Annotated in this window: 55 protein-coding genes and 1 pseudogene (1 of these 56 cut by a window edge); 39 read left to right on the top strand and 17 right to left on the bottom strand. The window is 55.5% G+C overall.

What is annotated here, in order from left to right; translation table 11 throughout:
• From RT018_RS00625 to RT018_RS00635, 3 genes and pseudogenes are all read left to right on the top strand, one after another.
• Nucleotides 1-310, top strand: a pseudogene (locus RT018_RS00625) (PF20097 family protein); the annotation flags it as partial.
• Between the two features lie 16 nt (nt 311-326).
• Entirely contained in the window at nt 327-914 is a 588-nt protein-coding gene (locus RT018_RS00630; RefSeq protein WP_312938587.1) for a thymidine kinase, read from the top strand.
• On the top strand, nt 911-1,780 hold the full coding sequence (locus RT018_RS00635) for a 4Fe-4S cluster-binding domain-containing protein (protein WP_312938588.1): 870 nt from the start codon (nt 911-913) through the stop codon (nt 1,778-1,780). The genes RT018_RS00630 and RT018_RS00635 overlap by 4 nt, the downstream gene beginning before the upstream one ends.
• Before the next feature lie 345 nt (nt 1,781-2,125).
• On the opposite strand, the gene RT018_RS00640 is transcribed toward RT018_RS00635, so the two are convergent.
• Nucleotides 2,126-3,484, bottom strand: a complete 1,359-nt coding sequence (locus RT018_RS00640) for a solute carrier family 23 protein (protein WP_312938589.1) — start codon at nt 3,482-3,484, stop codon at nt 2,126-2,128.
• 279 nt (nt 3,485-3,763) lie between these two features.
• Complete coding sequence (locus RT018_RS00645) at nt 3,764-4,231, bottom strand: ATPase P (RefSeq protein ID WP_312938590.1); 468 nt, start codon at nt 4,229-4,231, stop codon at nt 3,764-3,766.
• 548 nt (nt 4,232-4,779) lie between these two features.
• On the opposite strand from RT018_RS00645, the gene RT018_RS00650 reads away from it, so the two are divergent.
• Nucleotides 4,780-5,178 carry a bacteriohemerythrin gene (locus RT018_RS00650; RefSeq protein ID WP_312938591.1) on the top strand — a complete coding sequence of 133 codons (399 nt, stop codon included), beginning with the start codon at nt 4,780-4,782 and terminating at the stop codon, nt 5,176-5,178.
• 91 nt (nt 5,179-5,269) lie between these two features.
• On the opposite strand, the gene RT018_RS00655 is transcribed toward RT018_RS00650, so the two are convergent.
• Nucleotides 5,270-5,617 (bottom strand): hypothetical protein, encoded by a 348-nt coding sequence (locus RT018_RS00655; protein WP_312938593.1) that lies wholly within the window; start codon nt 5,615-5,617, stop codon nt 5,270-5,272.
• A gap of 272 nt (nt 5,618-5,889) precedes the next feature.
• Between RT018_RS00655 and RT018_RS00660 the strand changes: the two genes are divergently transcribed.
• Both RT018_RS00660 and RT018_RS00665 read left to right on the top strand, forming a co-directional pair.
• Nucleotides 5,890-6,753: a nitroreductase family protein gene (locus RT018_RS00660; RefSeq protein WP_312938594.1), complete on the top strand. Its 864-nt coding sequence runs from the start codon at nt 5,890-5,892 to the stop codon at nt 6,751-6,753.
• A 216-nt stretch (nt 6,754-6,969) separates the two neighbouring features.
• Complete coding sequence (locus RT018_RS00665; RefSeq protein WP_312938595.1) at nt 6,970-7,737, top strand: glucose 1-dehydrogenase; 768 nt, start codon at nt 6,970-6,972, stop codon at nt 7,735-7,737.
• A 203-nt stretch (nt 7,738-7,940) separates the two neighbouring features.
• Here RT018_RS00665 and RT018_RS00670 read toward each other — a convergent pair whose 3' ends face one another.
• The gene (locus RT018_RS00670; protein ID WP_312938596.1) at nt 7,941-8,642 is read right to left on the bottom strand and encodes a heparan-alpha-glucosaminide N-acetyltransferase; all 702 of its coding nucleotides are present in this window, start codon (nt 8,640-8,642) and stop codon (nt 7,941-7,943) included.
• Between the two features lie 336 nt (nt 8,643-8,978).
• Here RT018_RS00670 and RT018_RS00675 point away from each other — a divergent pair, with 336 nt between their 5' ends.
• The 4 genes from RT018_RS00675 to RT018_RS00690 all read left to right on the top strand — a co-directional run bounded on the left by RT018_RS00675 (nt 8,979) and on the right by RT018_RS00690 (nt 12,377).
• On the top strand, nt 8,979-10,250 hold the full coding sequence (locus RT018_RS00675; protein WP_312938597.1) for a double-cubane-cluster-containing anaerobic reductase: 1,272 nt from the start codon (nt 8,979-8,981) through the stop codon (nt 10,248-10,250).
• Nucleotides 10,250-10,522, top strand: coding sequence for a DUF3343 domain-containing protein (locus RT018_RS00680; protein ID WP_312938598.1), 273 nt, complete (start codon nt 10,250-10,252; stop codon nt 10,520-10,522). Before RT018_RS00675 ends, RT018_RS00680 begins: the two co-directional genes overlap by 1 nt.
• 16 nt (nt 10,523-10,538) lie before the next feature.
• A complete protein-coding gene (locus tag RT018_RS00685) occupies nt 10,539-11,303 on the top strand; it encodes an acyl-CoA dehydratase activase (RefSeq protein ID WP_312938599.1) in 765 nt (254 codons plus the stop codon).
• Nucleotides 11,304-11,633: 330 nt separating this feature from the next.
• The gene (locus RT018_RS00690) at nt 11,634-12,377 is read left to right on the top strand and encodes a sulfite exporter TauE/SafE family protein (RefSeq protein ID WP_312938600.1); all 744 of its coding nucleotides are present in this window, start codon (nt 11,634-11,636) and stop codon (nt 12,375-12,377) included.
• 380 nt (nt 12,378-12,757) lie between these two features.
• Here RT018_RS00690 and RT018_RS00695 read toward each other — a convergent pair whose 3' ends face one another.
• Nucleotides 12,758-13,126 (bottom strand): pyridoxamine 5'-phosphate oxidase family protein, encoded by a 369-nt coding sequence (locus RT018_RS00695; RefSeq protein ID WP_312938601.1) that lies wholly within the window; start codon nt 13,124-13,126, stop codon nt 12,758-12,760.
• A gap of 208 nt (nt 13,127-13,334) precedes the next feature.
• Between RT018_RS00695 and RT018_RS00700 the strand changes: the two genes are divergently transcribed.
• From RT018_RS00700 to RT018_RS00710, 3 genes are all read left to right on the top strand, one after another.
• Nucleotides 13,335-14,744 carry a PLP-dependent aminotransferase family protein gene (locus RT018_RS00700; RefSeq protein WP_312938602.1) on the top strand — a complete coding sequence of 470 codons (1,410 nt, stop codon included), beginning with the start codon at nt 13,335-13,337 and terminating at the stop codon, nt 14,742-14,744.
• A gap of 292 nt (nt 14,745-15,036) precedes the next feature.
• Nucleotides 15,037-15,414 carry a hypothetical protein gene (locus RT018_RS00705; protein ID WP_312938603.1) on the top strand — a complete coding sequence of 126 codons (378 nt, stop codon included), beginning with the start codon at nt 15,037-15,039 and terminating at the stop codon, nt 15,412-15,414.
• Complete coding sequence (locus RT018_RS00710; RefSeq protein WP_312938604.1) at nt 15,396-15,941, top strand: hypothetical protein; 546 nt, start codon at nt 15,396-15,398, stop codon at nt 15,939-15,941. The genes RT018_RS00705 and RT018_RS00710 overlap by 19 nt, the downstream gene beginning before the upstream one ends.
• Before the next feature lie 96 nt (nt 15,942-16,037).
• On the opposite strand, the gene RT018_RS00715 is transcribed toward RT018_RS00710, so the two are convergent.
• Nucleotides 16,038-16,199, bottom strand: a complete 162-nt coding sequence (locus RT018_RS00715) for a hypothetical protein (RefSeq protein WP_312938605.1) — start codon at nt 16,197-16,199, stop codon at nt 16,038-16,040.
• A 304-nt stretch (nt 16,200-16,503) separates the two neighbouring features.
• On the opposite strand from RT018_RS00715, the gene pta reads away from it, so the two are divergent.
• Nucleotides 16,504-17,481 (top strand): phosphate acetyltransferase, encoded by a 978-nt coding sequence (gene pta, locus RT018_RS00720; RefSeq protein ID WP_312938606.1) that lies wholly within the window; start codon nt 16,504-16,506, stop codon nt 17,479-17,481.
• 116 nt (nt 17,482-17,597) lie between these two features.
• On the opposite strand, the gene RT018_RS00725 is transcribed toward pta, so the two are convergent.
• Nucleotides 17,598-18,671 carry an aminopeptidase P family protein gene (locus RT018_RS00725; protein ID WP_312938607.1) on the bottom strand — a complete coding sequence of 358 codons (1,074 nt, stop codon included), beginning with the start codon at nt 18,669-18,671 and terminating at the stop codon, nt 17,598-17,600.
• A gap of 56 nt (nt 18,672-18,727) precedes the next feature.
• Nucleotides 18,728-20,329: a CTP synthase gene (locus RT018_RS00730; protein WP_312938608.1), complete on the bottom strand. Its 1,602-nt coding sequence runs from the start codon at nt 20,327-20,329 to the stop codon at nt 18,728-18,730.
• Between the two features lie 662 nt (nt 20,330-20,991).
• On the opposite strand from RT018_RS00730, the gene RT018_RS00735 reads away from it, so the two are divergent.
• The 7 genes from RT018_RS00735 to RT018_RS00765 all read left to right on the top strand — a co-directional run bounded on the left by RT018_RS00735 (nt 20,992) and on the right by RT018_RS00765 (nt 27,489).
• Nucleotides 20,992-21,996, top strand: a complete 1,005-nt coding sequence (locus RT018_RS00735) for an ABC transporter substrate-binding protein (RefSeq protein ID WP_312938609.1) — start codon at nt 20,992-20,994, stop codon at nt 21,994-21,996.
• 138 nt (nt 21,997-22,134) lie between these two features.
• Entirely contained in the window at nt 22,135-23,109 is a 975-nt protein-coding gene (locus RT018_RS00740; RefSeq protein ID WP_312938611.1) for an ABC transporter permease subunit, read from the top strand.
• Complete coding sequence (locus RT018_RS00745; RefSeq protein WP_312938612.1) at nt 23,102-23,896, top strand: ABC transporter ATP-binding protein; 795 nt, start codon at nt 23,102-23,104, stop codon at nt 23,894-23,896. Before RT018_RS00740 ends, RT018_RS00745 begins: the two co-directional genes overlap by 8 nt.
• A gap of 545 nt (nt 23,897-24,441) precedes the next feature.
• Nucleotides 24,442-25,431: an ABC transporter substrate-binding protein gene (locus RT018_RS00750; RefSeq protein ID WP_312938613.1), complete on the top strand. Its 990-nt coding sequence runs from the start codon at nt 24,442-24,444 to the stop codon at nt 25,429-25,431.
• Between the two features lie 107 nt (nt 25,432-25,538).
• Entirely contained in the window at nt 25,539-26,423 is an 885-nt protein-coding gene (locus RT018_RS00755; protein ID WP_312938615.1) for an ABC transporter permease subunit, read from the top strand.
• On the top strand, nt 26,416-27,189 hold the full coding sequence (locus tag RT018_RS00760) for an ATP-binding cassette domain-containing protein (RefSeq protein WP_312938616.1): 774 nt from the start codon (nt 26,416-26,418) through the stop codon (nt 27,187-27,189). The genes RT018_RS00755 and RT018_RS00760 overlap by 8 nt, the downstream gene beginning before the upstream one ends.
• Nucleotides 27,190-27,201: 12 nt before the next feature.
• Nucleotides 27,202-27,489, top strand: a complete 288-nt coding sequence (locus RT018_RS00765) for a TipAS antibiotic-recognition domain-containing protein (protein ID WP_312938617.1) — start codon at nt 27,202-27,204, stop codon at nt 27,487-27,489.
• Between the two features lie 156 nt (nt 27,490-27,645).
• Here RT018_RS00765 and RT018_RS00770 read toward each other — a convergent pair whose 3' ends face one another.
• On the bottom strand, nt 27,646-28,302 hold the full coding sequence (locus RT018_RS00770; protein WP_312938618.1) for a Crp/Fnr family transcriptional regulator: 657 nt from the start codon (nt 28,300-28,302) through the stop codon (nt 27,646-27,648).
• A 334-nt stretch (nt 28,303-28,636) separates the two neighbouring features.
• Here RT018_RS00770 and RT018_RS00775 point away from each other — a divergent pair, with 334 nt between their 5' ends.
• The 5 genes from RT018_RS00775 to RT018_RS00795 all read left to right on the top strand — a co-directional run bounded on the left by RT018_RS00775 (nt 28,637) and on the right by RT018_RS00795 (nt 35,528).
• Nucleotides 28,637-31,144, top strand: coding sequence for an FAD-dependent oxidoreductase (locus RT018_RS00775; protein WP_312938619.1), 2,508 nt, complete (start codon nt 28,637-28,639; stop codon nt 31,142-31,144).
• Nucleotides 31,145-32,003: 859 nt separating this feature from the next.
• Entirely contained in the window at nt 32,004-32,897 is an 894-nt protein-coding gene (locus RT018_RS00780; RefSeq protein WP_312938620.1) for a YafY family protein, read from the top strand.
• A 66-nt stretch (nt 32,898-32,963) separates the two neighbouring features.
• Nucleotides 32,964-33,404 carry a GyrI-like domain-containing protein gene (locus tag RT018_RS00785; RefSeq protein ID WP_312938622.1) on the top strand — a complete coding sequence of 147 codons (441 nt, stop codon included), beginning with the start codon at nt 32,964-32,966 and terminating at the stop codon, nt 33,402-33,404.
• Between the two features lie 69 nt (nt 33,405-33,473).
• Nucleotides 33,474-33,893: a pyridoxamine 5'-phosphate oxidase family protein gene (locus tag RT018_RS00790; protein ID WP_312938623.1), complete on the top strand. Its 420-nt coding sequence runs from the start codon at nt 33,474-33,476 to the stop codon at nt 33,891-33,893.
• Nucleotides 33,894-34,364: 471 nt separating this feature from the next.
• Complete coding sequence (locus RT018_RS00795; RefSeq protein WP_312938624.1) at nt 34,365-35,528, top strand: DEAD/DEAH box helicase; 1,164 nt, start codon at nt 34,365-34,367, stop codon at nt 35,526-35,528.
• Between the two features lie 109 nt (nt 35,529-35,637).
• Here the strand turns inward: RT018_RS00795 and RT018_RS00800 are convergent, their stop codons facing one another.
• Nucleotides 35,638-36,918 (bottom strand): S1C family serine protease, encoded by a 1,281-nt coding sequence (locus RT018_RS00800; protein WP_312938625.1) that lies wholly within the window; start codon nt 36,916-36,918, stop codon nt 35,638-35,640.
• Nucleotides 36,919-37,180: 262 nt separating this feature from the next.
• On the opposite strand from RT018_RS00800, the gene RT018_RS00805 reads away from it, so the two are divergent.
• The 7 genes from RT018_RS00805 to RT018_RS00835 all read left to right on the top strand — a co-directional run bounded on the left by RT018_RS00805 (nt 37,181) and on the right by RT018_RS00835 (nt 44,817).
• Nucleotides 37,181-38,164, top strand: a complete 984-nt coding sequence (locus RT018_RS00805) for an MBL fold metallo-hydrolase (protein WP_312938626.1) — start codon at nt 37,181-37,183, stop codon at nt 38,162-38,164.
• A gap of 26 nt (nt 38,165-38,190) precedes the next feature.
• On the top strand, nt 38,191-38,847 hold the full coding sequence (gene deoC, locus RT018_RS00810) for a deoxyribose-phosphate aldolase (protein WP_312938627.1): 657 nt from the start codon (nt 38,191-38,193) through the stop codon (nt 38,845-38,847).
• 73 nt (nt 38,848-38,920) lie between these two features.
• Nucleotides 38,921-39,637 (top strand): purine-nucleoside phosphorylase, encoded by a 717-nt coding sequence (gene deoD / locus RT018_RS00815; RefSeq protein ID WP_312938628.1) that lies wholly within the window; start codon nt 38,921-38,923, stop codon nt 39,635-39,637.
• A gap of 147 nt (nt 39,638-39,784) precedes the next feature.
• Nucleotides 39,785-40,990: a BMP family ABC transporter substrate-binding protein gene (locus RT018_RS00820; RefSeq protein ID WP_312938629.1), complete on the top strand. Its 1,206-nt coding sequence runs from the start codon at nt 39,785-39,787 to the stop codon at nt 40,988-40,990.
• 224 nt (nt 40,991-41,214) lie between these two features.
• A complete protein-coding gene (locus RT018_RS00825; RefSeq protein ID WP_312938667.1) occupies nt 41,215-42,723 on the top strand; it encodes an ABC transporter ATP-binding protein in 1,509 nt (502 codons plus the stop codon).
• A 1-nt stretch (nt 42,724) separates the two neighbouring features.
• Nucleotides 42,725-43,876, top strand: coding sequence for an ABC transporter permease (locus RT018_RS00830; protein ID WP_312938630.1), 1,152 nt, complete (start codon nt 42,725-42,727; stop codon nt 43,874-43,876).
• On the top strand, nt 43,876-44,817 hold the full coding sequence (locus tag RT018_RS00835) for an ABC transporter permease (protein WP_312938631.1): 942 nt from the start codon (nt 43,876-43,878) through the stop codon (nt 44,815-44,817). Before RT018_RS00830 ends, RT018_RS00835 begins: the two co-directional genes overlap by 1 nt.
• A 188-nt stretch (nt 44,818-45,005) precedes the next feature.
• Here the strand turns inward: RT018_RS00835 and RT018_RS00840 are convergent, their stop codons facing one another.
• The 7 genes from RT018_RS00840 to RT018_RS00870 all read right to left on the bottom strand — a co-directional run bounded on the left by RT018_RS00840 (nt 45,006) and on the right by RT018_RS00870 (nt 51,106).
• Nucleotides 45,006-47,216, bottom strand: coding sequence for an ATP-dependent RecD-like DNA helicase (locus tag RT018_RS00840; protein ID WP_312938632.1), 2,211 nt, complete (start codon nt 47,214-47,216; stop codon nt 45,006-45,008).
• Between the two features lie 40 nt (nt 47,217-47,256).
• Nucleotides 47,257-47,577 carry a hypothetical protein gene (locus RT018_RS00845; RefSeq protein ID WP_312938633.1) on the bottom strand — a complete coding sequence of 107 codons (321 nt, stop codon included), beginning with the start codon at nt 47,575-47,577 and terminating at the stop codon, nt 47,257-47,259.
• Nucleotides 47,578-47,619: 42 nt separating this feature from the next.
• The gene (locus RT018_RS00850; RefSeq protein WP_312938634.1) at nt 47,620-47,817 is read right to left on the bottom strand and encodes a hypothetical protein; all 198 of its coding nucleotides are present in this window, start codon (nt 47,815-47,817) and stop codon (nt 47,620-47,622) included.
• 90 nt (nt 47,818-47,907) lie between these two features.
• Nucleotides 47,908-48,411: an rRNA maturation RNase YbeY gene (ybeY, locus tag RT018_RS00855; RefSeq protein ID WP_312938635.1), complete on the bottom strand. Its 504-nt coding sequence runs from the start codon at nt 48,409-48,411 to the stop codon at nt 47,908-47,910.
• Entirely contained in the window at nt 48,408-49,394 is a 987-nt protein-coding gene (locus tag RT018_RS00860) for a PhoH family protein (RefSeq protein ID WP_312938636.1), read from the bottom strand. Before RT018_RS00860 ends, ybeY begins: the two co-directional genes overlap by 4 nt.
• Before the next feature lie 235 nt (nt 49,395-49,629).
• Nucleotides 49,630-50,820, bottom strand: coding sequence for a sporulation protein YqfD (yqfD, locus tag RT018_RS00865; RefSeq protein WP_312938638.1), 1,191 nt, complete (start codon nt 50,818-50,820; stop codon nt 49,630-49,632).
• Entirely contained in the window at nt 50,813-51,106 is a 294-nt protein-coding gene (locus RT018_RS00870) for a YabP/YqfC family sporulation protein (protein WP_312938639.1), read from the bottom strand. The genes yqfD and RT018_RS00870 overlap by 8 nt, the downstream gene beginning before the upstream one ends.
• Nucleotides 51,107-51,231: 125 nt before the next feature.
• Here RT018_RS00870 and RT018_RS00875 point away from each other — a divergent pair, with 125 nt between their 5' ends.
• From RT018_RS00875 to RT018_RS00900, 6 genes are all read left to right on the top strand, one after another.
• On the top strand, nt 51,232-52,140 hold the full coding sequence (locus tag RT018_RS00875; RefSeq protein ID WP_312938640.1) for a nucleoside recognition domain-containing protein: 909 nt from the start codon (nt 51,232-51,234) through the stop codon (nt 52,138-52,140).
• Between the two features lie 159 nt (nt 52,141-52,299).
• A complete protein-coding gene (locus RT018_RS00880; RefSeq protein WP_312938641.1) occupies nt 52,300-52,548 on the top strand; it encodes a helix-turn-helix transcriptional regulator in 249 nt (82 codons plus the stop codon).
• Entirely contained in the window at nt 52,545-53,231 is a 687-nt protein-coding gene (locus RT018_RS00885; protein WP_312938642.1) for a double zinc ribbon domain-containing protein, read from the top strand. Before RT018_RS00880 ends, RT018_RS00885 begins: the two co-directional genes overlap by 4 nt.
• Before the next feature lie 146 nt (nt 53,232-53,377).
• Nucleotides 53,378-54,403, top strand: coding sequence for a rod shape-determining protein MreB (locus RT018_RS00890; RefSeq protein WP_312938643.1), 1,026 nt, complete (start codon nt 53,378-53,380; stop codon nt 54,401-54,403).
• A 287-nt stretch (nt 54,404-54,690) separates the two neighbouring features.
• Nucleotides 54,691-56,040 (top strand): APC family permease, encoded by a 1,350-nt coding sequence (locus RT018_RS00895; protein WP_312938644.1) that lies wholly within the window; start codon nt 54,691-54,693, stop codon nt 56,038-56,040.
• A gap of 140 nt (nt 56,041-56,180) precedes the next feature.
• Nucleotides 56,181-56,190: the 5' end (the start) of an 8-oxo-dGTP diphosphatase gene (locus RT018_RS00900; protein ID WP_312938645.1), read on the top strand. 488 nt of this gene lie beyond the right edge of the window; 10 of the gene's 498 nt are visible here — the first part of the coding sequence; its start codon is at nt 56,181-56,183; its stop codon lies beyond the right edge, outside the window.

The raw sequence follows: 56,190 nt of genomic DNA on the forward strand, positions 1-56,190 counted from the left end.
GGGCTATCTACGGGGTGGACGGGACGGTACACGCTGGTATCGGAAAAAGCCTAAATTTTTTAGCATTCCCAGTGCGCTCACCGCTCCCAGTGCGTCTGTGGATATGCTGAATGAGGGAGATCTTTGTTCGTATAAAACTACATGGCATTGCGAAAAATGCCACAAAATGGTGTTGGACACACTCCTGCTGGAGCGGCCGCTGGGCATCGGGGCTTATGCTGCGTCCGCCCTCTCCTGGGACGAGCAGGTGAGTGCGGACGCGGCGGAGCGTGAAGAAGGTCACCCGGAGAACAACAACGAAGAGACATAAGGGAGAAGACAACTGCATGGCACAGCTTTATTTTAAATACGGGGCCATGGGCTCCAGCAAAACGGCAAACGCACTGATGACCCGCTTCAACTATGAGGAGCGGGGCCAGCAGGTGCTTCTGGTGAAGCCTCGGCTGGATTTGCGGGACGGGGACCATATGGTGTCCTCCCGTATCGGATTGAAATATCCCTGCATCTACTTTGATGAGATGCAGCAAATTAACCCCATGGAATTGCAGCAAAACGCCTGTATCATTGTGGATGAGGCCCAGTTTCTCACGAAAGAGGAGGTGGATTATCTCGTCTCTCTGGTGGATGACGCGGGGATCCCCGTTATCTGCTATGGACTGCGGGCGGATTTTAAAGGAGACCTTTTTCCCGGCAGCGAGGAGCTGCTGGTGATGGCGGATAAAATCGAAGAGGTGAAAACCATCTGCTGGTGCGGCAAAAAAGCCTCGTTTAACGCCCGATTTGACAAGCAGGGCCGGGTGTTGAAAGAGGGGGCACAGGTGGTGCTGGGGGCCAACGACCAGTACATCGGCCTGTGCCGCCGCCACTGGCGGGAGGGGGACCTTGGCCCCGATTTCAAGGCGGAGCAACCGTGATTTGCAGCATTTGCCCCCGGAGCTGCCGGGCCGAGCGGACGGAGACCGTTTCCGGAGGCGTGTGCGCCATGCCGCTGACGCCCGTGGCGGCGAAAGCGATGCTCCACCTGTGGGAGGAGCCATGTCTTGTGGGGGCGCGGGGCGCGGGCTGCATCTTTTTCTCTGGCTGCAATCTGCGGTGCAGTTTCTGCCAGAACGGAAGTATTTCGCAATGCGACTGGGGGAAGCCTGTGAGTGTTTCCCGCCTGCGGGAGATCTATGAAGAGCTGATTGCACAGGGCGCAGCGTGCATCGACCTTGTAACCCCCACCCACTTTACGCCTGCCGTGGCCGAGTCGCTGGAAAGGCCTTTGCCGGTCCCCGTGGTGTGGAACTCCGGCGGCTATGAAAAGCCCGAGACGCTGGGACTGCTGGAGGGAAAGGTGCAGATTTACCTGCCGGATTTAAAATATGCACTGTCCGGCCCCGCCAAGGAATACTCTGGCGCGGAAGACTATTTCCACTGGGCCAAGGCCGCGATTCTAGAGATGTTCCGCCAGACGGGGCCATATCAAATGGAGAATGGGCGGCTGAAATCCGGAGTTCTGATCCGCCATCTGGTGCTTCCGGGGGAACTGGAAAACACCCGCCGGGTGCTGGACTGGGTGTCGTCCGCCTTTCAGCCGGGGGATGTTCTGTTCTCCCTGATGGCCCAGTACACGCCCCAGCCGGGCGCGAAGGGGACTCTTGCTCGCCGGGTGACAAGGGCGGAATATACCGCTGCCGCGCAGTATATGGAAAACTGCGGAATTGCCGATGGCTATGTGCAGGAGCGCACCTCGGCCAAAGAGGAATACACGCCGGACTTCGACTGTTCCGGAATCTGAGGCGGAATCGTGTTTGATGGCCTGTTGAACGGTCACACAAAGAGAGGGGTTACCGGAAAGCAAAACGGTTGAAGAATGTTTGCGCGCTGTATCCGCTGTTTTACTTTGCGCAGCATTGTAAAGCCCAGCAAAAGCCGATTTGTGTGGTCGGCTTTTGCTGGGCTTCTTTTTATTGGCTTTCGGTGTGTCTTTCGCTTCCTACGCACCTCTGCGATTGATTGAAAGGAACGCTGTGTGGACGAATGCTGCGTTGGATGCCATGCGCCCAGATCCTGATACGCCCAGATCCCGCTGTTCCGTCATGCCCTTCAGGGGCGGAGAATCTTTTATGAACGGACCGGTGGCTTAACTCTCGTAGCGCTTAGGATCCTTGGGCAGGAAGATTTCCAGAATCAGCCCCACAACAAACACGCCAGCCACCATGTTGTCCGCGAAAATCTCGCCGATTATGCTTGGCATGTAAGCAAAAAATCCGTCCACCTGCGTCACGCCCACGCCAAGGCAAAGGGAGGTTGCGGTGATCAGGGTGTTGCGGTTGCTCATGCCTGCCTCATGCATCATCTTAATGCCGGACATCATGATGGAACCGAACATGATAACAGTGCAGCCGCCCAGCACGCAGTCTGGAAGCGTGGTGAAAAACGCGCCGATGGGCGGGAATAAGCCGCCAAGAATCATCGCCAGCGCACCGAACATGATGCAGAAGCGATTCACCACATGGGTCATGGAGATCAGTCCCACATTCTGACTGAACGAGGTGATGGGCGAACAGCCGAACACGCCGCCGGAAATCGCGGAAATAAAGCCGTCCACACACAAAGAGCCGGAGACCTCCTTGGCGGTGATGTCTCGGCCAAGACCGCCGGTGCAGGTTGCGGTGGTGTCGCCGATGGTTTCCACCGCGGAGACGATGAAGACAAGGCAAAAGGAGATAATGGAGCCGATTTCAAACTGCGGCTTGAACGCCCCCAGCTGCGGAACGGCAACCACACCGAGAGACTGCACGGTGGAGGACATTGTGTCAAAATCCACCATGCCGAAGAAAATAGAAACGATGTAGCCCACCATCATCCCAAAAAGGACATAAAGCTGCTTGGCAATTCCCTTGAGCGTGGTGTGGAAAATGAACGCGGAGGCAAGGGTAATGACGGCCACAAGCAGATTCTGCCAAGAGCCCAGCGGGTATGCGGAGGAGGAGGCAAAGGAGGAAACGCCCACGCTCAGAATGCTCAGGCCGATGGAAACCACCACGCAGGCGGAGAGAATCGGCGTAATAATTCTGCGCCAGTATTTCGCCGTCAGGCCAAGGACACCCTCAAAGACGCCGCCCACGATTATGGAGCCGACCATGATGCCATAGTCCTTGGACGCCGCCGACAGACAGGCGGCAAGGAAGGTAAAGCTAAGGCCCATGACAATCGGCAGACCTGAGCCGAGAAATCCGATGGGGTAAAGCTGTATCAAGGTTCCGATTCCGGCGATAATCATGCAGTTCTGAATCAGACGCGCCGTTTCTACGGCGGTAAAGGGCTGTCCATTGTATACGGCAACGGATGCAATAATGATGAGCGGTGTCACATTTGCCACGAACATGGCAAGTACATGCTGCAGGCCGAAGGGAATTGCTTTGCCGATGGGGACCCGGCCGTCCAGGCGGTAGACATTCTCTACACTGACGTCCTCCGAACGGGAAACTTTCATCATGTTACTAGCTCCTTTTAATTATTTGCCAAACCGAAAAATCGGCGGAATGTCCCAAATACGAAAAGGGAAACAAAAGTTATTTGTAACATTCCAATAAATCAACCTTTGATCAGTATAGAAGGTTGACCTTTAAAAAGCAATACTTTTTTTAGATATAAAAAATATTTTTTATATATTGACTCCACGTTCTACCATATAAAACCAGCAAAAAAAGAAAACAGTATGAACAAACCATTGGCACGCCTTCACGTCAAGCGTCGGCGTGCCGGTATTTGGCGATTAGGTGCGCAGCGTGGCACGCAGACGGTTGGGCTTTAGAAGCAGGTCCAGCGCGTCCAGCGGGGAAGATACCAATACGTCAGCGTGCGACAGCAGGGCGGGGCACAGACCCTCCTGCTCCAAAACGGCGACGCGTAGTGTAGCCGCGTCAAACATCTGGATATCATTAAAGCCGTTGCCGATACACAAGATTTCCCCGTCCATTCCCCGGACAATGGTTTCCTTACACAAGGCGGCCCCCGCCTGAGAGAAGGTCTGCACTTTAATGCCCAGTGGCTCGCACTGAGCCCGGACGGTTCCGTAAGTGTCTGCCGTGAGCACGGTGACGGAGACAGACTCACGCAGCTTTGCGATGCGCTCAGTAATGCCGGGCAAAAGCGCCCCGTCCACGGCGATGGTACCGTTGTAATCCAAAACCACATGATCGATTTCAACCGGCGCGCGGCCGGGAATTTCAATGTTCAGCATAATGCTCCTTTCAATTCAGTCGTAGACGCTGTTTAAAAAGACTCTAGTCTCCTCCTGCCGGGGCTGGAGGAACGGCGCGTCCATTTCTCCAGATTCCAACAACCGTCGGTTGTTGAAACAGGCTGTGAAGTCGGCAATCCGGCAGGTCTGGGTGATGTTACCTTAAAAATTGTATAGAAGGATAATCTCTACAGTATTCATATTTATAGATGAAGTCAAGATGTATAGCGCAATTTGCGGTAATATGTGGCTATGGCCAACTAATTTTGAACATGTTTGAGCAAAGAGCACGAATGTACCAAAGAGGCTAATCCAAAGGGCGGTTTGAGAGGAAAGAATACAAGATCAATAAACGTTTTTTGTGAGAAAGATGCACAAACAGAGAAAAAACTGAGAATTTGCGCTGCGCCTGAGGGAATGGGGGCTTAAGGCCGTTCTTGTCAGCGGGCGCGAAACGTGTTGCTTTCTGTAATATATGGTAAAAAAACTTGATAAAACGTTGCTTGTTGATTATAATGAACGTATCTAAATAAAAGGAGACGATGGGTATGCCATGGACGCCAAATTTGTCTGTCGGTGTAGGTCAGATTGACGACCAGCACAAGCTCTGGTTTGAAAAAGCGGAAATGCTGTTTCAGGCTGGACGGGAGCACCGCACAAAGGAATATATCGGCGAGCTTCTGGAATTTCTGGATGCGTACACAAAGCAGCATTTTCGGGACGAGGAAACCTATATGCTCAGTATTCACTACCCGGAATATGACGCGCAGAAGCAAGCGCACCAGCTATTTATCAGTGAGCTGGCCAAGTTGCGCAGCGACTATGCCGCCTCTGGCGGAAATTTGTCGGTCATTCTGGGGGCCAATCAAATGGTGCTGGACTGGCTGACTAAGCACATCTCCACCATGGATAAGAAGATCGGCGTATTTGCCCAAACCCTGAAGTGAACTACAAAAGAGCCATGTAGACGAGTCTGCATGGCTCTTTTGCCATATTGTTCCCCGACTGACTTTGTAAAACCGGCGGCACGGACCTGTACTACAGCCTTTCCGGCATGGACATCGAGGGCGCATGGAAGATATACATGGACGATGTTGAGTAGCCCGCCCAGAACCTGCTGACCGAGGCCAGGTATCTCAACGGCTCCCCTGCCGCTATCACGTGGGCCAGATAGTCCTGGGTCAGGCTTACGGCAAATTCTTTGCAAACTGCTTTTTCTATACCGACGCAGTTAACAACATCCTTGCGTATAGTAGTTCCTAGATGGACGCCGCCAAGGAGATTGCCCCCGCCAAGCGCAGCAAACTGAACGCCGCCATTTAGAAAAAGACGCTGGACGAGTGCATTATTGCTCCCATCTATCAGCAGGAGGATATCTATTGCCATTTCACGGCTTGGTATTCCGTCCTTCGCCGTTTTGCGGCTGTGGGCAACTTTTTGAGTGGCCCCGCTTCATCGCGCTCCTGACGGTGGCGGGATAACGCCAAGCGACCGGAGGAACCCGCTTTTTTAAACTGCGGAGATTGGGAGATGCATTTTTCCGATTGATTGAATTTGACGGTTGACTTTTTTCCAAAATCAGTGAATACTGGAAGAGTAAAATATGCCTAAAATTCTCCGGAAAGACAGGCTGAAAAATTGACAGGAGGAATCAAACTATGGATTACAGCGCAATGATTCAAAACCGCAAATCTGTGCGGGAATTTCAGGATACAAAGGTACCCGATACCACTCTGAAGGAGATAAACGAGTATTACGAAAGCAAGTGCGGCAGGCTTGTCCCCTCCATTGGCACGGAACTTCGCCTGTTCGGGTCCGACTCCCGGGAAAAGCTGAAGGGTGCGGCCGGATACAACGATTTTATGATCGGAAACGCCGATTATTTTGCAATTTTGTCCGATGAGGCGGAGTATATGGCCGAAAACGCGGGCTTTCTTGCGGAGGACCTCATTCTGCACATGACGGAGCTGAATTTGGGCACCTGCTGGCTTACCTTTAAGGATGGAGAGGCCGTTAAGAAAGCGCTGGGAATCGAATCCGAGCGGCGCGTGGTGGCTTTGGCTGCCTTCGGCATTGAAAAAAAGGCTGCCAAACGGGTCTTCCTCAACATTCAGAACATCTCCAAGGTGGATGCTGTGAAGCGGGAGTTTTATGCACCTCGTCTGGGAATTGAAAGTCTGGTGTTTTCCGGCAAGTGGGGCAACAAGGCCGGAGTGGACGAGGAAATCGGCGATATGGACCATCCTCTGTGGCAGGCGCTTTACGCCGCCAGCCTTGCCCCCAGCTATCTCAACCGCCAGCCCTACGGGTTTGTGCTGGATGGGGGAGCGGTGGTCCTGATTGCCAAAGACGACGCCTATACGGATGAAAATGAGCAAAAACTCAACCTTGGAATCGTGATGCTGCACTTTGCCGCCGTTGCGGGGCAGACATTGGGAAAGCGCGCCTGGACTATGGGCGCATATGAAAAGGATCTGGGCCTACCCTCCGGATACAGAGTTGTGGCCTCCTGCAAGCTGTAAACAAATGTCCCCGTCCGGGCTCTGCATGCGCTGATGCTTGCAGGGCCCGGCCTTTTTATGGGGGAGGACGGTACCGTTTTCTCCCCAGCGGTGCATATGAAAAAAGTTTTGTTTGATAAATTGATAAAGTTTACAAATAGTTTCTTTTAAAAACCGAGAAATGTCTTATAATAGCTCCAACCTACAAATGAAAAAATGAAGAAAGGGGTTTTGTTTATGACAAACTATTTCGATCTGAAAGGCCGCGTGGCCTTGGTTACCGGCGCTTCCTCAGGCCTTGGCGTTCAATTTGCAAAGGCATTGGCCAATCAGGGAGCGGACATTGCCATTACCGCCCGCCGGACGGACCGGCTGGAGCAGGTAAAACAGGAAATCGAAGCCATGGGCGTGCGCTGTTTTGCGGTTACCTGTGATGTGACGGATTCTAAACAGATTACCGCCATGGTTGATACGGTGAAAAAAGAATTTGGCAGAATTGATATTCTGGTAAACAACGCAGGCGTGGGCAAGGGAATTCCCGCCGCCACGCAGACCGACGAGGAGTGGCTTTCCACCACGCGGATCAATTTGGATGCAGTATACTACATGGCCCGTGAGGTGGGCAAGGTGATGATCGAGCAGAATTACGGCAAGATAATCAATCTTGGCTCCATCCACTCTGTGGTGGCCATGGCAGGCTCGCCCATCTCGGCCTATTGTGCGTCCAAGGGTGGAGTCCTGATGCTGACAAAGGCCCTTGCCAATGAATGGGCGCAGCATAACATCACCGTCAATGCCATCGGCCCCGCCTATTTCCCCAGCGAAATGACGCAGGAGGTCATCATGACCGATGCGTTCAAGCTGGCCGTTCAGGCTTATTGTCCTATGGGAAGGCCCGGCAAGCCCGGCGAGCTGGACGGAGCGGTGATCTACTTCGCGTCGGACGCATCCAGCTATACCACCGGCCAGTATCTGGCCATTGATGGCGGCTGGACCACCATCTGAGTCCTTCCACAGGGGCTGAGCCAACGTGGCATGGGCGGCAGAAATGCGTTAAGACCGAGCCAGCGTTGGATTACCGGTGTCAGCGGAAAAGCGTAAAAAAGCGGCTGAATCAAAGGATTCAGCCGCTTTGTCGTATTTACAAAGGTCAAATCGCTTGTGTGGGGATTCGCCGGGCGGCTTTTATGCTGGGCGGGTTCGGGACTTTACCCCGTCAAGCGCGAAAGTAGAAAGAGCACCAGCATAATGATGGGCTGATGCATTAGATAGATTGGGAGCGTGTGTCTTCCCAGCCTGTGCAGCAGCATATCCGGCGGAGGTGCTTTCAGCAGGCTGCGCTTTTCCGCGTACAACAGTTTTCCCAGAGCGGCACCGCACAAAAACACGCCAAACCACGGGAGCAGGGGGTAATAGTCAGAGGAGATAAACCCTTCGCTCCGCAGCCCCAGAGGAAACAGAAAGCCCACCGACACTGGGGCCTGCGCTGTCAGGCGGCCCAGAAAGAAAATTGCGGTTCCAAGCAGTGCCAGAAAAATCGGCCCCAATCGGGATACCAGAGGGTAGAGAAGCATACTGGTCCCCAAGAAGTGCAAAATGCCAAAAGTGACGGCGTGGCTGGGGTCGTAAAGCGCGGTGGCTGCGGTGATGACCAGCCCCAGTCCCAGCACCTTTAGCCCGCGCTTTGCGTTTTTTGTGGCCAGAGTGCAGCTAAGTCCCGCCAGCAGCATGAACAGCAGGGCAGACCCTCTCCCCACGTAAAAGTTCACACCGTCGGAATAGTTGACGCGAACGCCGAAAAATTCCCGCAGGTCATAGACGATGTGGTAGTATACCATGGCAAGCAAAGCCACACCCCGTAAAAAATCCACTTCCCAGATTCGCTTGGGTTGTTGTTGTCTTCTGTCCATGTTCTCCTTTGTGGGGAAGGGACCGCCGCCGAGGGGTTGACGCCCTCGGTTCCGGGCCGCTGTCCCAGTCGCCGCGCGGCTGCCCGCGCGTTTCCCGTGCCGGTATTTTTATTTTAGGCCATCTCAGGCTAAATCGTCAACACCATTTATCAACAGAAGGCGCAATTTAGGAAAAGATAGTTGCGCTATTATTGATTATTTCGATAGTAAAGGATCTGTATTGCGAAACAAAATGATGCTTCTAAAATTTTGATGATATAATGGCTCCATGGCGCCCGACCCTATGGGCAAGCTGCACATAGGGTCGGGTAATTTAAGGAAAAAGAGGGGATTGTCATGGCAGATTATCGTGAGATGTGGAAGAGCTTGGGAATGGATTTGGAGACGCACGACCAACTGTGCGAGGTGCTTCCCGCCGCATTTGGCGACACCTATCTCTCTCAGGAGAACCGCCCAGAGGGCATGGCGTTTTACGACTTTGTGGTGTCTGAGATACACGGCGTTCGACCTGCTGAACTGATTGATCACCAAAAAAAGGGCGGCAAGGTGCTGGGTACATTCTGCATCTTCGTGCCCGACGAGGTGGTGTTCGCCGCCGATGCCATCGCCACCGGCCTGTGCGGTGGATCCCAGTTTTGGGTTGGCGCGGGTGAGAAGGTTCTGCCTAAAAACATGTGTCCCCTGATTAAGGCCTCTGTGGGCGCACGGATCGGCAAGACCTGCCCCTACTTCCGCATTGCGGATATGTACGTAGGGGAGACGACCTGCGACGGAAAGAAGAAGGCGTGGGAGATCTTGAAGGAAGAGGTTCCCATTCACGTGATGGACATGCCCCAAATGAAACGGGAGCAGGACTATCGGAAGTGGGAGGATGAAATCCGCGCCTTTTTACAAACCGTGGAAGAATTCACCGGCAACGCGATTACTCCCGAAAAGCTGGCGGCTTCCATTAAAATGCTGAATAATAAGCGCAAGGCGCTTGCCCGGGTGTTTGAGTGCCGCAAGGCCGACCCCACCCCCATCAGCGGCAAGGATGCGTTGCTGATGATGCAGATTGCGTTTTACGACGACCCTGTCCGCTGCGCCGAGATGGCCAACAAGCTGGCCGACGAGCTGGAGCAGCGCATCAAAGACGGTATGGGCGTATTCCCCAAGGGAACCAAGCGGATTCTCGTCACCGGCACGCCCATGGCGATTCCCAACTGGAAGCTGCATCACATCATTGAAACCTCCGGCGCGGCGGTGGTGTGCGAGGAAAACTGCACGGGCACACGGTATTTTGAGAATCTCGTGGACGAGAGCGGCACTACGCTGGATGAGCAGATTCACAATCTGGCGGACCGGTACATGAAGAACAACTGCGCCTGCTTTACCCCCAACACGGGCCGCATCGACGATATTCTGCGCCTTGCCGAGGCCTATCATGTGGACGGCGTGATTGACGCGAACCTGAAGTTCTGCACACTATACGACTCCGAGGGCCGGGACGTGGAGCGGGCCATGAAGGAGCGTGGCATCCCCGTGCTGGGCCTTGAGACGGATTATACCGACACGGACGCCGAGCAGCTTCGCACCCGCATCGGCGCATTTGTGGAGATGCTGAAATAATGGACGGGCATGGGGAGGAGCAGGATTACTATGTGCTCTTTCCGAATCACACCGAGGGGCTGAAACTCTACCAGTACGCTCGGGGGCGGGGGATTCCGGTTCGGATTTCCCCCACCCCCCGGCTGGCCAGCGCCTGCTGCGGGATATCCCTGCTGGTGCGGGCAGAGGACATTGCCGAGCTGGAGCGCTGCATTCCGGAGTCGGAGGCGGAGATTGACCGGATTGTCGCTCTGCCCCGGCAGATCAACCCCCACCGTGACCGCTACTGCTGAATTGGGAGAAGCAAGAATGAATGAGAGAACCTGCGTCGGAATTGACATCGGCTCCACCGCCGCCAAGGTGGCGGTTTTGGGTCCGGGGGAGACACGGTTTGTACTCCCCACGGGCTGGAGCAGCCCGGAAACGGCAAAGGAGATTGCCCGCCGCCTGCTGGAACGGGGCGTGCGGGTAGAGGAAGCCGCGGTCGTCTCTACCGGCTACGGCCGCCGGGCGGTGAACTACGCGGCAAAGCAGATTACGGAAATCACCTGTTTTGCGGCCGGCTGCGCCGCCCAGTTTCCCACCTGTACGGTGATCGACGTGGGCGGGCAGGACACCAAGGCCATCCATATCCGCGACGGCGCGGCCGACGATTTTCTGATGAACGACAAATGCTCCGCCGGGACGGGGAAATTTGTGGAGGTCATGGCAAACCGGCTGGAGTGCGAAATTGATGCGCTGTTTACTCTGGCGGAGCGGGGGAAGGTGCTGCCCATCAGCTCTTTGTGCACGGTGTTTGCAGAGTCGGAGATTATCGGCTATATCGGCGCTGGCCATCCCCGGGAGGACATCGCCGCCGGAATTGTGGACAGCGTGGCGGAAAAGGTGGCCCAGCTTGCCGAACGGCTGCCGCTGGAAGAAACGGTTTTGCTCACCGGCGGATTGAGTCATTTGACCTTTTTTGCCCAGGCACTGGGAAAAAAACTGCGCCACACCGTCCGCTGCTTGCCGGAGGGCCGGTATGCCGGGGCCTACGGTGCGGCACTGCTGGCGCAAAGAGAAATCCTTTCCTAGCTGGCGATTCCGCAATAAGCTATGCCCCTTTTTACAGAGGGCATGGCTTTTTCGGCGTTTCCTGGCAGGACGGGACGAAGACATATACTACTGGGAAAGAGGTTCCTGGTTTCCACGCAGTGTAAAGGGAAAAGACCTGTTCCGTGGAGCTGCGCGTAAAAATTCTAGGGCCCCATTACAAGAAAAGCAGGGGCGAGAGAACCGTTGCTTTTTGCCTGAATATCAGCTACAATAACCCCATTCACGCGTGGAATTTATAATGGCACACAGATCGTCATGATTACCGGCATATTCTACCGGCAAACCCGCCGGTCGAGGAGGGCTTTCCATATGGAGCTCATGTTTCTCTGGCTGGTGTTGGCTTCCTTTGCTGGCGGATTCTTGCAGGCAGCTATCGGGTTTGGCTATGCGGCGGTGGTGATGGCGTTTTTTCCGCTGTTTTTGCCCAACATCCCTGTGGCCTCCACGGTTTGTGCAGTTCTGTCACTGGTGGCGTCGTCCACCATGTTTCTCCAATACCGGAAAGATGCGCGGCCAAAGCATGTAGTGTGGCTGATTGTGACATATTTTGTGGTGATGCCCTTCGCCGCTGTGTGGTCGGCGGGAGCGCCCAAACTGGTGTTAAGCGTCATTTTCGGCCTGTTTCTGGTGCTGGTGGGGCTTTACTATCTGCTGACCGCCGACAAAGCCCGCATCTCCGCCACGCCAAAATCCGGAATCGTCACCGGAGCGCTGGCGGGTCTGTTCGGCGGGCTGTTCTCTGTCAGCGCGCCCCCGGCCGCGCTTTACTGCCTGAGCACGCTGGAGAGCAAGGAAGCGTATGTAGGAACCCTTCAGTTTTTCTTCCTGACCACCAACCTGTACTCCGTGGGCGTGCGCGCCGTCAACGGGCAGGTAACTGGACAGGTACTCATCTGGTCGCTGATGGCAGCGGCGGGATTACTGCTGGGACTGTGGCTGGGGCGCGTTGGCCTCTATAAGCGGGCCGATTTGGCAAGGGTTAAATCCTGGGTCTTTATTTTTATCATGTGCATGGGGATATGGACCATTGTCTCCAATTTCATAAAGGCCTGATCGAGGCGAAAAGGCCGCCCCGGAAAAGTGCCTTTTGTGGAAGACGTGCTTTCGCGGCGGGGAAAAGCCGGACGGACATTGGTTAAAGATCAAATTGCCCCACCTTTTGGCGGGCGTTCATAAAGGTACTTTGTGAATCGCCTAAAAATGCGGATTAAAAGGCGGACAGCTTCGGCTGTCCGCCTTTTACTATGTCTTAAATTACAGTAAGCTCTAAATCCCTTTTCCGCATACCTTCCAACTCTTTTTGCAGCGCAGAGACTTCGTTCCTCGTATCAGCTGCGTTCCTTCTCTTATAGCAAAGACGGCATGCCCGATTGTTCATCGGATTTTTAGCTTGCTTGTTTGTCTATGTTTCCCACGTGATACTATTTGACAGATTATAGTGTTTGCTTAATTGATTGGGGAGTAACTTCAAGAACTCTGTTGAGGAATGGGAACTTCTCTTTCATCAGATCATATTCCTCGCCGCTTTCAAGGAATTTGGCTGTTCCTTCAACAAGAAAACCAGATCCCATGCTTTTGTATCCCATGACGTCTCTGCTGCCCAACGTAAGTTTAATGTTATTGTTTTGCGCAATGTTCTTTTGTGTTTCACGCATACCTGCAGCCGGGATAAGGAGCTTATTATCTCTAATAACCAAGAAGGAATTCCATGTGTTCGACACATGAGCGCCGTCGCTCCCACACGTTACAAGGGCAACAACACCCTCGTGAGAAATAACATCAAGAAATTTTTCAGTGATCATATTTATTCTCCTTTAATCTAAAATTTTCTAATTCTATTATAAGCTCAAACTGTCTTTATTAAAATATCCAATTTCAAAAATTATATAGGATGCACTTTGACTTGCTAAATTCTTTGACATATTAATTTAGCAGGTGTACTATGAAATTGAATTTATATATTTATCCATATAAAAAAGTACAAAATGATACTGTTTGGAGGGCGATTCCATGATTAATCTTGATAATAATGCGGATTCACCGCTCTATATGCAAATTTACGAACAGATTAAGCAGGAAATTATTAATGGCGTTCTGCCTGAAGGCTCCAGACTTCCATCTACACGTCATCTTTCTCAAACATTGGCGGTTGGAAGAAATACTGTTGAAAATGCTTATTTGCAGCTTTCTTCGGAAGGTTATGTAACCAGCAGAGTTGGAAGCGGGTTTATTGTTCAAAACCTGAATGGCTTAACCTACCTAACAAATGAAGATAAATGTAATAAACCAATAAAAAGCTCGAGACCGGAAAGCAAGCCGTCTATTGTATACCCGCATAATTTTCAGTTCGGACTTCTAAGCGCCCAAAACTTTCCGCTAAATATTTGGAGAAAAATTTCAAGTAGGGCTTTATCATCCTTAACCGCTGAAGACCTGACTACATATTGTGATAAAAAAGGAGAATTAGAATTAAGGTATAATTTATCCGAGTATTTGCTGAAATCCAGAGGCGTTTCCTGTAGTGCAAATCAAATCATTTTATGCGCTGGCCTTGAGTATGCATTGTCCTTGCTGTGTCAGCTATTGCGTAATAAAACAACTCAAATCGCATTAGAGGAACCTGGTTACATCGGTGCAAGAAATATATTTACGAATAACGGATTTCAGCTTCTGCCTGTCCATATTGAAAATGACGGACTTAAGATTAGCGAGCTGGAAAACGCATCTGCTAAAGTTGTCTACGTCACACCTTCCCATCAATTTCCAAACGGCATTGTAACATCAATACAAAAAAGATTGCTCCTGCTGGACTGGGCGAAACGAAACGATGGCCTTATTATTGAAGACGATTACGATAGTGAACTTCGCTACAACTCCAGACCGATTCCGTCCATCATCAGCATAGCCGGCAATGAAAATGTAGTTTATATAGGCACCTTTTCAAAAGCACTATCCCCCAGCTTGCGCGTAAGTTATATGGTATTGCCACAAAAGCTGTTAGACCTGTATCATAAAGAATTTGGTATGTACCAAACCCCGGTTTCTTTACTAGAGCAAAGAGTCATTCAGGAACTAATAAGCTCCGGATATTGGGAAAACCATTTGAGGAAAACATGTGTGGCCTATAAGAAAAAGCACGATTTACTGATTCATTTAATTTCGGAAACAATGGGTAGGATTGTAAAAATTCACGGTAAGAATGCCGGCCTGCACATTTTATTGGAATCATCACAGGGATTAACAGAACGAGAAATGATTGAAAGAGCAAAAGAACATGGTGTTTTGGTCCATCCAGTATCGACATTTTGGTTAAACCCCGAGAACTACTCCAATAATATGGTGTTATTAGGCTTCGGGAACTTATCCGAAACGGACATTGTTGAAGGAATAAAGAAATTGGCGCAAGCGTGGAAGGCATGAAAAAACCTTGCATCTTTTCTATTTTTAGCGCTAGTTTTTAAGTTTGCTGATATCCTGTATAACATGACCCATTATTTACCCCTCTTGGCACACCCTGGAGCCAATTATCATGCTGTCTGTGGCATATTTCAATAATTCAAGGATAATTGTGCCTTCATCCCATTCTATGAGAATCGCTGTAAACAGGACAACCTTGCCGGGATATATGCCGCCTTTTCGACGGCTCACAACCATGGTAAATTCGCATATGCTGATATTGGGTAACGCAGACCAGTAAGCGCGAGGTGTGTTTATGAGTGATAAACGAGGGTATATTACAGTGAGGTGTCTCTCTCCGCGCAGGATGGGCAATTTTGAGATTGCTGTGCTTGATGCGGATGATCAAATGGTTTACCAAGGAAAAACCGCTTGGGATGGGACAGCGGCATTTCATGTGTGCTCTCCCGGAGAACACCGGATACGCGTGCGCGCGAAGGACTGGCTGAGTCCCATGGCCGCCACAAAATGGCTGTTTTTTTACCCCGACAGGTCTTATACTGTATATTTCCTGTTTAACTTTTTCCTTTTGAAGCCTGGTTTCACAATGGCCTCTTTTCGTCTGACTGACCAAAACTACGGCGGCCTACCAATTCAAAAAGGAGATATTCAATTATGGCGAGTCCCTATGTAGTCAATATTATCGACGGCGAAGGCTCCAGCAGAATCCTAAATGGGTCTTACGCCGTTACCGCCGATGTGGGCGGGTATAACAACGTTTCGATTGACCCGAATACCCAAGTCATTTCAGCCGGTACCGACACCTATGGTTTTGAGGTCGCAGCCACCGGCACCCTGACGCTCCATGTCACAGAGGAAGGCACATCCGGCGGGACCGCCGTGGTGGGTGCAACCTTTGTCCGGTGTGATTCCGCCGGCACGGCTTATGGGGATCCGGTTGTTTCCGTCGCAGGCGGAAACGCCGAATTTCCTTTTGTTCCCTTCGCGGACACAGGGGCGCCGACGATCTACTATCGCCAGACCCTCTCTGCGGATGACCATGAATTTGACGCTACCCTTAAAAACCTGACCATGACCACCTCCACGGAAACCGTGGAAGTTGCCAACCCGCTGGCGGCCTTGAGAACCATTAACCTGACAGACGCCAACTATGCAGGCTTGCCTATTGAAACCGGCGACCTTACCTTCACAGCGAGCTAATTTAATTTAAACCGCAGACCGGGACTTTAAAATATTTTTGTGCCGCCCCGCCGTTTGGCGGGGCGGTTTGTAGATTCAATCGAAATCGGTCTTGCCTCACAGGTCGTCCGCGTCCTGTACCGGCAGATCGAGGGGGTCCACCGGACGGCCGGTGTAACTCCCCTGCGGGTCGGCCTGCTGCGAGGAGAACTCTGTCATGGTCTGGGCCTGCTCCATGGGCTTTTGACTGGTATTTGCGCGACTTTGCCGCTTTTTCATAAAAACTCCTCCCTTTTCGTTCAGGTGAGACCTGCGCAGAATTAGTCTGCCCGAAAGCCGTCTTTCCCATGCGAAGGGCTGCGGAAAGCGTTTTCTTGTAGGACGCAGTGCGTCTGCGAAGGCTTGCGGCGGGGTATCATTCAGAGTTCACGAAAAAATACGCAAGCAGAGGGAATTTTTCGTCGGCTTTTTTCTGAATTTTTAAAATTTTTGGTTGACCGGCTTTTTGAGTTGTGTATAATGAGAAGTAATGTAAAAGTACCATGAAAATCGCTGTTTTGGTAATTTATTGGAGGAAAAATGCATGTTTGAATTTCTAATCAAAAAGCTGAAAGCAAATCCCCGCAAAATTGTCTTCACTGAGGGAACGGATCCCCGCGTGCTGGAGGCTTCCGCCCGTCTGCTGTCCGGAACGTTCCTTACCCCCGTGCTGGTGGGCGTCCCGGAGGAGATTACCGCCGTGGCCGAGGACATCGGCTTCAATATCCGGGGCGCTGAGATTATCAATCCGGCGGACTTTGCCGACATGGAGAAGATGGTGGCGCTGCTGATGGAGCTGCGCAAAGGCAAAATGGACGAAGAGCAGTGCCGCAAGCTGCTTAAGCAGCCCAACTACTTCGGCACCATGCTGGTGAAGATGGGCTATGCGGATGCGTTGCTTGGCGGCGCAACCTATTCCACCGCAGACACGGTTCGCCCCGCGCTGCAGATCATCAAGACCAAACCGGGCAGCAAGATTGTCTCCTCCTGCTTCATTCTGGTCCGGCCTTCCGCCACCGGCGACCGCGAGGTTCTGGCCATGGGCGACTGCGCCATCAACATCAAGCCCACCGAGGACGAGTTGGTGGAAATTGCGTTGGAAACTGCCGCCACTGCCCAACAGTTTGGCATTGATCCCAAGATTGCATTTTTAAGCTACTCCACGCTGGGTTCCGGCAAGGGCGAAGATGTGGACCGGATGCGGGGTGCCTATCTCAAGGCCCATGCCGCCGCACCGGAGCTTTCCATGGATGGCGAGATGCAGTTTGACGCGGCTGTTTCTCCCCACGTGGCCCACACCAAGTGCCCCGATTCCACGGTGGCCGGCCATGCCAACACCTTCATTTTCCCGGACATCAACGCCGGCAACATCGGCTATAAGATTGCGCAGCGTTTGGGCTCCTTTGAGGCATACGGCCCCATTCTTCAGGGTCTGAACGCCCCCATCAACGACCTTTCCCGCGGCTGCAATGCACAGGAGGTCTATTCCATGGCCATCATCACCGCCGGCCTTGTGGAGTGAAAATAAGCCTTAAGCGGCTTTAATCAATAAAAAACACGGACGCCATCGGCGTCCGTGTTTTTTACGTCAATATCCTAAAAGAGCTTGCGACACAGTACTTGACAGGGAGAGGAGCGTTACAGGACAAGCAGCTCCTTGGGTGCGAGGGTAATGTCGGTGCAGCCCCCGTCCTTCAGAATAATCACGTCCTCGATGCGCACACCCAGCTGTCCCGGCAGGTAAATCCCCGGCTCCGCCGAGATGACCGCTCCGGCGGGCAAAGGCTCCTCATTCCGGGCAGAGGCGTTGGGAGACTCGTGAATTTCCACCCCCACACCGTGACCGAAGCTGTGGCTGAAATAGTTGCCATAGCCCGCGTCCTCAATAACCTGCCGCGCCGCCCCGTCCACGGCCTGGCCCGTCACGCCCGCCGCAGCGGCGGCGATTCCTGCCTTCTGGGCCGCCAGTACGGTTTCGTACACCCGGCGCATCTCCTCCGATGCGCTTCCCACCGCCACGGTGCGGGTCATGTCTGAGCAGTAGCCATGGAAGATACAGCCAAAGTCCATGGTGACAAATTCACCGTTTTGGATTTCCCGAAGACTGGGGACCCCGTGGGGGAGGCTCCCGTTGGGGCCGGACACCACGATGGGGTCAAAAGACATGTCCTCCGCGCCGTAGTGCAGCATGAGGTATTGCAGTCGTGCGGCAATTTCCTTCTCTGTTTTGCCGGGGCGGATTTCCTTTAGAATATCCTCCAGCGCCTGCTCGGCAATGCGCTGGGCGGATATTAACGCCGACTGCTCCTCTTCGTCCTTCACGCGGCGCAGAGCGAAAAGCAAGTCCGTTGCAGGAGTCAGCTCGCAGTGAAGCGCTTTGCGGTATCCCTCATAGTCCGCAACGGTCATATACGCGTCTTCAAAGCCGACGATGTTCGCGCCCTGCTCTGCAAGGGCTTCGTTAATCAGGACCGTATAGCTCCGCCCGGGCCGGACCTCTCGAATTTCAGCGTGTTCCACAACCCGTGCCGCTGCTTCGGTATAGCGCGCGTCGGTGAAATAGTAAGTTTTGCCGTTGGTTATGAGTGCGGCCCCGTCCGTTCCGGAGGAGCGGAAGCCTGAGGCGTAAAACCGGTTGGCCTCTCCGGTGAGCAGCATGGCGTCCAGACCTCGGGCTTCCAGTGCCTGTGCAATCCGGCTGAAATGATTCATAAAACCCTTCCTTTCATGCCTGCGGGCAGTGTGCTTGCTCCGCCTATGGGCGGGCGTTAACCCTGTTGTTCCACGGCGGCCTGTACAAAGCCGTAAAACAGGGGATGGGGCCGGTCGGGCCGGCTTTTAAACTCCGGATGGAACTGCGCGCCCACAAACCAAGGGTGTTCGGGAAGCTCCACAATTTCCACCAGTCTGCCATCCGGGGACAGGCCCGCCAGGGTCATGCCCCGGGCCTCCAGCTCCGCACGGCAGGCGTTGTTAAACTCGTACCGATGCCGGTGGCGCTCTGAAATCTCCTCCGCGCCGTAAAGCTTGTGGCTTCGGGTGCCGTTCGTCAGCATACAGGGGTATTTTCCAAGGCGCATGGTGCCGCCCTTTTCGGTTACATTCACCTGATCGGGCATCAGGGCGATGACAGGATAAGATGTGGTTTCCGAAAACTCGGATGAGTTTGCGTCGAGTTTCCCCACAATGTGGCGGGCAAATTCGATGACCGCCATCTGCATTCCAAGGCAGATGCCAAAGAATGGCACGCCGTTTTCCCGGGCGTACTGCACGGCGGCGATCATTCCTTCAATGCCCCGGTCTCCAAAGCCGCCGGGGACCAGAATGCCTGCGCAGCCCGCCAGAATTTCTGGTGCGGTTTCCTTCGTCACCGTCTCGGAATCAATCCAGCGGATATCCACCACCGCGCTGTTTGCAATGCCCGCGTGGTTCAAAGACTCCACAACGGAAAGATATGCGTCGTGAAGTTGGGTATATTTCCCAACCAGCGCGATTTCCACCCGCTGTTTGGCGGCCTTCTCCTGGCGGACCATGGCGGCCCATTCCCGCAGGTCGGGCTGTGGCGTAATCAATCCCAGACGGCGGCAAACCGCCTCGTCCAGCCCTTCCTTCTGAAGCAGAAGAGGAACCTCGTAAAGCGTCTGAGCCGTGGCGTTTTGTATCACGCAGTCGGGACTTACGTTGCAAAATAGGGCAATTTTCCGGCGTATGTCGTCGCTGATGGGCGTGTCGCATCGGCATACTAAAATATCCGGCTGAATGCCCAAGGACAAAAGCTCCTTGACAGAGTGCTGAGTGGGCTTGCTTTTCAGCTCGCTGCTGCCAGGAATCTGAACGATGAGAGGCACATGGATGAACACCACGCTGCCCTGGGGCTGTTCTGCAGCCACCTGACGGATGGCTTCAAGAAAGGGCTGGGATTCAATGTCGCCCACGGTGCCGCCGATTTCGCAGATGACCACGTCCACCCCCTCGTCGGCCATGGCGTAGATGCGGGCCTTAATCTCATCGGTGATGTGGGGGATGATTTGCACCGTGGCACCCAGATAGTCTCCCCGGCGCTCGCGGTTTAAAACGGACCAGTAGATTTTGCCGGAGGAGACGGAGGCGTTTCCCGTCAGCGTCTCGTCCACAAACCGCTCGTAGTGGCCCAGGTCCAGATCCGTCTCCGCCCCGTCGTCGGTGACGAAAACCTCGCCATGTTGATAGGGGCTCATGGTGCCGGGGTCCACATTGAAATAAGGGTCAAATTTCTGGTTTCGCACCCGTACGCCCCGCTGTTTCAAAAGCCGCCCCAGAGACGCGGCGCAGATGCCTTTCCCAAGGCCCGACACCACACCGCCGGTCACAAATACAAATTTTGTCGCCATAGCCGTTCACCTGTTCCTTTCCGATTGTTCCGTTTTGCTGTCTTTCCGCCAAAAAAATAAAAACACCGTGGATAGTTTGCGGTGAAGGGGCCCCGATTTACAAGGGCTTCAGCGCAATCCACGGTCTGCGGTCTTTGATTTTCAGGACGGGTCCACGCGCGTCTTCCCGCCGCGGATTGCTGCTCCAAACCGACGAAGCGCTGCGCTCCATCCGCCGGGGCACGCTGTAAAAAATACGTTATACTTATATCGCATTCTGACCCACTTGTCAACGAGGAGCGGGAATTTCCCGTTGTTTTTATGGATTTGTAAAATTCAGAAAAAAATATGGCACCTATTTTAGATGAAATGACAATTGAATTTAGCCATTTAAAGCTATATACTGTAAAAGAAATTCGGAGTGTAAGACCGGTAAACGGCAGAAAGGAGCGCTTTTCCATGAGCCAAACAATGATTGCCTCCTTTTCCTATCGTTACTTTACCAAGGTCCGCTTTGCGGGCCGTTATTGCACTGCTTTAAAGTGGGAAACCGACTGAAAGACCGAGTTTTGCTTTTTGTATGGAAGGCGGCTCCGTCCTTTGGACGGGGCCGTTTTTTATAGCTTTGGGGTTTGATTTGGACTTCAAATCGATTTGTTTTGAGATGAAAGGAAGTATTTCGTATGAAAAAAAAGCTGCTCGCTCTCGCTCTGGCATGCGCCATGGCACTGGGTCTGGCCGCCTGCGGACAGACCGCGCCCGCCGCTTCGGGCTCCGCATCCGGCTCGGCTGCCGCTTCCAGTGGCGAAAAGGTCTATCAGGTGGGCGTCATCCAGTTGGTGCAACACCCGGCGCTGGATGCTGCCACGCAGGGCTTTCAAGACGTTTTGGAGGAGAAGCTGGGCGATCGTGTAACAATTAATGTACAGAACGCAGCCAACGACTCTGCCACCTGCTCCACTATGGCCACCCAGATGGTTTCCTCCAATGTGGATCTGATTATGGCAAACGCAACCGCCGCGCTTCAGGCGGCGGCATCTGCCACCAGCGAAATTCCCATTCTGGGGACTTCAGTTACCGAATACGGCGTGGCCTTGAGCATTGACGATTTTAACGGCACTGTGGGCGGCAACATCTCCGGCACTTCCGACCTGCCTCCGCTGGATCAGCAGGCCGCCATGGTCACCGAGCTGGTGCCCGACGCTAAGACCGTTGGCATTCTCTACTGCTCCGGCGAGCCCAACTCCGTCTATCAGGCCGAGGTGGTAAAAGCGGAGCTTGAGAAGGCAGGCCTCACCGTGAACACTTATACCTTTGCGGACTCCAACGACGTGGCCGCTGTTACCACCAACGCCTGCAACGAAAGCGACGTGCTTTACATCCCCACCGACAACACCGCCGCAAGCTGCACCGAGGCCATCAACAACGTGGCCCAGCCTGCGGGCGTGCCCATCATCGCCGGCGAGGAAGGCATCTGCAAGGGTTGCGGCATTGCCACGCTCTCCATCGACTACTATGAGCTGGGCCGCACCACCGGCGAGATGGCCGTGAAAATTCTCACCGGCCAGAGCGATATTTCCGCCATGCCCATTGAGTACTATCCCAGCCCTGTGAAGAAGTATGATGCGGACCGTGTGGCGGCGCTGGGTATCACCATCCCCGACGGATATACCGCCATCGAGGGCTAAAAAAGTCCTGTATCTGCCGATTTTCTCGCCCGGGGCAAGGGCCTTTGCCTCCGGGCGGGGAATCGACAGCGGAGGAATGGGGTGTCGACGCCCCATTCCCCTGCTGCCGAGGAAAATGACTGAAAAGAGGAGAAAACCATGGAACTCGCGGCATATTTTGCTTCACTGGACCCGGTCAATTTGCTGAAAAGCCTGCCTGGGGGTGTGGCGCAGGGGATTGTCTGGGGTGTGATGGCGCTGGGCGTGTACATCACCTTTCGCCTGCTGGACATCGCCGATCTAACGGTGGACGGCTCCTTCACCACCGGCGGCGCGGTGACCGCCATGCTGATTCTGGGAGGCTGGCCCGCCTGGGCGGCGGTGCTGGCCGCGATTCTTGCCGGGATGCTGGCCGGACTTTGCACCGGACTGCTTCACACGCGGTTTGGCATCCCGGCCATTCTGGCGGGAATCCTGACCCAGTTCGCATTGTATTCCATTAATCTGCACATTATGGGAATGGCGGCCAATAAATCCGTAAATCCTGACAAATTCCCTGTTTTTATCACTTCTCGGCATGTCCCCGCAGCGATTTTGACAGGGCTTGTCATCGCGGCGGTGCTTGTGGCAGCGCTGTACTGGTACTTTGGTACGGAGCAGGGCAGCGCTGTCCGCGCTACTGGCTCCAATTCCGCCATGAGCCGTGCTCTTGGAATCAATATCGACTCCATGAAGGTGTTGGGCCTTGGCCTGTCCAACGGGCTGGTGGCGCTGGCCGGGGGCCTGATGACCCAGTATCAGGGCTTCGCGGATGTGAATATGGGCCGGGGCGCCATTGTCATCGGCCTTGCCGCCGTAATTATCGGCGAAGTGGTGTGTGCCGCGATTTTCCGTAAGGGAGCAAATTTTGGGATACGGTTGGGCTTTATCATCGCGGGCGGCGTTCTATATTACGTGGTGATGACCCTAATTCTCTGGCTGAAGCTGAATTCCAATGACCTGAAGCTGTTCACGGCCATCATCGTGGCGGTGTTTTTAGCGGTGCCCTATTTGCAGGCGCAGGCCAAGAGCTCTTTCAAGCTGGCGGGTCGGCGAGGCAGAGTCGCCCGGAAGGGGGGAAGTGAACATGCTTGACATCAATTGTATCTCCAAGACGTTTAATCCCGGCACTATCAACGAAAAAAAGGCACTTCAGGGCCTTGATTTACACCTTGGCGAGGGGGATTTTGTCACCGTCATCGGCGGCAACGGCGCGGGTAAGTCCACCATGCTCAACGCGGTGGCAGGCGTGTGGCCGGTGGATGATGGGCGCATCCTTATCGACGGAACTGACGTGACCGGTCTGCCGGAATTTCGCCGTGCGCCCTTCATCGGGCGAGTGTTTCAGGACCCCATGATGGGAACTGCACCCAATATGCAGATTGTGGAAAATCTGGCCCTTGCCTATCGTCGGGGACAGAAGCGGGGCCTTAGGTGGGGCGTGACGAAGAAGGAACGGGCCTTTTACCGGGAGCGGCTGGAAATTCTGGGCCTTGGACTGGAGGACCGGATGACCGTGAAGGTGAGCCTGCTGTCCGGCGGCCAGCGTCAGGCGCTAACATTGTTGATGGCCGCGCTGCAAAAGCCGAAGCTGTTGCTGCTGGACGAACACACGGCGGCGTTGGACCCGGCCACGGCAGCAAAGGTGCTGGAACTGTCTGATCGCATCGTACAGGAAAACGGGCTGACGGCCCTGATGATTACCCATAACATGCAGGATGCCATCCGTCACGGCAACCGGCTCATCATGATGAATGCGGGCCGTATTATTCTGGATATTTCCGGCGAGGAGAAGAAAAAACTTACCAAGGCGGACCTTCTGCAAAAATTTGCGGAGGTAGCCGGGGTGCAGGAGGAGTCGGACCAAGTGCTGCTTTCCTGACGCGGCGAATCCCCCCGTGGGGGAAAACTGCCGCGCCTCATCAAAAGCGATGTCTCTCATTTGATGAGGCGCGGATCCGCGGAGGCTTGGGCTTTTTAAAATTGACGGTTGACAAACGAAGAAGACCCGCATATAATGCAAAACAATCAATCAAAAACCTGTGAGGCAGAGAAGTAAGCCAGAGGGCCAGCCTTTTAAGAGAGTCGCGGACGGTGAGATCGCGGCAGGGAACCCCAGCCGAATGGACTGCCGAGGGCGGAGCGAAAGCAAGAAGCGAGTAGCGACCGACGGGACCCGTACCCGTTATCCACACGGCGCGTATGGCAAGTACGTGAAACGAGCGGGCGCTTTGCGCCAACTTGGGTGGTACCGCAGGATGAAAGTCTTGTCCCAATAGTGATTGGGGCAGGGCTTTTTTTGTTATAGTTCAAGGAGGGAACCGTATGCGTGAGAAACGATGGCGCCGATGGCGCAGTTTGAAAACCGTGCCCAAGAAGCCTGTACACAAGCCTTGAATTTTTTATATCAGATTGGAGAAATGAACGATGAAAAAGTTTTTGACATTTGCCCTCGCCGCCGCCATGACCCTGAGCCTTGCCGCCTGCGGCAACAGCGGCGCGTCCTCTTCCGCGCCCACCAAGGAACCTTTTAAAATCGGTCTGCTGCAATATGGGCAGCATGGCTCGCTGGACAACTGCCGGGAGGGCTTCCTTGCGGGCCTTACCGAGGCGGGTCTTGTAGAGGATGTGGACTACACCGTGGACTATCAGAACGGCGGATTTGATGACAACGTGAACACACAGATCGCCGGAAAGTTTTCCGCCGACAACGTGGATATGATGGTGGGCGTGGCCACGCCCTCCGCCATGGCCTGCTACGCCGCCGCCGAGGAGAAGGATATCCCCGTGATTTTCGTGGCGGTCACCGATCCTGCCGCCGCGGGCCTTGCCTCCGGCAACGTCACCGGAACCTCCGACGCGCTGCCCGTGGAGGAACAGCTTGAGCTCATCCGAGCCTTGCAGCCCGATGCGAAGACCATTGGCATTCTGTACACCACCAGCGAGCCCAATTCCGTGTCCGCCGTCGCCGAGTATAAGGCCAAGGCTGGGGACTACGGCTTTACCATCGACGCCGTGGGCGTCACCGCGCAGGCGGAGGTGCCTCAGGCCGCGGATACCTTGCTTTCCCGTAAGGTGGATTGCTTCTCAAACCTCACAGATAACAACGTAGTGGGCGTGCTGCCTGCCATTTTGGAAAAGACAAACGAAGTGGGCGTGCCCGTGTATGGTTCTGAAATCGAGCAGGTGAAGCTGGGCTGCGTTGCCGCTGCAGGAATTGATTATGTCCAGTTGGGCCGTCAGACCGGCACCATGGCTGCCAAGGTTATCCGGGGTGAGGCAACCTGTGCCGACCTTCCCTTTGAAACGATTGCATCGTACAGCAACTATGTCAATTCGGACGCGCTGGACGGCATGGGCATCACCCTGCCTTCCGACATCGCCCAAAGCGCGGTGGAGGTTGACGCGGCTGCCTGATTTTAAAGCCCCAAAGCCCGCTCCGGTACTCTGCCGCGATCGCGGCGGAGTATCGGGCGGTGTGTTTTGCTCCCAATGTAAAAATACTTGAAAAGGAGGGGTCGTGCATGACCGACTTGATTGTGGGCACCCTGATACAAGGGTTGATTTATGCGCTGATTTCCTTCGGTGTGTACATCACCTATTCCATTCTGGACTTCCCCGATCTGAGCGTGGACGGCAGCTTTCCTTTGGGGGCGGCAGTCACCGCAGTGCTGCTGACCCGGGGGGTTAACCCGTACCTGACGTTGTTTGCGGCGCTTGGCGTGGGGGCGCTGGCGGGGCTGTTTACCGGCTTCATCCATGTGAAGCTGCATGTCCGCGATCTTTTGGCGGGCATCATCACCATGACAGCCCTGTTTTCCATCAACTTGCAGATTGCAGGTTCCAACCTGACGGTGGAGCGCAGCGTGGATACCATTTTTACTGCAGGACCCACCATGGCACTGCTGGGGGGGCTGAGCCTGACGCATCGCAAGCTGGTTGTGGCGCTTGTGGTCGTTCTGGTCGTAAAGCTGCTGATGGATGCGTTTTTTACCACCAAAGCGGGATTGCTTCTCCGGGCGGTGGGAGACAACGCAGCGCTTGTCACCTCCCTTGCCAAGGACCGAGGCAATGTAAAACTTCAGGGCTTGGTGCTGTCAAATGCGCTGGTGGCGCTGGGCGGCGCGCTGGTGTGTCACGAAACCCGCAGCTTCTCCGCGACCATGGGCACCGGGCAGGTGGTGTTCGGCCTTGCCTCAGTGATTATCGGTGTGGCCCTATTCCGTCGTCTCAGCTTTGTGAAGGGGACCACCGCCGTCATTGTGGGCAGTATCCTCTATAAGCTGTGCATCGCTCTGGCGCTGAGCCTGGGCCTGCCGCCTAATATGATGAAGCTGATCACCGCCGTGCTGTTTTTGCTGGTGCTGGTGGCTTCGGGCCGGAAGGGGGAGGAGATTATCCATGCTTGAGGTGCGGGAAGTTACGAAAATTTACAACGCCGGCTCTGTGATGGAACAATGCCTGTTCGACAGATTCTCCCTCTCCGTGGAGGATGGGCAGTTTGTGTCCATTGTGGGCAGCAATGGCTCCGGCAAAACGTCCTTGCTCAACATCATCTGCGGATCCATCGCCGTGGAGAGCGGAGACGTGCTAGTGGCGGGCGAGAGCATTCTTAGGAAAAAGGACTTTCAGCGCTATGCCACCATGGGTCGGGTGTATCAGAATCCATCCATGGGGACCTGCCCCAATCTGACCATGCTGGAGAACCTGTCGCTTGCGGACAACAAGGGGAAGTCCTTCGGCTTTGGCCGGAGCGTGAACAAAAAGCGTATCGACTGGTACCGCGCCGAGCTGGAAGGCTTGGGGCTGGGACTGGAGGATAAGCTGAACGTAAAAATGGGGTCCCTCTCCGGCGGACAGCGGCAGGCGGTGGCCCTGCTGATGGCCACCATGACGCCCCTGCGTTTTTTGATTCTGGATGAGCACACGGCGGCGCTGGACCCCAAAACCGCCGAGGTGATTATGCTTCTCACGGACAAAATTGTGCGGGAGAAGCGGCTCACCGCCATGATGGTGACCCACAACCTGCGCTACGCCGTGGAATACGGCGACCGGTTGCTGATGATGGACCGGGGACAGGCGGTACTAGACCGGGCGGGAGCGGAGAAGGAGCAGACCTCCATGGAGGAGCTGCTGACACTTTTCAACAAAATTTCCGCTCAGTGCGGAAGCTGAGGAGGACACGCGATGGCAGACTATATCGGCGCCAGCGGCGAGCAGGCGGGAACGGATCAACTGGCCCAGGCGTTTGCGAATTTGGCCCCGGCAAACGACCCTGGTTGTCCGGAGGCCCAGGCGCTTGTGGAGAAATGGCAGGCCCATATGGCCGCGTATCACGGTGGCTGCGACCGGGAAAAGCTCCGGAACATGGGGCAGCTGTACGGCGCGGATGACCGTTTTGCTGAGACGCTGGATAGCTATGGAACCGGTACCGCCCATTATATGGGCGAGGCAATCATGAAATATCTGGGCTAATAAATGCGGTTGCCCCCCGCCCTATGGTTTTTAAACATGGAGATATTGCCTGCGGATGAGTAAAGCAAGAGGCTGAGGAAGCAAACGCCTCAGCCTCTTGAATTGTGTTAGGAAAAAATCCGTTTGAAAAAATAGGCCACAGACATTTTAGATGCTTCAGCCTGCCAGTGTCAGAAGTCTCTCCCGGTCCGTCAGCTCCACTGCGCCCCGGGAGAGGGACACCATGCCCTCCGACTGGAAATAGCGCAGCATTCGGGTGACCACCTCCCGGGCTGTGCCCAGATGGGCGGCTATCTTGTCGTGTGTGATGCGCAGTACATCGCTGCCGTCCAGCGTACTCTCCGCCAGAAGAAATTCCGCAAGACGCTTGTCAAAGCTCTTCCACATAATCTGCTCCACCAGCCACATCACCTCGGAAAACCGGGCGGCCATCAACTGATTGGTGTAATTCGCCACAGCAAGGGAACTGTCGGAAAGCCGCTTGTATACGTCCGAGGGAATTACCCACAGCTCCGCGTCCTTTTCCGCCTCCACGGCAATGTCAAACTGAATGTTTTTCATGATGCAGGAGGCGGAAAACAAGCACATGTCCCGCTCGAACAGGCGGTAAAGAGTGATTTCCTTCCCCTCGTCAGAGAGAATGAATGCCCGTAACTGACCGGAGCGCACAATCATCAGGCCCACGCAGTCCGCGGAACCCGCGTGCAAAAGCGTCCCCTTGGACGCAAAGCGCCGCACCGCCGCCCCCGCCAGCAGCGCCTGCTCTGCTTCGGTTAGCTCTTTCCAAACAGGAAAATAATTCTCCAGCTCCATGCGCCAACGCCTCCCGTCAAGGCGGCCTTTCTAAAAAGACCGTCTGTTTTAATACTACTATGATTATACCCGTTATTTTTCGCCTGTCAATTTTTTAACCGGAGGAACTGACTGCAAAAAATTAAGAAAAAAAGCAAAATAATTATAGGCAAAGTTGCTCAGAGGAAGGGATCAACGAAAAACGCTCCGTAAGAAAAAAGCACTTGTAGGCCAAAAGATTGGGCGGGGAATCGCCGCCAATGGTGACAACATCACAGAAGAACCGAAGCCGTGGGCATATACTGTTAAAAAATAGACGTGCGCCGGAGAGGCCGCACGGCAAGGAGGAGAAGTTATGTCAAAGGTCGTGATTGTCGGCGGCGTCGCCGGAGGGGCCAGCTGTGCTGCGCGGCTGCGCCGATTGGACGAGGAGGCCGAAATTATTCTGCTGGAGCGGGGAGAATATATATCCTACGCCAACTGCGGGCTGCCCTATTATGTAGGAGACGTGATTCGCTCCCGGGACGCGCTACTGGTTCAAAAGCCCGAGGTGATGCGTCAGCGGTTCCGGGTGGATGTGCGCACCCAGAATGAAGCTCTTTCCATCGACCGGGAGAAGAAAACTGTTGAAATTAAGAACCTTGCCACGGGCGAGGTTTATCAGGAGACTTATGACTATTTGGTGCTGGCCACCGGCTCCTCTCCCATCCGTCCGCCCATTCCCGGCATTGATTCTCCACGTATCCGGACACTCTGGACCGTGCCGGACACGGATCGGCTGCGGGCCATGGCACGGGAAAGCGGCGCACGCTCCGCCGCGGTCATCGGCGGCGGTTTCATCGGGTTGGAGGTGGCGGAAAACCTCCATCATTCGGGGCTGGACACCACGATTGTGGAGATGCTGGATCAGGTGATGGCTCCCATGGACTATGAAATGGCGCAGGTGCTGCACGAAAACATCGAGGCAAACGGCGTGCACCTGTCCCTTGGCGACGGGGTGGACTCGTTCCGGGACGACGGCAAGCAGGTGACCATCGTGCTGAAAAGCGGGCGGGAAATTACCGTGGATTTTGTGGTGCTGTCCATCGGCGTGCGCCCCAACAACGAGCTTGCCAAGGCGGCGGGGCTGGAGCTGAACCAGCGCGGCGGCGTGGTTGTAGACGATTCTCTGCGCACGGCGGACCCGGACATCTACGCCGTGGGGGACATCGCGGAGGTGGGCGAGCTGGTGTTCGGCGGACGGTCCATGGCCCCGCTGGCAGGCCCTGCCAATAAGCAGGGCCGCATCGCGGCGGACAACATCGCAGGCGGCAACTCGGTATATCGGGGCGCGCAAAGCACCTCCATTTTTAAGGTGTTTGACCTGACCGCTGGGACCACGGGTGTCAACGAAAAGACACTTACACAGCGGGGGATGCTTGCGGGCCGAGACTATGAACGTGCGGTCATTACCCAAAACTCTCACGCCGGCTATTATCCCGGCGCGGTGCCCATGTTTCTGAAGCTCCTGTTCTCCATGGACGGGAAGAAGCTGTTCGGCGCGCAAATTGTGGGCTATGACGGCGTAGACAAACGGATTGACACCATCGCGGCAACCCTGCGGCTGGGCGGTGGTGTCCGTGAACTTGCGGAGCTGGAGCTGGCCTATGCTCCACCTTATTCCTCCGCCAAGGACCCTGTGAATATGTTGGGCTTTACAGCGGAAAACGTCCTCTCCGGAAAAATTCACTTCTCGGATTGGGATGCCGTGGAAAAGCTGCCGGATGCGGTTTTGCTGGACGTGCGGGAAGACGCGGAGCGGATGGCGTTTCCGCTGGAAAGTGCCCTTCATATCCCTCTTGGGGAGCTGCGGGACCGACTGGACGAGGTGGACCGCACAAAGCCCGTTCTGGTGTTCTGCGCCATCGGCGTACGGTCTTATAACGCGTCTCGCGTCCTGATGCAAAAGGGCTTTACAAACGTTCTGCTCTATCCGGCTGGAACCCGGTTTTACCAATCGACCCATTACCGGCAGTTTGGGGAGACGGTCCAGTTGGATTCGCCGGTTTCAGACAATGACCAGGCGGCGGGAAGCTTGGACTCCGGTGCTCCCAAAGAGACAATCCGGCTGGACTGCAACGGCTTGCAATGTCCCGGTCCCATTATGAAGGTGTTTGAAACCATGAAGGAAATGCGAGACGGGGAGACGCTGGAGGTCACCGCCTCCGACCCCGGATTTGTAAAGGACATCGGGGCCTGGTGCCGTCGCACGGGAAACACGCTGATTGTCAGTGAGCGGCGGGGGACGGATTATGTGGCGCTGGTACGCAAAGGCATGGCAGAGCCGATGAAAACAGCGCCGGCAAGCGGGGGGGCGTTCCCTGCCCACGCGGGAACGCAGGTCGTCGACACGCCACAGGGGAAGACCATCATCGTCTTTTCCGGTGATTTGGATAAGGTGCTGGCCAGCTTCATCATTGCAAACGGCGCGGCGGCCATGGGTCGTCCCGTGACCATGTTCTTCACCTTCTGGGGACTCACAGCTCTTCGCAAGGCGAAAAAGCAGCCGGTGAAAAAGACTTTTATGGAATCCATGTTTGGCGGGATGTTGCCCCGGGGCAGCGAAAAGTTGAAGTTATCACGGATGAATATGGCGGGAATGGGCACCGCCATGATGAAAAAAATCATGAACGACAAACATGTGGACTCTCTGGAAGCGCTGATTCGCAAGGCCATGGGGCAGGGCGTGAAAATCGTGGCCTGCACGATGAGCATGGATGTCATGGGAATTAAGGAAGAGGAGCTGATCGAGGGCGTGGAGCTTGGCGGCGTGGGCGCGTATCTGGGCGACGCGGAGGAGTCCAATGTGAACCTGTTTATTTAAGAGCGCCACGCAGAACGGTTAATCGGGCGCTTTCTGAGACGGAAAAAAAGAAATAATGGAAGTGAAGAGACTTTATATGCGGAATAAAGTGTGGTATGATAATAAAAAGTGAAGGGGCAGACAGAACACAAAAGGTAGCGCCAGAGTGGAAGGAAACGGTGATCCAATCTTTGCTGTATAATCCGCACCATCCCCGGGTGGAAATTAAGAGGCAAGAAAGTATGGGCAGATCCGATGGAGATAATCAGGAAGATAAATAGCATGAAGTATGACAAAGGGGTGTTGCTACGTGCGATACAAACATAGTTTTGAGTTACTATGGATCGGACTTATTATGGGAACGATTGCGGGCTTCTTTTCGTATGTGGCAGGAATTTCCTTAATACTAATTGCAATTATCCAAGCTGAGATTTTTTACCGTTGCCCACATTGCAACTATTCTCTTTTAAACGTTGGGGGAATGATTCCGAATTGCTGTCCCCATTGCGGGGAGGATTTACCATAATGTGTTCGTAATGAATAGTACGATTTTAAAAAGCTGGAATTTCCTGATAAAGGGCGAACACCGGACACTTGCCTGTGTCCGGTGTTCGCCTTTACTGATTTGCAGCTTGGTTCCTCTGCAATAAGTTCGCCGGCAATCCCTGAGCCATTGCCGCATTACACTTGCATTGCTTGGCTACTACGGATTTTTACCGGCAGAAAATTGACGTGGACAATTCCCATCTCCGTTGTCCGGTGGGAAATCTTGCCCATCTCCTTATTATAGAACCTGAGAAAGCGTTAGAGTGAACTTCCTTTAATATGCCTTGCAGATGTCATATTATCATCCTATAATAAAAACAATGGAGGTGATACAGTGCAGATTAACAGGCTGTTTGAAATGGTGTATCTGCTGCTGAACAAAGAAAGTATGACTGCGGGAGAGCTTGCGGCACACTTTGAGGTTTCTCCTCGCACGATTTACCGCGATGTGGAGCTTTTATCTTCGGCGGGCATTCCGATTTATATGACCAAGGGGAAAGGCGGGGGGATCTCGCTTCTCTCCGATTTCGTTCTTAATAAAGCCGTGTTGACCGAGGGTGAAAAGTCAGATATTCTCTCTGCGCTGCACGCAGTAAACGCAGTCAGTTTGGAGCAAACTAATACCGCTGTGCAAAAGCTGTCCTCTCTGTTTGGAAGCGCAAATGCCGATTGGGTTGAAGTTGATTTCTCCGGGTGGGTCAATGCTGAAGAGGAAGCGGGGCTATTCCGTACGCTCAAGGCCGCCATCCTAGGAAAGAGAAAAGTGGCGTTTCACTATCATAGCAGTGAAGGGGGTATGCAGCGCACGGTGGAGCCACTGAAGCTCTGTTTCAAGGGACAGGGCTGGTATCTTTATGGGTTTTGCGAAGTGCGGAAGGATTACCGATTTTTCAAGCTGCGGCGCATAAAAGAATTGAAGCTGCTTGAAGAGCGTTTTAAGCGCCCAGCGCCGGCAAAAATATTAAATGATAGCAAGGTCTTTCAGGATAATTTCGTAACCATCACCCTCAAGCTCTCGGAAAAAATGGCGTACCGCGTGTATGATGAATTTTCGCAGTTCAAAACGCTTCCCAGTGGCGAGTATATCGCACAGCTCACCATGCCCAGGGGCCATTGGGTCTATCAGTACCTCGCTACCTTCGGAGAGTACTGTGAAGTTTTGGCACCCGAGGATATTCGTATGGAAGTAAAGAATATTCTGCAAAAAACGCTTACAAGATATTTATAATATGACATATAGCTGTCAATTGATCCTTGCTATGATGACAACATCAAAAACAAGGAGGACAATGAAATGAACTATGAAGTTGTGAACTTAGAGGAAAAAACGATTGTGGGTGTAAGTGCTGTGACCGGCAACAGCGATCCCGAAATGGGGAGAATTATTGGCGGGCTGTGGGAAAAGCTGTATCAGCGTGGCGCCATTGCCAGCATAAAAAACAGGGCAAGCGCATACGCCATTGGACTGTACTCCGATTATACGGACAGTGAATACTGTGTAACGACAGGCATTGAGGTTTCCAAGGCGGAAAATCCTGAGCTGACCGTCAAAACGATCCCGGCTGGGAAATACGCAAAATTTTTGGTGCATGGGGATATGGTACAGGCTGTCGCCAATGCATGGGGCCAAATCTGGCAGATGAATTTAGACCGCAGCTTTACAGGCGATTTTGAGGAATATATGAGCAGTGACCCTGAAAACTGCGAGATTGCCCTCTACATTGCCTTGAAGTAAAAAAGAGAAGCCACATTGAGCAAATCACAAACGGTTAAAAATAAGCCGAATAAGGAAAGGACCTGATCTATGGATTACAGGCAAGAATTTGAGCGCATGATGCAAACACAGACATCCATCGCACTTGCAACAGCAGCGGACGGAGCGCCTAATGTGCGCATTGTCAACTTTTATTATGATGCAGAGCTGAAAACCCTGTATTTCTCCACCTTCAGCGACAACCTTAAGGTTACAGAGTTTCAGAAAAACCCTCGTGTTGCGTTTACAACAATTGCAGTGAAAGGGGAAGAACATGTGCGGGTCAAGGAAGGCACGGCTCGGATAAGTTCTGTGGAAATTGAAACCATCAAGAATAAGTTCTTGGCCAAGCTGCCGGACTATATTATGAGTATCCCGGACGTCCTTCCCGCACTGATCCTGTTTGAAGTCACCTTTGAACAGGCGGAAGTGGTACTTGATTTTAAACACATGGAAACCATTAAAATATAACAGCGTTCAAGGCACACCGTGAAGAAATTCACGGTGTGCCTTTTTCAGATCTGCGGAAGAGATATGACCACAAAAGGCCGCATGTTATTTCGACATTAAATTTCATGGCTTGACCCGCAGGATACAAGCGCTTCGTTTGTTCTGCGGGATACTTTTGCACGTAGTATGCACCGGCCAAGGTGACTGCGGGGACGGCCAATCCGGGATAGCCCCGTTCTCCCTGCGGTCCCTCCGGCCCGGGGAAACCCTGCGGGCCTAGCGATTCGGTAGGACCGATGCATCCCGTAACGCCTTGTGGTTTCGGAGGTCCTGGCTGGACGTTCACGCCGAGAAAGTCTCAGGCTTGCACTGGACTTTACAAATACCGGAAAAACGGATATACTAACAGTAATTTATTATAAAAAGGATAAAATGCGGCCCGGTTTGGACCGGAAACGCTGAAAAAAGAAATTGGAAAAGGACGAAGCAATTATGGAACTGACACAAGGCGTCCGGTTTGACAGTCTGGGACTGTCACCGGAAATTATGCGCGCCCTTCATGAGCGCAATATTGAGCTGTCCACTCCCGTGCAGGCGGGCTGCATCCCTCCCATGCTGGCGTGGAAGGATGTGATTGCCAAGGCGCCCACCGGCAAGACCTTTGCCTACGGGATTCCCATCGTGGAGCACATCGACCCGGCAGATGAAAGCGTGCAGGCGGTGATTTTGGCTCCCACCCGGGAGCTGGCCATCCAGATTACAGACGAGTTGCGGGATATCGCAACCTATCGCGCGGGGGTCAGGATGGTATGCCTTTACGGCGGACAGCCCATCGGCAAGCAGATTGACATTCTCAAGAAGAAACCTCAGATTGTGGTGGCTACCCCCGGGCGATTGGCGGACCATATGAAGCGGCGCACCGTCCGGGTGGAAACGGCGCAGACCGTCGTGCTGGACGAGGCGGACCGGATGCTCGACATGGGCTTCATCCACGACGTCACCCGGCTGCTTGACCGGATGAACAAGCGAAAAAATCTGGGTATGTTCTCTGCCACCATCTCCCGGGAGGTCATGGACATCGCCTGGGTCCACCAACGGGACGCGGAAGAGATCACTGTCCGGGCGGACGAGGAAAACAAGCCCGATATCCTTCAATACCGTCTGGAGGTGACCCACGACGGAAAGGCCGAGGCCATCACAAAAATCATGGATGGCGGCGAATTTGACCGGGCCATGGTCTTTTGCAATACCAAAGGCTCTACGGAGCGCATTGCGAAATTCTTGCAGATGCGGGGCGTGGACGCGGAGTGCATCCACGGTGACATTCCTCAGAAAAAGCGGGAGCAGGTGATGGACAAGTTTCGCAAGGGCGAGCTGCGGGTGTTTGTGGCCACCGATGTGGCGGCTCGGGGCATTGATGTGGACGACGTGGATGTGGTGTTCAACTGCGACGTGCCGGACGAGAATCAGGACTATGTGCATCGGATCGGCCGCACCGGTCGGGCCAGACGGCACGGCATGGCGGTGAGCCTGATTGCCGACTACCCGTCGAAAATGAGGATTGACAACATTGCCAAGTGCACCGACAATGCGATTGTTCCGGCCCGAATGGATGCGGACGGAAAACTTTCTGCGGAGTCCGCCCCGGGAAAGTAAAAAAGCGGTTAAATTAAGAAGATACGCCCGGCGTTCCAATTGGAACGCCGGGCGAGTTTGCATTTGCGGATCTGTCGGAGCAATGCGCTGGCAGAAAAGAGGAACGCGCTCAGGCGGCCGTTTCCGTCCGGGCAGACTCGAACTGCTTCACCTGCTCCAAAGTTTGGCCCTTGCCGGTGAGGTCGGCGGAGAGTGCCGGATCAATGGCAACGGCCAAATACATGTTGTTTCCAAACAGGAATGCGCCGGAGGTGACGCCCACCACCTGCCCGAATATGTTCAGCAGTGCGCCGCCGCTGGAGCCTTGGGAGATGTCGGCGGTGGACATGATGCAGGGCGCATCATAGCCATCCGTCGCCCGGCTGGCGTCGCTAACGATTCCGGCGGAGACGGCCAACCCCAGTCCGAGGGGGCTTCCGATGGTATAGATTTCATCACCCGCCCGAAGTGTGCCCCGGGACGCGGTTTCAAGAGATACAAAGCCCGGCGTTTTCGCGCCTGAAAGGGAAGTGCGCCCAATGCGCAATACGGCGATGTCGTTGCCCTCGTCGTAGTAGACCACTCCTTCCACCGGATACTGCTCACCGCTGACGAGGGTGGCAACACCGGCAGCGCAGTCTGCAATGGCGTGGTAATTGGTGACGGCCAAACCGTCCCCGCTGATGAAAAAGCCGCTGGCACTGCCGTCAGGCTCTTTTAAATCAAGGTTTTTGCCATCTTCATACATGCTTAGCTGAAACACGGCGGCGGTATACCGATCGGCGGCCTGCCGGGCGGTCAGCTCGGGACTTTTAAGATTTAGTCTGTCCGCAGCAGTGGCTGCGGCGGGGCTGGCGGCAATCAGATGTGCAAGAAGCGTGCCGCCGTCTTTATTGGAGGCGTACAGCGCACCGGCGGTCAGTTCGAATAGGTCACCCCGGGTTAGTGTTTTTCCGTAATCCCGGGAGGTGATCGCCATGTGCCGGGCGAAGACAAGCGCGTTTTCGTAGGAAAAGTCCTCGCCCGAATAGCCCAACAGCCGCCCCAGTGCGGTGCAGTAGGCCGCGGAGGTGATGGCTTCGGATGCGCCGAAGGTATCCCCGGTGACACCGCGAAGCCAACCCTGTCCGTAGGCATACCGCACGGACTGCACCGCGTAGGCGGGCACGTCCTTAAAGGGGATGGAGGTCTTATCCGCGGCAGCGGCCTTCTCCGCTCCGGCAAGGCGCACCAGAATCACGGCGGCCTGCGCCCGGGTGGCAGGGTCGTCCACGTTGTACGCGCCCCGGACCACATGCAGGGCGGAGAGGGTTTGGGCGGCACGGGTTCCCTCGCCGGTAAGCGCCCCGGCGGGAACGGCGCAAATCAGCAGCACAGCCGCAAGGGCCAATGCAAAAAACTGTTTTTTCATGGTGAGCAACAACCTCCAAATAAGATTTTTCAATTTTAACACGTGCGTTCGTGGTTTTCAAGGCGGGCGAAAAAATACCTTGGAAGGACGTGGGAAAGAAGGGCTTTTTTGCGGGATGGAACAGCAGGCGTGGACATGCGGTAAAAAAACTGGTATAATAGCCCTGTAAAAGTTTATGCGGGCCTGTAGGTGGCTTTCGAGGCGGCGTATTCCGCCCCAAGTGACATGCCGGCAAATTTATAAGGACAAACAGGAGCGACACATGGCAAAGGAGCTTGCGCCGGGACTTTGGCGCCTTGATATTCCTCTGGTGGGGAATCCATTGAAAAATCTCAACAGCTATCTGATTGTTGGAGAGCGAAACCTTTTGATTGACACCGGGTTCAACCAGCCCGCCTGCCGGGAGGCAATGGACCGACAGCTTGGGGAAATCGGCGTGGACCTGACTCGGACGGACATCTTTCTGACGCACCTGCACAGCGACCATTCAGGCCTTTCTACCTATCTGCACCGGCCGGGTGGGGCCGTGTTTCTCAGCGATTGGGACGCGAACCGGCGGGAGGAGTACAGCCGGGATGACGCGCTTTGGCGGCGGACCTACGCGGGCTATGTGGAAAACGGGTTTACGCGGGAGGAGGTGGACTGGCTGGGCGGCGGTAACCCTGCCCAGACGGACGTTCCCGAGCCTTTGGGCAGGCCCTATGACCGACTGAGAGACGGGCAGGTGCTGGAATACGGCGGGCGGAAGCTGCGCTGCATCCTCACCCCGGGACATACGCCAGGGCATCTGTGCCTGTACGACGCCGAACATGAGACGCTTTTTTCCGGAGACCATATCCTCTTTCACATCACGCCCAACATCTGCCGCTGGGAGAGGGTTCCCGACTCTCTGGGGGACTATCTTGATAGCCTTGACGCAGTGAAGGATCTACCCGTGAAGACTCTGCTTCCCGCTCATCGGGAGGAGACGGGGGACCTGCGCCTTCGGGTGGAGGAGCTGAAGGCCCACCATGCGCAGAGAATTGAGAGTGCCCGGAAAATTGTGGAAAGAAAGCCGGGGCTGACCGCCTATGAAATTGCGGGGGAGATGCGGTGGAGCATCCGCGCCCGAAGCTGGGCTGACTTTCCTCTGACCCAGAAGTTTTTCGCAGTGGGAGAGGCACTGGCCCATCTGGACTGGCTGGAGGTGCGGGGCGGCATCGAACACCGGGCAGAAGACGGAAAAATTCGGTATTATCCTAAGTAATCAAAATGATAAAGGAGCGGACTGAAATGGACCTGAAAGACATTTTATCCAAATGCGACCATACGCTGCTTTCCCAAACAGCCACCTGGGAGGAAATCAGGACCCTTTGCGACGACGGGATAAAATACGGCTGCGCCAGCGTCTGCATTCCTGCGTCCTATGTGGCGCAGGCGGCGGAGTATGTCGGTGGGAAGCTGCCTATTTGCACCGTCATCGGCTTTCCCAACGGATATTCCACCACAAAGGCGAAATGCTTTGAAGCGGCCGACGCGGTGGAAAACGGTGCAGACGAAATTGACATGGTAATTCACCTTGGCTGGGTGAAGGACCGGAAATGGAACGAAGTGCTGGAGGAAATGCGGGCAGTAAAGGCCGCCTGCGGCGGAAAACTGCTGAAGGTCATTATTGAAACCTGCTTCCTCACCGAGGGAGAAAAAATTAAGCTGTGCGAGCTTGTCACCGCCACTGGCGCGGAATATATCAAAACCTCCACCGGATTTGGCGGCGGCGGGGCGACCCGGGAGGACGTGGCCCTGTTCAAGGCCCATGTGGGCCCCGACGTGAAAATCAAGGCAGCGGGCGGTATCGCCGATCTCAAGGACGCTGAGGACTTTATAAACCTTGGCGCGGACCGGCTGGGAACCTCCCGGGTGGTGAAGGCGGCAAAGGCCCTGGAACGGTAGGCGCCCGAAAGACGGAGCTTTTTCCGGGGGCTTGCCCCGGAGTAAAATAAAACATTATAAGGAGGAATTTACAATGTCCACTCCCCATAACAGCGCGGTAAAGGGCGATTTTGCCAAAACGGTTTTGATGCCGGGTGACCCTTTGCGAGCCGCGTATATCGCAGAGAATTTCCTGAAGGATGCAAGGCTTGTGAACAATGTCCGGGGCGTGCAGGGCTATACAGGTCTTTACAAGGATGTGCCCGTGTCCGTCATGGCCTCCGGTATGGGTATGCCCAGCATTGGCATCTATTCCCACGAGCTGTTCCATTTTTACGACGTGGATAACATCATCCGCGTGGGCAGCGCCGGGGCTTTGACCACGAAGCTGAATTTGAAGGACGTGGTTTTGGGCCAGGCCGCCTGCACGAATTCCAACTTCTCGCATCAGTTTGGCCTGAGCGGCGTGCTGTCCCCCGTGGCGGACTATGAGCTGCTGGAAACAGCGGTGAACGTTGCGCGCAAGTCCGGCGCAAGCTGGACGGTGGGCAGCTTCCTCTCCAGCGATATTTTCTACAACAAGGCGGACGACTCCCTGAAATGGGCGGAGTACGGCGTGCTGGCGGTGGAGATGGAGTCCGCAGCGCTGTACTGGAACGCCATGGAGGCGGGCAAGCGGGCGCTGACTATTTGCACGGTGTCCGACAGCGTGGTCACTGGCGAGGGCCTGCCCGCGGAGGAGCGGCAAACAGGCTTTGCGCAGATGATGGAGATTGCTTTGGACACCGCCGTGGAGATGGCAAAGAAGTGAGTCGTGCTTATTCGGCAAATAAAAAACAAAAATGACAGGAATACCTGTTGAAATTTTTCGGAAAAATTGATATAATTTTCCATGACGCGGGGATGGACGGCCTCCGCCCGTCTCTGCATCAAAATATTGAAAGAAGGTTTGATCCCAATGAAGAAGTTTCTTGCACTGGCTCTGGCATTGGTCATGACCGCGTCTCTGGCCGCCTGTGGTGGAGGATCCACGCCTCCCGCCGGCAGCGGCAGCGGCTCTGCTGCCACCTCATCCTATAAGGTGGCGATGATCACCGACTATGGCGATATCACTGACCAGTCCTTCAACCAGACGACTTACGAGGCCTGTAAGGCGTTCTGCGAAGCCAACAACATCCAGTTCAACTACTACAAGCCCAATGGCGACACCACCGCTGAGCGCGTGGCCATGGTGGATGCGGCTGTGGCCGACGGGTACAACGTCATCGTGATGCCCGGCTATGCTTTTGGCGGCACCATCGTGGAAGCCGCACCCCAGAACCCCGACGTGAAGTTTGTGGCGCTGGACGTGGGCGAGGGCGATTTGCTTGACCCCGCTGTCACCGCCAAGGGCGAAACATACGACTGGACCCCCGACAATTGGACGCTGTCCGACTATGTGGACCTGAGCAATGTGTACTGCGCGGTGTATCAGGAGGAGCTGTGCGGCTACATGGCGGGCTATGCCGCCGTGAAGCTGGGCTATGACCATCTGGGCTTCCTGGGCGGCATGGCGGTTCCCGCCGTGGTCCGTTATGGCTATGGCTACGTGCAGGGCGCAGATGTTGCTGCCGGTGAAACCGGGGCAAAGGTGACCATGGAGTATGTCTACGGCAACCAGTTCTTCGGCGATGGCGACATCACCGCTTACATGGACACTTGGTATACGACCATGGGCGTGCAGGCCGTGTTCGCTTGCGGTGGCGGTATTTACACCTCCGCTGCCGAGGCTGCCGCCAAGGTGGACGGTGCCAAGGTCATCGGCGTGGATACCGATCAGGCTGCCATTATTGACGCTTACGGTCAGGGCATGACCGTTACCTCCGCTATGAAGGGCCTGGCCCCCACTGTGGATACTCTGTTGGGCGAGATCGTTCTCAATGACAACTGGAACGAGTACGCTGGCAAGATTCAGACCTTGGGTCTGGTTTCCGGCGATGATCCCGCGGCCAACTACGTCCAGATCCCCATGGAGAGCACTCAGTGGAGCGACGGCTTCAGCCAGGACGACTATAAGGCGCTGGTTTCCAAGATGTACAGCGGCGAGGTCAAGGTGTCCAGCGACATCGGTGCCGAGCCTGCTGTCACCAACATCACCGTTAACTATTACGGCAACATTAAGTAATTTCACCGTGTGACCGCGGAGGAGGAAGGGCAAAAGCCCGCCCTCCTCCGCTTTTTTTATAAAACGTGAAGAAATTGTAAATTTACTTTGATATATAGAGTGGGACATAGTATAATAAGCGGAAAGAAAATCGGTTTCCTTATGACCTCTGAAACAGGGGGTAAGGGAGACGATGAAAGGGAAAAAGGAGGTTGCGGAGCTTGGAAGAGACATACGCTGTGGAAATGCTCGACATCACCAAGCGGTTCCCGGGCATCATTGCCAACGACAACATCACCCTTCGGCTGAAAAAGGGAGAGATTCACGCGCTGCTGGGAGAAAATGGCGCAGGAAAGTCCACGCTGATGAGCGTGCTGTTCGGCTTATACCAGCCGGAGGAGGGCTCCATCCGCATGGGTGGACACGAAGTCTCCATCAAGGACCCCAACGACGCAAACGCACTGGGCATCGGCATGGTTCACCAGCATTTCAAGCTGGTGGAGTGCTTCACCGTGCTTGAAAACATCATCATGGGCGTGGAGCCCAGCAAATACGGATTTTTACAGAAGGCGGAGGCCCGCGAAAAGGTGATGGCCCTATCCGACAAATACGGTTTGCGGGTGGACCCCGATGCAAAGGTGGAGGACATCTCCGTGGGCATGCAGCAGCGCACGGAGATTTTGAAAATGCTGTACCGGGAGAATGAAATCCTGATTTTTGACGAGCCCACTGCCGTCCTCACTCCTCAGGAAATTGAGGAGCTGATGGACATTATGCGGGGGCTGAAGGCTGAAGGCAAAAGCATCCTCTTTATCACCCACAAACTTAACGAAATTGTGGCCGTGGCGGACAGGTGCACCGTTCTGCGCAAGGGGGCCTACATGGGGACCGTGGCCGTGGCGGATTCCAGCAAAGAAGAGCTTAGCCGCATGATGGTGGGCCGGGACGTGGACTTTGCGGTCCGCAAGAAGGCCCGCGCGCCGGGGCAGGTGGTGCTGGAGGTGAAGGGCGTGACCGTGGCTTCCAAAATGCACAAGAACAATGCTGTGAAAAACGTGAGTTTTCAGGTCCGAGAGGGAGAAATTGTCTGCCTTGCCGGAATTGATGGCAATGGGCAGACTGAATTTGTCCATGCATTGACGGGGCTTGTAAAGCCCGCTTCGGGAAGCTTTTCCCTGCGTGGCGTGGATATGACGCGGGACTCCATCCGGGAGCGCTCCAAGCTGGGCCTGAGCCATATCCCCGAGGATCGGCACAAGCACGGGCTGGTACTGGACTATACGCTGGAGCAGAATTTGGTGCTGGAAAACTACTGGAAGCAGGAGTTTCAGAACCGGGGCTTCATCCGCTTTAAGGCGGTGCGGGAGTATGCGGAGCGGCTGATTGAGCAATATGACATCCGGTCCGGTCAGGGCCCCGTGACAAAGGCGCGGTCCATGTCCGGTGGCAACCAGCAAAAGGCCATCGTGGCCCGAGAAATCGACAAGGACCCGGAGCTTCTGGTGGCGGTCCAGCCCACCCGAGGTCTGGACGTGGGCGCCATCGAGTACATACACCGCCAGATCGTGGCCCAGAGGGATCAGGGAAAGGCCGTGCTGCTGGTGAGTTTGGAGCTGGACGAGGTGATGAGCCTGTCCGACCGCATTCTTGTCATGTACGAGGGGGAACTTGTGGGTGAGTTGGACCCCAAGACCGCCACGGTGGAAGAACTGGGGCTTTACATGGCCGGTGCAAAGCGGAAGGAGGCGGTGTGACATGGAGAAAACGAAAACGCGAGGTTCATTGCTGCGCAATGCCGGGGTTCAGTCTTTGCTTGCATCGCTTTTGTGCATTCTGATCGGACTGCTGGTGGGCTATCTGGTGCTGCTGGTAATCAATCCCGCCGGGGCGGGAAAGGCTATTGCCACCATTGTCAAAAACTTTCTCTATTATCCCAGCCGAGCCGCCCAACTTAAATATCTGGGGAGCACACTTGTGAAGACCTCTCCGCTGCTGTTATGCAGTCTATCGGTGCTGTTTGCCTATAAGGTGGGCCTGTTCAACATTGGCGCAGCGGGGCAGTATGTGGTGGGCGCAGGTGCGTCGCTGTACTGCGCACTGGCGCTGGATATGCCGTGGTATCTGTGCTTGCTGGCCGCGGTGGCGGCGGGCGCGTTGCTGGGTGCGCTGTCCGGCGTGCTGAAGGCATACTGCAATGTGAACGAGGTCATCTCCTGCATCATGCTCAACTGGATCAGCCTGTACATTGTGAACACCCTGCTGACCAATGTGAAGGAATATTCCAGCCCTTATACGCTGACGCTGGCCAGCACGAATCCCGGGGCGCTGATTCCGACGATGGGGCTTGGAAGCTTGTTCAACAACAACCAGTATGTCACCATCGCCATCCCTCTGGCGGTTTTGGTCACGGTGGTAATCTGGGTGCTATTGGAGAAGACGAAGCTGGGCTTTGAGCTGAAGGCTACCGGCTTCAATAAGTACGCCGCGCAATACTGCGGCATGAAGGAAAAGCAGAATATCATTCTTACCATGGCCATCGCGGGTGGCCTTGCAGGCATGGCGGCGGCGCTGCTTTTTCTCACCGGATTTGAGCAGTGGTCCTGCACCCAGTCGGCAGTTCCAACCATGGGCTTCAACGGAATTGCCGCAGCGTTTCTTGGGGGATTGAATCCCATCGGAACCATTTTCTCCTCTTATTTCATCCAGCACATCACCTCCGGCGGCGCGTATGTGGACAAGACCATGTACTCGTCCCAAATCTCTGATTTCATCTCCGCGCTGATTATCTATCTGTGCGGCTTTGTGCTGTTCTTTAAGTACGCGCTGAACAACCGGTTGGATCGCCGGGCAGAGCGGGAAGCAAGAGCTGCTCAGGCCGGGACCAATCAGGAAGGGGGCGAGCAGTAATGGCACTGCTGTTACAATATACGCTGATTTTCGCCTCCGTTCTGGTCTTGGTTGCTTTGGGCGGCTGCTTTTCCGAGCATTCCGGCGTCATCAACATCGGGCTGGAGGGCATCATGGTCATGGGTGCACTGGGCGGCGCGCTGATGTTGAATTTCCTGCCGCCCGAGACGTCCGCCTTTATGATGGTGCTGCTGACCGTTTTGGCGGCGGTGGCATTGGGGGCGGTATACTCGCTGCTGCTGGCGGTGGCCGCCGTCAGCTTCGGGGCGGACCAGACCATTGTGGGCACTGCCATGAACCTGCTGGGAACGGCAGCGGCAACCGTATTTGTGAAGGCTATGAATACTTCCATCAATCCTAACAACGTGTCTTCCACCATCCAGTATATCGCCGCGAAAAAGGCGTTTTTGGTGAAGCTTGGTGGCTTTGAGTTCAACTGGTTTATGTTGCTGGCCGCCATTGCGCTGGGGTGTTCCTATGTGCTGTTGTATAAAACCCGCTTTGGCCTGCGGCTGATGGCCTGCGGCGAGCATCCGCAGGCGGCGGACAGTGTGGGCATCAATGTTTATAAGATGCGCTATGCGGGCGTGCTGATCTCCGGCATTTTGGGTGGCCTTGGCGGCATCGTGTACATCACCGCCGGCGTCAGCGAATGGAAATTTGAAAACGGCGTGGCGGGCTTTGGCTTTTTGTCTCTGGCTGTGATGATTTTCGGACAGTGGAGGCCATCCCGTATCGCCTTGGCGGCGCTGCTGTTCGGCTTGTTCCGGGCGCTAAGCAACGTCTATACCGGCTTTGACTTCCTGATGGCCTTGAACCTGCCTAGCAGCGTGTACAACATGCTGCCCTACATCATCTCTCTGGTGGTGCTGGCGTTTACCTCCGGGAAGTCCCGTGCTCCCAAGGCGGAGGGAATCCCATACGACAAGGGACAACGATAAAAACAAGAAACGCGGGGCCTTTCCCATAGGGAAAGGCCCCGCGCGAGACGTTATGGGGACGCGGAGACACACCGGAGTAAAAAGATGTAAAGGCGTAGAGTCACACAGTCTTAGGGGAATGAAAATATAAAGCAGCTCCGCGGGCGCGCCCCTTTGAAAAGGAAGCGGCCTCTGCACAAAAGGTCACGTCACGGGCAGTCGCCGTCGCACAGCCGCCACTTCAAGCCGGAGTAGCGCCGCTGACGGCGGTCGTTTTCCGCCATGGCGGCCACTGCGGAATCGTCTCCCACCACAATCAAAAGCTCCCGTGCCCGGGTAAGTGCCGTGTACAGCACGCCCCGGACCATCAGCGCCGGGGCGGCGGGCATCGCCGCCAGAATCACCGCCCGGTATTCGCTGCCTTGGGCCTTATGGACCGTCTGGGCATAGGCCAAATCCAGCTCTGATAGCTGGTCGGCGGCATAGGTGCACACCCTGTCGTCAAACACCACCCGCAGCCACTCGCCGCCCGGATCGATCTGAGCCACCCGGCCCACGTCGCCGTTGAAAATGCCGGTGCCCATGCTGCCGTCGGATTTTTGCCAGATCACGTCGTAGTCATTCCGGGTCTGCATGATGCGGTCCCCCTCCCGGAAAATCCGCTCTCCCCACTGGCGCTGGCGCTTGTCCGGCGTGGGAGGATTCAGCGCCGCCTGAAGCAGGCGGTTCAGGTTTTCTGTGCCGCACTCACCCTTACGGGTGGGCGAGAGAACCTGAATCTGATCGGCCGGGACTCCCATCTTCTCTGGCAGGCGGGATTTGCACAGTTCCACCACGGTGCTCACCGCCCGGTTCGGGCTGCGGCGCACCATGAAGAAAAAGTCGTTTTGGTCGTTGACAAACCGGGGCGGCTGGCCCAAATTCACCGCGTGGGCGTTGCGGATGATGGCGGACTGCTCGGCCTGACGGAATACCTCCCGCAAAAACACCGTCTCCACCCGCTTGCTGCGGATGAGGTCGGAGAACACGTTCCCCGCCCCTACGGAGGGAAGCTGGTCCGCGTCTCCCACCAACACCAGCCGGGTGCCGGGGCGCAGCGCACGCAGCAGTGCCGCGAAGAGAGAAACATCCACCATACTCATCTCGTCCACAATCACCGCGTCCGCTTCCAGCGGCTCTTTTTCGCACTTGGCAAACGCCGCCTCCCGGGTTGTTTCGTTCCATGTCACGCCCAGTAGACGGTGGATGGTCTGGGCCTCCAGCCCGCCGGACAGCTCGCCCATCCGCTGGGCAGCGCGGCCGGTGGGCGCCGCCAACACCACGTCCAGACCCATTCGTTGAAGCAGGGCGACGATACCCCGCACAGCGGTGGTTTTTCCTGTGCCCGGCCCGCCGGTGAGGATCAGAACGCCCGTCTGTGCCGCCAAAGCCACGGCCTGACGCTGCTGTTGGGCATAGGTGATCCCCTGGGCCTGTTCGATTTCGGCAATTACTTTGTCCGGGTTCCGTCCCCGGTCCGCGTCGGCGGACAAAAGCGAAAGAAGGCGCGCGCAGGAGCCCACCTCCGCCTCCCACAGGCGGCGGAGGTAGCAGGCGGAGACGTTTGCCACCTGCTCCTGCACCACCGCGCCCCGGGCGCGGAGATCATCCACAGCCTTCTCCGCAAGGTCCGTTTCGCAGTTTAAAAGCTGAGACGTGGCAGCGGTCAGCTTGCTGCGGGGGAGAAAGACGTGGCCGTTGCCCTCGTTGTGGTTCAGCTCAAAAATCACCGCGGCCTGAAGCCGCTCATCACTGTCGGCGGCAATGCCGAGACTCATGGCGATCTCGTCTGTGGCGGAGAAAGGCACGCCGCACTCATCGGCAGAGAGAATGTAGGGATTGGAGCGTACGGCCTCCAATGCCCCGTCTCCGTGGAGCTTGCGCAGCAAAATGGCAAGGGCGGGGGACAAGCCGTATTGCGCCAAAAACGCCATCAGCCGCCGCAGGCCCATTTGAAAACGGAAGCTCTCGCCGATTTCCCGGGCTTTCTTTTCCGTGATGCCCCGCAGGCAGGTAAGCCTACCTGGCTCCCGTTCCAATATATCCAGCGTTTCTTCCCCAAACCGATCCACAATAGCGCGGGCGGTGGCAGGGCCAACACCCTTACAGACCCCGGAGGAGAGGTAGTTGAGAATGTCGTCAACCTCCTCGGGAAGGCGGCGCTCCAGCTCCAGGGCCTTGAGCTGCTCCCCGTGCTGGGAATGGGTTTCCCACACGCCGTTCACCGTCAGATGTTCGCCGGGGGCCACGCAGGGGATGCAACCCACCACCGTGTAAAGCTCGCCCTCCTCCGTCACCAGCCGCAGGACGGTATAGCCGTTGTCGGCGTTTTGAAATATGAGGCTATGTACCGTTCCGTCCAGGCAGCAGAGTTCGTCCATGCTGTTTCGTCTTCCTTTTCTCCAGTGTAATTGTGGTTGCTCAGATAAAGTGCAAATCCTTTGCCTCCACCAGCTCCACGTTGCGGCGCAGGTGGCAGAAGTATTCCGCCGTCTGCCGTGCCTCCTCTGTGATTCCGCAGTCCACCAGCAGAATTTTTGCCGAGGGCAGGGTGTGCCGGGTGCGCAGCAGCTCCCGCAGGTCGGCTTCCAGCGTGGGCGCGTCATCCCGCAGGGGAAGAATCAGCCGTACCTCGGGATTGCGGCACCGGCTGGGGAGAAACGCCCCGACGACCAGCCAGACGCAGCTCGTTACCCCCACTGCGGCCAGAAATGCGAGAACGCCATCCTGAATGAGTTCCATACCATCACCTCAGGACAGTGTATGCAAAAGCGCCCCCGGCGGTCAGTCCGGCGGCCCGTCCGGAGAGCTTGTCTCCGGGCTGTCCGACGCAGGGGAATTTTGCTGGGAAAGCAGCGTGTCCAGCTTTTTTTCTATGTCCTTCTGTTTGGCGTGGAGCTCGGTCAGCTTCATGTAAATACATGTCATCAGAGAGAAAAAGGCAGCCTGAACGATTATACTCCAAAGCGGTTCATCCGGCATACCCATCGCACCTAAACCGAAAAAAGCAAGAATGATAAACAGAAGGTATACAATCCAAAGACCGATAAAATTCCCAACCACGAAATCTGCCTACCTTTCCAAACCCAGTTCCTTCATAATCTCTTCCTCCCGCGCCCGCATCTGGACTTTCATCGGCCCCTCGTCCAGATGATCATAGCCCAGCAGATGCAGCGTGGAATGAACCGCGAGATACGCAAGCTCCCGCCGGTTTGAATGCCCGTATTCCTTTGCCTGCGCTGCCACCCGCTCCATAGAGACCACCATGTCCCCCAGAGGGAGCAGTCCGGTAAAATCCAGAAGGTCCCCTGCGGTTTCGGCAGTGGGCGGCTCGCCCGGCGTGAAGTCAAATTCCGGAAAGCTCAGAACATCGGTGGGGGTGGGGACCTTCCGTTGTTCCATGTTGATTTTGCGGATGCCTGTGTCCCCTGTGAGAAGCACGTCCACCTCACAGGGCAGGGTCACGCCCTCCATTCGGAGGGCGGTTTTAATCGCCTTGCGCACAAGGGCGCAGGTTTTTTCGTTGGAAGCGCCCGGCACGTCGGCGGTGACGGGGATATAATGGCTCTTTCTCATGACCGTTTCGCCTTTCTCCCGGCACTTTTCTGCCGGGCCAGCTCGTCCCGTTCATAGGCCTCCACAATTCGCTGGACCATGACGTGACGAACTACGTCCGCGTTGGTGAGCTGGCAGATGCCAATGCCCTCCACGCCTTGCAGCACCCGGATGGCCTCCTTCAAGCCCGAGATCTTGTCGGAGGGCAGGTCAATCTGGGTTACATCGCCGGTGATGACGATTTTGGAGCCGAAGCCCAGTCGGGTGAGGAACATCTTCATCTGCTCCCGGCTGGTGTTCTGGGCCTCGTCGAGAATGATGAAGCTGTCATCCAGCGTCCGGCCCCGCATATAGGCCAGAGGGGCCACCTCGATATTTCCCCGTTCCAGATATTTCTGGTACGTCTCCGCGCCCAGCATATCAAACAGCGCGTCGTACAGCGGGCGGAGGTAGGGATCCACCTTGCTTTGCAAATCCCCGGGCAAAAAACCCAGCCGCTCTCCGGCCTCCACGGCAGGACGTGTAAGGATGATGCGGTTAACCTGCTTGTCCCGGAATGCAGCCACGGCGGCGGCCACCGCCAGATAAGTCTTTCCGGTGCCTGCCGGGCCAACGCCCACCGTGACCGTGTTTTTCAGCACCGATTTAAGATATTGCTTCTGACCGATGGTTTTGGGCTTTACGGGGCGGCCCTTGGCGGTGATGCACAGTACGTCGCCGGTCAGCTCCGCAATCTGTCCCTCCTTACCGGTGCGAACCAGAGAGATGACGTAGCGCACGTTTTGCTCTCCGATGGCCTCGCCCCGGGAGGAAAGAGTCAAAAGTCCCTGCACGGCCTTCACGGCCAGCAAAACGTTTTCCGGCTCGCCATTTACCCGCAGCTCCCCATCCCGGTTCACCACGGCCACGGAAAATTCCTGTTCCACCAGACGGATGTTTTCATCAAAGGAGCCAAAAATGTTCACCGCCTGCTCCAGCCGTTCAATGCTGATTCGCTGTTCCAAATATGACCACTCCCGTTTGCCGGGCGGCGGCGCGTTCCCGCCGCCCGAATCTGAATGATGGTTTCCCGCAGGGGAAACCGGCCGTCCCCGGGACGGCCGTAAACAAAATCGTAAAGAGAAACGCTTTAAAGAAAAGGATTCCCCAAAGCGCTCTGGAAAAATGCTAAAAAGGGTGCACATAAGAAGAAAAACCGAAATTGACCCGAAAAGCGGCGTTAAGACACCGAAGGTCCGGTTACTCCGCCGCCGCCTCCAGCGGCACGGTGCGGCCAATTTCCTCAATGCACTCCGCCGTCAGCGTGACGCGCATCACATCGCCCGTCTGCCGGGAGGAAACGAGGGTGGAGCGAATTTCCCCATCATCGCCCATCAAAGAGGCGAGGTGTGCGGTGAGCGCCTCTCCTCCCGCGGCCTCCGTCTCCTGGGCCGAGCGGGTCCGAACCGTGGGCTCGAAGGGACGGTAAATCTCCGTCTCCACCGTCACGGGCAGGGATAGACCAAACACGGACACCCGCTTCCGTGTGACCATTTTATCATAGAATGCCCCAAAATATCTACTGTTTCCATAGAATTTTATCCGCCGTGTTCCGAAAATCAGGGACCGACGTGTTTCTTCCTTTTCGGCGGCGCCGGTTTCCGATATCGTCAGGGGGAAATTTGCCTCCAACCGATACCATGTCCGGGCGGTGATGGAGCCGGCAGCCGTGGTGATGCGGGCGCCAAAGGTATCCAAGTCCTCAATGCCGGAAATTAAAAGCTGGTCTTTTTCCACGGTGTCCCCGACACTGACGCACTTTTTCCCCAAAAAAGCGTGAACCTCCAGAACGAGACCGTCCCGTCTGGCCGTCACATTGCAGGGAGCGCGGCGGTCCACCGGCTCCGGCGCGGGGACTCGCTCCCGCACCTGCACATAGGCACGGCAGCCAGAGACATTTACCGTCAGCCAGCTCAGTTCGGGAACTTCCAAAAGAATGTGGTTGCGCAAATCCTCTCCGTCAATGGAAAAGCCAAACGTACCAAAGCCCACGCCGTTTTCTTCCAATGCGCGCAGAATTTTTTCCTCCGGTACTGTCACAGCGCCGTCCACCGTAATCTCCCAGATGAAAAAGCTGCTGAAAAACAGCCCCAGAGCGCAGAGCACCAGTCCCGCCGCCAGCGCCTGCCGACGGCGGAATTTCCCCACGAAAAAGGGAGCGCCTTCCCGTTTTTGTACATGCAGCGTGCAGTCCAGATTCCGGACCAGCAGACGCAGAACCCGAAAATCCCGCCGGGAGAGAACGCAGAGAAACGTGTCGGCGCTCTCCCAACGCACATCCCACAGCTCCAGTCTGCGTTGGGCGCACAGATTTAAAATCCGCTCCGGGAAGGAGCTTTCCACCCGCAGCCGCACCTGCCCCCGTAGGCGGTTTACCAGCTCGTCAAGCATCCGATTTCACCCATTCCACCCGTTCCACCGCTCCGCCAATGCGCAGTTCTTCCCCCGTCAAGGCCTCCAGCGTCAGGCACCGGCCGGAAACACGCAGAATCCCGCAGGGAGTGTTTACATCAATGCATTGGTCGCTGTAAGCCAAAATGCCGTTGTGGTGCTCCACAAACAGCCGCCTGTCTCCGATCATTTCCAAATGGCACAGTCCCGCTACCACGTCGCCGGGGAGGTCAAACAGCTCCGCCAGCTCCGTCAGCGGCGTGTCCCGCCGCTTGCGTTTTTCCATCGTCTCACCTCGCTCAACTCTATGAGCGAGATGGCAAAAACTTGCCGGGGGCCAAGCCTTTTTCCATCGGATGGCAGGTATGACCGAACTTACCGGTGCATAATGTGTCCCGAGGGGGCGGTGGGTTGAAAAAGAGGGCGATATTGTGTCTTGCGGCGGCGCTGGGGCTGGCGGCGCTGCTGGCGGACGCGGAGGGAGTTCGCCAAAGTGTGAGTGAAGCGCTTTCCCTGTGCGCTGAGACGGTGATTCCTTCTCAATTCCTCTTTCTCGCCGCCACCTCTTTGCTGGTGATGCTTGGGGTGGGCGAGGTGCTGGCGCCCCGGCTGGAATTTCTAATGTGGCCCCTGTTCCGGGTGGACGGAGCAGGGGCGGTCGCGCTGTTGCTGGGTTTGGTGGGGGGCTATCCCATCGGGGCCAGAACCACGGCGGAGCTGTACCGGGAGGGGCTGCTGCGTACCGACGAGGCGGAGCGGCTGCTGGCCTTTTGCAACACGGCAAACCCGGCGTTTCTCATCAGCGTATTGGGCGCGGGGGTGTTTGGCAGCGTCCACACGGGGGTGTGGCTATGGCTGATTCATGTGCTTTCCGCGTTATTGACCGGAATCTTATTTCGCCGGGGGGCTGGGCAACAGCGCGGGTCGCGGCGGCGGATCACGGCACGGGCCGTGCCGTTTTCGCAGACCGTGGTGCAGTCGGTCCGCCGGGCGCTGGACTCCATTCTGGGCATCTGCGCATTTGTCGTCATATTTTATGTACTGGCCCGGCCTCTGCGGGGCCTACCCGGTCTTGCGGGCGCAGCGGCGGTGGGCTTTGTGGAGTTATTTTCCGTCATTCCTCAGCTAACTGCCAACCGGACTGGGTTTGTTCTGGCGTCAGTGCTGGCGGGCTGGGGGGGCGTGTCGGTGCTGTGCCAAACGTTGGCAGTGCTGGCAGACAGCGGTCTTTCCACCCGCAATTGCCTTGTGGGCAAGGCGGTGCAAGCGGGCATCGCCGGTGGGCTGGCGCTGCTGACAGCGGGGTATGTGTTGGGCTAAAAACTATTTCTTCCGGGGAGCCGCACTTTGTGAGGCGGTTTCCCCGGACTGTTGCGTTGATTGTGGCGTTACTGCTAAAAACTGGATGAAGTATCCGATTTTAAGATATCGAATGAATATCTTATTTCAAGATATATATACTTCCAATAGGTGATTGACATGAGAAATGAAATTTTAAAATATGAGCGGATCCGAAGTCTGCGGATTGACCGGGGATTGACGCAGACAGAGGTTGCAGAAGTGCTGCACGTAAAGCAAAACACATATTGCCAGTACGAAATAGGCGTGCTGAATTATCCGCTGGACGTGGCTGTCCGTCTGGCGGAGTATTACGGTGTCAGCGTGGACTATCTGGTGGGGCTGACGGACGAGCCTACTCCCTATCCCCGGGGGCGGAGGATGCGATGAAGGCGTTGGATACAATTCTGGACCTGCTGTTTCCCCCGAAATGCCCTTTCTGCCGCCGGGTTGTGGATCACACAGGGATCTGCGGAGCTTGCGAAAAAGCCCTGCCATGGACGGAAGGGGAGGCGGGTCTGCACAAAGGTGCGGGCGGCTTTATTTGCGCCGCGCCGCTTTTTTATGAAGGCACGGTGCGGGAGGCTTTGCTGCGCCTGAAGTTTCACGGAGAATCACATCTGGCGGGACCGCTGGGGATGCTGGTGGCCCGCTGCGCAGCGGAGCAGTTTTCGGGGAACTTTGATGTGGTGACATGGGTTCCGGTGGGGCCAAAGCGACTGCGGGAGCGGGGCTATGATCAGGCCCGGTTGTTGGCGGAGGCTGCCTGCCAAGCGTGGGAGATCCGCCCGGAGCGGCTTTTGGAGAAAATGGGAGACAATCCGGCTCAGTCGGGCCTCGGGGACTCGGATGCCCGGCGGGCCAACGTGCTGGGGATGTATACTGTCCCATCCGCGGCGCGGACGGAGGGGCGGCGGATTTTGCTTGTCGACGATATCTGCACCACCGGCGCGACGCTGACGGAGTGTGTCCGTACGCTGAAGGATGACGGCGCGACGAGCGTAGTCTGCGTAGCGGCAGCCCTTACCCAGCCCCAAAAAGAGGCTGCAAAAAAACAGGCGAAAAAGTGCTGAGAATTTTCATAATTTACAGAATGTACTTGCAATCTGCCATCTTCGCCGATATAATGTACCCGTATGATTGTGTGCGGTGAAAGCCGCTTTTCATAATTTTCATAAGAACGGCAGAGAATACTGCGGAAAGTGCATGAGGTGGAGGCATGGCCATGGCAAGGGATATCGGTATCGATCTCGGTACCGCTTCGGTTTTGGTATACGTCAAGGGCAAGGGAATTGTGCTGAACGAGCCCAGCGTGGTGGCGCTGGATAAAAATACGGGGAAGCTGCTTCAGGTCGGCTCGGACGCCCAAGCCATGCTGGGCCGTACTCCGGGCAACATCATTGCGATCCGTCCTCTGCGCGAGGGCGTGATTTCCGACTATGACATGACGGAGCGGATGCTTCGGGAGTTCATCCGGAAGGTGGCGGGCTTCTCCTTTTTCAAGCCAAGAGTGATTATCTGCATCCCCTCCGGCATCACGGAGGTGGAAGAGCGCGCTGTGATCGACGCGGGCATTCAGGCGGGCGCGCGGAAGGTTTATCTCATTGAGGAGCCAGTGGCGGCCGCCATCGGCGCCGGCATCGACATTGCCAAGCCCGACGGACATATGGTAGTGGACATCGGCGGCGGAACCGCCGACATCGCGGTAATTTCCCTCAGTGGCATTGTGGAGTCCGCATCCATTAAAGTGGCGGGCGACCAGCTCAACGAGGCTGTGGTGAAATACATGCGCCGCAAGCACAACCTGCTGGTGGGCGAGCGAACCGCAGAGGACATGAAAATCAAAATCGGCTGTGTTTTCCCCAAGGACGAGGAAGAGACGCTGGACGTGAAGGGCCGGTGCCTGCTGACGGGCCTGCCTAAGGTGATCACCGTCAGCTCCACCGAGATGATGGACGCTTTTGAAGAGCCGGTGGAGCGGATTATGGAGGCCATCCACTCCGTTTTGGAGCGCACGCCTCCGGAGCTGGTGGCGGATATTTCCACCAACGGCATTGTCATGACCGGCGGCGGCAGTCTCGTTTCCGGGTTTGACAAACTGGTGGCCGCCCGGACTGGCATTCACACCATGGTGGCAGAGGACGCCATCTCTTGTGTGGCGCTTGGCACCGGCAAAAGTCTGGAGGAGCTGAACAACATGCAGGACGGCACTCAGAACCTGAGCCGTCGCCGCCAGATGAACTAAAAACCGGAAATATTTCGCTGGACAGGCGTTTAGACGGCGGAAGAGCAGGTTCACGTTTTTCAAGAATAAGGTCCGCCGCCTTCTGGCGGCGCAGTGCAAGGCCCCGGGAAATTACTCCCCGGGGCCTTGGCTTTTGCTGTTTGTAGGGGGCTTGTGGAAAATCTGCGGGGCTAATAAAAAATATGGTAAATAAAAAAAGTATCTTGCGAAATGTACAATAGTCTGCTATGCTAAGAAAGTTAAATTGGTTAAGTTCAACACTTTAAAGCAAATAAACGGAGGGAAGCATGGAAAACGGATTAGAGAAAAAGTACGGCCTGCCCACGGCCATCTGCATGGTGGTGGGAATCGTCATCGGCTCTGGCGTGTTCTTCAAGGCGGAGGCGGTGTTGGTGCAGACCGGGGGCAATATGCCCTTGGGAATTCTGGCGTGGCTGATTGTGGGCGCAATTATGATTGTGTGCTCTTATGTGTTTGCAACGATGGCCAATCGCTATGAAAAAGTCAACGGTGTGGTGGACTATGCCGAGGCGACGGTGGGAAAACGCTATGCGTATCTGATGGGCTGGTTTATGAGCACCATCTATACCCCGGCCCTTACCAGCGTGCTGGCATGGGTTTCCGCCCGGTACTTTTCCGTACTGATGGGTTGGGACATCACCGGCGGATCCTGCCTTGTGTTGGCTTGCTTTTTCCTGTGCGCAGACTATGCACTCAACGCGCTGTCTCCTCGCATCGCGGGAAAGTTTCAGGTTTCGACCACTGTCATTAAAATGGTTCCGCTGCTGCTGATGGGCGTGGTGGGCGTCATCGTGGGTCTTGTCAACGGACAGATGGCGCAGAACTTTGCCACTGTCTCTGCCGCCACCGTTTCCTCCGGCGAGGGATTAATGAAGGCCACCGTGGCAGTGGCGTTTGCGTATGAGGGCTGGGTGCTGGCCACCTCCATCAACGCGGAACTGCGGGATGCAAAAAGAAATCTTCCCCGCGCGCTGGTACTGGGGTCCTTCATCGTAGTGATTACGTATATCCTGTATTACATCGGCCTCAACGGTGCGGTAACCACGGAAGAGCTGATGGCCAGCGGACAGGCCGCTGCAAAGATGGCCTATCAGCGGGTGTTTGGTGAGGCTGCGGGCACCGTAGTGTTTGTGCTGATTGTAATTTCCTGCCTTGGGACGCTGAATGGGCTGATGCTGGCCAACTGCCGCTGCTTCTATGCGCTGGCCGCTCGGGGACAGGGCCCCAAGCCTGAAATGTTCCGGCAGGTGGATCCGGTGACCAACATGCCCAACAACTCCGCGATTCTCTCGCTGCTCTTCGCCGCGTTCTGGCTGCTGTATTTCTACGGGGCAAACCTGACGGCAGGCTGGTTCGGGCCCTTCTGCTTTGATTCCTCTGAGCTGCCCATTATCACGCTGTATGGCATGTATATCGCCATGTTTATTCAGTTTATGCGCAAGGAGCGGACGCTGGGTGCGTTTAAGCGCTTTGTCATGCCGGCTCTGGGGCTGGGAGGCTGCGGCTTTATGGTGTATGCTGCATTTGCGGGCTATGGTGTAAAGGTGTTTTACTATCTGGTGGTTTACGCGGCGTTTATGCTGGTGGGCGGCTTCTTCTACCGTAAAAACGTCTGATCGCAGCGCGAATTTTAAACAGGTTCCGCCGGTCTCGGTAAGGGCGCGCCGATTGGGTGCGTTTCGCCGGGACCGGCGGTTTCGTCTTGCCATTTGCAGGGAATGGGGTATAATGAAAAAAACGACTGTGGGGGGATTTTGTGTTAAACA

It is taken from the genome of Oscillibacter sp. (assembly GCF_032060045.1).
In the GTDB taxonomy this organism is placed as follows: Bacteria; Bacillota; Clostridia; order Oscillospirales; family Oscillospiraceae; genus Oscillibacter.

What these genes read in the sequence shown, in the direction of transcription:
- RT018_RS00750 (WP_312938613.1), top strand. Translation starts at nt 24,442, where the DNA reads ATGAAAAAGTTTTTGACATTTGCCCTCGCCGCCGCCATGACCCTGAGC.
- RT018_RS00665 (WP_312938595.1), top strand. Translation starts at nt 6,970, where the DNA reads ATGACAAACTATTTCGATCTGAAAGGCCGCGTGGCCTTGGTTACCGGC.
- RT018_RS00755 (WP_312938615.1), top strand. Translation starts at nt 25,539, where the DNA reads ATGACCGACTTGATTGTGGGCACCCTGATACAAGGGTTGATTTATGCG.
- RT018_RS00800 (WP_312938625.1), bottom strand. Translation starts at nt 36,918, where the DNA reads ATGAAAAAACAGTTTTTTGCATTGGCCCTTGCGGCTGTGCTGCTGATT.
- deoC (WP_312938627.1), top strand. Translation starts at nt 38,191, where the DNA reads ATGGACCTGAAAGACATTTTATCCAAATGCGACCATACGCTGCTTTCC.
- RT018_RS00740 (WP_312938611.1), top strand. Translation starts at nt 22,135, where the DNA reads ATGGAACTCGCGGCATATTTTGCTTCACTGGACCCGGTCAATTTGCTG.
- RT018_RS00675 (WP_312938597.1), top strand. Translation starts at nt 8,979, where the DNA reads ATGGCAGATTATCGTGAGATGTGGAAGAGCTTGGGAATGGATTTGGAG.
- RT018_RS00820 (WP_312938629.1), top strand. Translation starts at nt 39,785, where the DNA reads ATGAAGAAGTTTCTTGCACTGGCTCTGGCATTGGTCATGACCGCGTCT.
- RT018_RS00830 (WP_312938630.1), top strand. Translation starts at nt 42,725, where the DNA reads ATGGAGAAAACGAAAACGCGAGGTTCATTGCTGCGCAATGCCGGGGTT.
- pta (WP_312938606.1), top strand. Translation starts at nt 16,504, where the DNA reads ATGTTTGAATTTCTAATCAAAAAGCTGAAAGCAAATCCCCGCAAAATT.
- RT018_RS00790 (WP_312938623.1), top strand. Translation starts at nt 33,474, where the DNA reads ATGGATTACAGGCAAGAATTTGAGCGCATGATGCAAACACAGACATCC.
- RT018_RS00710 (WP_312938604.1), top strand. Translation starts at nt 15,396, where the DNA reads ATGGCGAGTCCCTATGTAGTCAATATTATCGACGGCGAAGGCTCCAGC.
- RT018_RS00785 (WP_312938622.1), top strand. Translation starts at nt 32,964, where the DNA reads ATGAACTATGAAGTTGTGAACTTAGAGGAAAAAACGATTGTGGGTGTA.
- RT018_RS00655 (WP_312938593.1), bottom strand. Translation starts at nt 5,617, where the DNA reads ATGGCAATAGATATCCTCCTGCTGATAGATGGGAGCAATAATGCACTC.
- RT018_RS00775 (WP_312938619.1), top strand. Translation starts at nt 28,637, where the DNA reads ATGTCAAAGGTCGTGATTGTCGGCGGCGTCGCCGGAGGGGCCAGCTGT.
- RT018_RS00700 (WP_312938602.1), top strand. Translation starts at nt 13,335, where the DNA reads ATGATTAATCTTGATAATAATGCGGATTCACCGCTCTATATGCAAATT.
- RT018_RS00765 (WP_312938617.1), top strand. Translation starts at nt 27,202, where the DNA reads ATGGCAGACTATATCGGCGCCAGCGGCGAGCAGGCGGGAACGGATCAA.
- yqfD (WP_312938638.1), bottom strand. Translation starts at nt 50,820, where the DNA reads ATGCTTGACGAGCTGGTAAACCGCCTACGGGGGCAGGTGCGGCTGCGG.
- RT018_RS00685 (WP_312938599.1), top strand. Translation starts at nt 10,539, where the DNA reads ATGAATGAGAGAACCTGCGTCGGAATTGACATCGGCTCCACCGCCGCC.
- RT018_RS00885 (WP_312938642.1), top strand. Translation starts at nt 52,545, where the DNA reads ATGAAGGCGTTGGATACAATTCTGGACCTGCTGTTTCCCCCGAAATGC.
- RT018_RS00840 (WP_312938632.1), bottom strand. Translation starts at nt 47,216, where the DNA reads ATGGACGAACTCTGCTGCCTGGACGGAACGGTACATAGCCTCATATTT.
- RT018_RS00845 (WP_312938633.1), bottom strand. Translation starts at nt 47,577, where the DNA reads ATGGAACTCATTCAGGATGGCGTTCTCGCATTTCTGGCCGCAGTGGGG.
- deoD (WP_312938628.1), top strand. Translation starts at nt 38,921, where the DNA reads ATGTCCACTCCCCATAACAGCGCGGTAAAGGGCGATTTTGCCAAAACG.
- RT018_RS00650 (WP_312938591.1), top strand. Translation starts at nt 4,780, where the DNA reads ATGCCATGGACGCCAAATTTGTCTGTCGGTGTAGGTCAGATTGACGAC.
- RT018_RS00645 (WP_312938590.1), bottom strand. Translation starts at nt 4,231, where the DNA reads ATGCTGAACATTGAAATTCCCGGCCGCGCGCCGGTTGAAATCGATCAT.
- RT018_RS00725 (WP_312938607.1), bottom strand. Translation starts at nt 18,671, where the DNA reads ATGAATCATTTCAGCCGGATTGCACAGGCACTGGAAGCCCGAGGTCTG.
- RT018_RS00745 (WP_312938612.1), top strand. Translation starts at nt 23,102, where the DNA reads ATGCTTGACATCAATTGTATCTCCAAGACGTTTAATCCCGGCACTATC.
- RT018_RS00770 (WP_312938618.1), bottom strand. Translation starts at nt 28,302, where the DNA reads ATGGAGCTGGAGAATTATTTTCCTGTTTGGAAAGAGCTAACCGAAGCA.
- RT018_RS00760 (WP_312938616.1), top strand. Translation starts at nt 26,416, where the DNA reads ATGCTTGAGGTGCGGGAAGTTACGAAAATTTACAACGCCGGCTCTGTG.
- RT018_RS00715 (WP_312938605.1), bottom strand. Translation starts at nt 16,199, where the DNA reads ATGAAAAAGCGGCAAAGTCGCGCAAATACCAGTCAAAAGCCCATGGAG.
- RT018_RS00735 (WP_312938609.1), top strand. Translation starts at nt 20,992, where the DNA reads ATGAAAAAAAAGCTGCTCGCTCTCGCTCTGGCATGCGCCATGGCACTG.
- RT018_RS00835 (WP_312938631.1), top strand. Translation starts at nt 43,876, where the DNA reads ATGGCACTGCTGTTACAATATACGCTGATTTTCGCCTCCGTTCTGGTC.
- RT018_RS00640 (WP_312938589.1), bottom strand. Translation starts at nt 3,484, where the DNA reads ATGATGAAAGTTTCCCGTTCGGAGGACGTCAGTGTAGAGAATGTCTAC.
- RT018_RS00895 (WP_312938644.1), top strand. Translation starts at nt 54,691, where the DNA reads ATGGAAAACGGATTAGAGAAAAAGTACGGCCTGCCCACGGCCATCTGC.
- ybeY (WP_312938635.1), bottom strand. Translation starts at nt 48,411, where the DNA reads ATGAGAAAGAGCCATTATATCCCCGTCACCGCCGACGTGCCGGGCGCT.
- RT018_RS00695 (WP_312938601.1), bottom strand. Translation starts at nt 13,126, where the DNA reads ATGATCACTGAAAAATTTCTTGATGTTATTTCTCACGAGGGTGTTGTT.
- RT018_RS00795 (WP_312938624.1), top strand. Translation starts at nt 34,365, where the DNA reads ATGGAACTGACACAAGGCGTCCGGTTTGACAGTCTGGGACTGTCACCG.
- RT018_RS00690 (WP_312938600.1), top strand. Translation starts at nt 11,634, where the DNA reads ATGGAGCTCATGTTTCTCTGGCTGGTGTTGGCTTCCTTTGCTGGCGGA.
- RT018_RS00680 (WP_312938598.1), top strand. Translation starts at nt 10,250, where the DNA reads ATGGACGGGCATGGGGAGGAGCAGGATTACTATGTGCTCTTTCCGAAT.
- RT018_RS00850 (WP_312938634.1), bottom strand. Translation starts at nt 47,817, where the DNA reads ATGCCGGATGAACCGCTTTGGAGTATAATCGTTCAGGCTGCCTTTTTC.
- RT018_RS00660 (WP_312938594.1), top strand. Translation starts at nt 5,890, where the DNA reads ATGGATTACAGCGCAATGATTCAAAACCGCAAATCTGTGCGGGAATTT.
- RT018_RS00825 (WP_312938667.1), top strand. Translation starts at nt 41,215, where the DNA reads ATGCTCGACATCACCAAGCGGTTCCCGGGCATCATTGCCAACGACAAC.
- RT018_RS00805 (WP_312938626.1), top strand. Translation starts at nt 37,181, where the DNA reads ATGGCAAAGGAGCTTGCGCCGGGACTTTGGCGCCTTGATATTCCTCTG.
- RT018_RS00670 (WP_312938596.1), bottom strand. Translation starts at nt 8,642, where the DNA reads ATGGACAGAAGACAACAACAACCCAAGCGAATCTGGGAAGTGGATTTT.
- RT018_RS00630 (WP_312938587.1), top strand. Translation starts at nt 327, where the DNA reads ATGGCACAGCTTTATTTTAAATACGGGGCCATGGGCTCCAGCAAAACG.
- RT018_RS00705 (WP_312938603.1), top strand. Translation starts at nt 15,037, where the DNA reads ATGAGTGATAAACGAGGGTATATTACAGTGAGGTGTCTCTCTCCGCGC.
- RT018_RS00890 (WP_312938643.1), top strand. Translation starts at nt 53,378, where the DNA reads ATGGCCATGGCAAGGGATATCGGTATCGATCTCGGTACCGCTTCGGTT.
- RT018_RS00730 (WP_312938608.1), bottom strand. Translation starts at nt 20,329, where the DNA reads ATGGCGACAAAATTTGTATTTGTGACCGGCGGTGTGGTGTCGGGCCTT.
- RT018_RS00880 (WP_312938641.1), top strand. Translation starts at nt 52,300, where the DNA reads ATGAGAAATGAAATTTTAAAATATGAGCGGATCCGAAGTCTGCGGATT.
- RT018_RS00870 (WP_312938639.1), bottom strand. Translation starts at nt 51,106, where the DNA reads ATGGAAAAACGCAAGCGGCGGGACACGCCGCTGACGGAGCTGGCGGAG.